This window comes from Cupriavidus sp. GW823-FHT07B10, from assembly GCF_058794355.1.
Window position 1 is genome coordinate 419,803 of record NZ_JBXAGS010000003.1, and the last position, 55,089, is coordinate 474,891.

Genomic DNA, 55,089 nt, shown 5'->3' on the forward strand with positions numbered 1-55,089 from the left:
GGACCGGCTGAACAAGGCGCTGATGTCCGACAGCACCGCGATCATGGCGGGCTCGTTCCTCGGTACGTCTTCCACCACGGCGTATATTGAAAGCGCATCCGGCGTGCAGGCGGGCGGGCGCACCGGACTGACGGCGGTGACGGTGGCCGTGCTGTTCCTCGCGGCGTTGTTCATCGCGCCGCTGGCCGGCACGGTGCCGGCCTATGCCACCGCGCCGGCGTTGCTGTATGTGTCCTGCCTGATGTTGCGCGAGCTGCTGGAGATTGACTGGAATGACGTCACCGAAGTCGTGCCCGCGGTGATGACCGCGCTTGGCATGCCGTTCACGTACTCGGTCGCCAACGGCGTTGCGTTCGGCTTTATCAGCTACGCGGCGCTCAAGCTGCTGACCGGCCGCGCACGCAGCGTGCCCGTGATGGTGTGGATCATCGCGGCGGTGTTCATCTTCAAGTTCTACTACCTGCCAGGGCATTGAGCGCGCCAGTCGGCATGGGATGAAGGAAGGGCGGCCAGGGCCGCCCTTTTTCCATGGTGCGCTGCTGTCATGATATTGACATCGTGATGCCGGGCGGGCGCCGTAGCGCCGTCCGACACCCGCCAGCCGTACCCGTTTCTGCGTGCCGCGCGAGCGGGTCCACCGGCCGGGCGTACCTGTTTCTGCGTGACAGTCCGCCACGCCCTCGCGGCATGCGGCACGGCTTGCCATTCCCGCGCAACGGTGCTGCCATCACCCGTTCGGGGGTGTCAAAGCGTACCCGTTTCTGCGTAGCATGCATGCAGACACCGGCCGCTGGGAATGTGCCGGTCGCGGGCCGGCGGCCAGTGTGCGCGCGGCCTCATACCAAAGTATGAGATTGGCTGTAAGTCACCCACTCGGGGCTGGACAAAGTGCCCCAAATGCACTGAACTATAGACGTGGCAAAGAGGGGCGCGGCAAGGCGCCCCTTCTTGACTCCGGTGCATGCGGCAGGATGCCGGAGCCAACCGAGAGCGCATGAGCGCCGTTCGCCAGTCGGGGGACATTTCGGTCCAGACCGTCAACAAGGCGGCATAGCCACCATCCGGGAGCGTGCGGGAAACACGCGCGCCACGCAGACAAAAAACCAGTTCAAAGACTGACAAGTGGTAACCGCAGACGTGTAGTGCCGGGGGATGTTGTTCAACGGGGATTATCATGACCGCAGGAGAGATCCGGCGACCCGCTATCGGGCCTGTCAGGGAGACTAATAACCGCTCCATCCGAGCCATCCATCATGCCTGGGCTGCCGTGGGGGAAGCCGCAGGCGAAGCACCCAGCAAGCGGACCGTCCAAGATGGCGCGACGGCCGAGGTGGCCGCCCTGCTTGCTGACGACAGCGAACTCAGCGACAGCGCACGCGCGGCCGTGGCCAACCTGCTGCGCCGCCATCGCCTGCTCGAAGGCGAACTGACACGCCAGCGCACGCTGTTGCAGGAATGGATCCTGAGCCAACAGACCTACAAGACGCTCTACTACCAATACTCCGGCCAGTCGCAGCAGGCGCCGCGCCTGGAGTTGATGCGTGAAAAGGAAGCTGTGCGTCGGCGTATCCGCGCTCAGCTCCAGGTGGGTGCGGACGATCTTGCCGCGCCCGATGAGCAACTCCGCAGTCTGTCCAGCTCGTGATACCGACGTCGCGCGCGGGTGCGTGCCCGCAGCCAGTTCAGCCCCACCGTCCGCCGCGGCTGCAGGCCGCGACGGCGGACACGGGTGCCCGAACCAAGAACAAGCCTAACGTCCGGGAGATCGTGATGGACCGACTGTGCAAGGCGTCACGCACTGCACAGATCGTGGTCGTGTCGCGTCATGAAGATTTTGGTTTTGACCCGTCTGGCACAGCCACGGGATGGGAAATCCGCCGGATCCAGCAGATTCGCGACCTTGAACGCGTGGTGCGGGCCTGCCCGCCCATGGCAGGCGTGATCGATCTGCAGTCCGACTACAGCGATGCCGAGTTCGCGCAACTCGAACAGGCACTGCAGTACCTGCACATTACGTGGGTGGCCATCACCTCCGATGAAATGCTGGCGCAGGAGCGTGTGCGCCGGCTGATCCGCGACTACTGCGTCGACTACGTGCGCATGCCGTTCTCGATGCCTGAACTGCTCTACACGCTCAAGCATGCGCAGGGCATGGCGTCGCTGCACGGCACGCGCCCGCAGGAGACCGCCTCGCGCGGCACCATGATCGGCGAGTGCGCGGCGATGCGGGCGATGTTCCGCTCGCTGGCCAAGGTGGCGCACAACGAGGCACCGGTGTTCATTTCCGGAGAGTCCGGCACCGGCAAGGAACTCGCCGCGCAGGCGATCCACGATGCCTCGAGCCGGCGCAAGGGACCGTTCATTGCCATCAACTGCGGTGCGATTCCCTCGCACCTGGTGCAGTCCGAGCTGTTCGGGTATGAGAAGGGCGCGTTCACCGGCGCCAACCAGCGCAAGATCGGCTGGATCGAGCAGGCGCAGGGCGGCACGCTGTTCCTCGACGAGATCGGCGACCTGCCACTGGAAAGCCAGGTGGCGCTGCTGCGTTTCCTGCAGCAGGGCATGATCACCCGCCTGGGCGGGCACCAGTCGATCCCGCTGAACCTGCGCATCATCTCGGCCACGCACGTGGACTTGGTGGCGGCACAGGCCGACGGGCGCTTCCGTTCCGACCTGTTCCACCGGCTATGCGTGCTGACGCTGACCATCCCGGCGCTGCGCGAGCGCGGCGAGGACATCCTGCAGCTGGCCAACGCGGTGCTGGCCGAACACGGGCACGAGGCCCACCGGCGCATTCGCGGGTTCTCGGCCTGCGCAACGCAGGCAATGATGCAGTACGCGTGGCCGGGCAACGTGCGCGAACTGATCAACCGCGTGCGCCGCGCCATCGTGATGACCGACAACCGCAAGATCACCGCCGAAGACCTGCAGCTGCACGGCGGGGCGGAGCTGCCGCGCAAGACCCTTGACGCGATCCGCGAAGAAGCCGAGCGCGAGGCCATCCGCACCGTGATGGCGAGCCACGGCTTTCACGTGGTGCCGGCCGCGCGCGAACTCAATGTCTCGCGCGTGACGCTGTACCGGCTCATGCACAAGCACAACATCCGCGTGGAGAGTCAGGTGACTGCGGGCGAGTAAGCGGCAAGCCGGCGCAGGTTGCCGGAGGCCGGACGCAATCCCAGGCGCCGCAGGAAAGGGGAACAGGCGACGTCCGCCCGCCGGCTCCGCCTTTCCTCGTGCCCGTCGGCACGTCAGCGCACCACTGCCAGGGGCCGCCTGGCCCCGGACTCGCCGCTGGCCGCATCCATCAGCTCGGTGGCAAGGTTCATGCTGAGCTTGCCGCGCGGCTGGCGCGGCGGCCCGTTCTCGTCATGCTGGCGCCACGGCACGATCGCGCCGCGCTCCGGCTTGTCGCGCGCTTGCCGCCCTGGCGTTGACGTGGCGGCACCGGACGGCGTGTCCGGCGATAGCTGCAGTTCTCCCCAGGCCCAGCCAAAGCCGCGCACGTAAACATCATTGCTGACCGCCGCGTGGCTGTCGGCGCTGGCCGCTTCGGGGCGGTCGAACCAGGCATAGCTTGCCGCCGCGGCGCTGGTTGAGAACACCGCCAGCACCGTGGCGGCAAGCATTCCGGCTGTCATGGCGGGTGCCTCCCTGTGGAAAAAACGGTGCCCGCCGGGGGACGGAGCACCAAATCCGCGCGGGCACGCTGGCTCGCGTACCCGCCATCATTCCGTTCGCGGCGCCAGCCTGCCGCGACATCCTGCGTTGCCAATGCTGCCTGCGGTCACGCGCGCCGCTTGCCCGCGTGGCGCCGGAAGGCAGCCCTGGCAACTCCGTGCCTGGCCGTCGCTGCGCAGCCAGCGCCTTGCGCGGCCGGCGTGGCGGGCGGCGTACGCGCCCGCGGATGGGGCAGCAGTGGCGACGACAGCAGGTCCACCACCGACGGCGGCGGACCCGCGAGCCGGTAGGAGCGCCGGCGCGCCGTCATGCGTGATGGCGGATGACGCATGTCTGGGTTTTCTCCTGCATGCAATGGCTGGTTCCATGGGCACGGGCCCATGTGCCCCTGTTTTGCCTGAGCGACAAGTGTGCCAAGGGCCGCAAAGGCTTATGCCACGCGGGTTTGCGGTATGAGGGGCGAGCGCGGGCAGGCCTTGGGGCGCGGTGGCAGACCAATCGGTTTCGCCGCTGCAACGCGCCATGCGCGCGGCGGCGCGCGTGGTGGCCGCGCTGGTGCGGCGCCGGGTGCCCGTTGCGTACGCGGGGTGCGGGATAACGCGCTGCGCTAGGCCCGCAGGCGCGCTCTTGCAACGCGTTGCACGCCTGAAACCGGCGTTGCAGTTGACGCGGCCCGGCAACACCTGCACCGGCCGCCGATAGGTCACGCAGAAACAGGTACGCCCCGGTCAGTGTCCTGCGGTGCCGTCAGCGTGGTTGCCCCGATGCCGGCGCGGCTGGTGTGTCGGGAGGATTGAGCGTGGCGGGCGCGGCCGGGGTGGCGCTGGCCGCCGCGCCGGAAATGGGCTTGGGGCCCGGCTGGCTGCGTTCGCAGCCGGCGCAGCCCAGCATGCCGATGATCAGTAGCACGGCCGCAGGGCGCGTGCGGAGGTTGCAGGTCACGGTGCCTCCTTGCGCCGGCGCGCAGGCACGGGTTGCGCCGGCAGGTGTGCCTGGTCCTACTGTAGCAGGTTGCCTCCCTGCGCCGGCTTGGGGCAGCGCGCAATGCGCAGTATGATGAACGCACGGGCCTTCGCCGCACAGACCGCGCCCCGAAGGCATGCGCAACGCACACGCGATCCGCCTGGCGCATCGCGCCAGCACCTGGCCGTGACCGACAATACCGAACACCAGTCCTCTTCCGCCGGCAGCGCGGCGCCACATCACCGCAGGCATCGCCCGCACTGGCTGCCGGACCGCCATACCGGCGCACGCACCCTGCGCGTGGTCGCTGCCGCCATCAACTCCTGGTTCGCGCATCGGGCGGCCAGCAAAGGGGCGGCGCTCTCCTTCTACATGCTGTTCTCGCTGGCGCCCATCCTGGTGCTGGTGATCTCGATCGCCGGCCTGTTCTTCGGCGCCGAGGCCGCACGCGGCGAGATTTTCTCGCAGCTTGAAGGCCTGGTGGGCGAGCAGGGCGCCACGGCCATCCAGGAAATCCTGGCGGCTACGCACCGCGCTGGCGGCAGCGGCATGGCGGCGCTGGTGGCGACGGGCATCCTGCTCGTGGGCGCCACGAGTGCCTTTGCCGAGCTCAAGAGCAGCCTGGACGACATCTGGCATGTGCCGGTGCCCGAGACGGCGGGCTGGCAGCAATTGCTGCGCACGCGCCTGCTGTCATTCAGCCTGGTGCTGGTGCTGGCCTTCATGCTGCTGGTGTCTCTGATCGTCAATGCGGCGCTGGCCGTGGTTGAGCGCCTGTGGGGCCAGTTGTGGACGCAATCGTGGTTCGCGCCGGTGGCCGATGTGCTTTCCACCGCCTTTTCTTTTGCCGTGGTGACGGCGCTGTTCGCGGTGATCTTCAAGATGCTGCCCAATGCGCGCATTGCCTGGCGCGACGTCACCATGGGCGCGGTCATCACAGCCTTGCTATTCTCGATCGGCAAGCGGCTGATCGGCCTGTACCTGGGCAACAGCGCCGTGGCCTCCTCGTACGGGGCCGCGGGCTCGGTGGTGGCGCTGATGCTATGGGTGTATTACTCGGCACAGATCTTCTTTTTCGGCGCGGAACTGACGCGTCAGTACGCGCTGCAGTTCGGCAGCCTGCGCGGCAAGCCGGCAGAGAAGCTGGCGGAATAACTTGCCGCACCTGGGCGCCACAAACCCGGAGCGGTGCCCAAAACCGGTAAAATAGCGCCCCATTCCCTTCGCGTGCCCGCAGAGCCCGGCCCCGCCATCGCCTGCGGGCGCTGCCGGCCCTGGCCCGGCCGCCCGCCGGGCCATCCAATATTTCCCAGTCAAACTCCGCTGCCGTGAGCTCGCTCGTTTCTGAAATTGCGCGTCGACGCACCTTTGCCATCATCTCCCACCCCGATGCGGGCAAGACCACCCTGACCGAAAAGCTGCTGTGGTTCGGCGGCGCCATCCAGGTCGCGGGCGAAGTGCGCGCGCGCAAGGCCGACCGCCACGCCACCTCGGACTGGATGGAGCTGGAAAAGCAGCGCGGCATCTCGGTGACCTCGTCGGTGATGCAGTTCCCCTACCGCCGGGAGACCGCCGATGGCAAGGCCCAGGAGAACATCGTCAACCTGCTCGACACCCCGGGCCACGAGGACTTCTCTGAAGACACCTACCGCACGCTGACCGCGGTGGACTCCGCGGTAATGGTGATCGACTCGGTCAACGGCGTGGAAGCGCAGACCATCAAGCTGCTCAACGTCTGCCGCCTGCGCGACACGCCCATCCTCACCTTCATCAACAAGCTCGACCGCGAAGGCCGTTCGCCGATCGAGCTGCTTGACGAAATCGAGGAGGTGCTGCAGATCCAGTGCGCGCCGATGACCTGGCCGATCGGCATGGGCAAGGCCTTCCGCGGCGTGTACCACCTGATCAACGACAAGGTGCAGCTGTTCGATCCGCACGGCGAGAAGGGCACGGCCGCGATCCTGGACGGGCTGGACAACCCGGAGCTGGACCGCATCCTGGGCAGCCAGGCCGAAGAGCTGCGCATCGAGATCGAGCTGGTGCGCGGTGCCTCGCACACCTTCGACAAGGACGCGTTCCTCAACGGCAAGCAGACCCCGGTCTACTTTGGTTCGGCCATCAACAACTTCGGCGTGCAGTCGCTGCTGGATGCGCTGTGCGAGCTGTCGCCGCCGCCGCTGGCGCGCAACACGGATTCGCGCGTGGTTGAGCCGCAGGAGCCCAAGTTCACCGGCTTCGTCTTCAAGATCCAGGCCAATATGGACCCGCGCCACCGCGACCGCATCGCCTTCGTGCGCGTGTGCTCGGGCCGTTTCGAGCGCGGCATGAAGCTGCTGCACGTGTCCGCCGGCAAGACCGTGGCGATCAACAACGCCATCACCTTCATGGCGCAGGACCGCAACACCACCGAAGAAGCCTATGCCGGCGACATCATCGGCGTGCCCAACCACGGCACCATCCGCCTGGGCGATGTCTTCACCGAGGGCGAGCCGCTCAAGTTCACCGGCATCCCGTCGTTCGCGCCAGAGTTCTTCCGCCGCGCGCGCCTGAACAACCCGCTCAAGGTCAAGCAGTTGCAGAAGGGCTTGCAGCAGCTGGCCGAGGAGGGCGCCACACAGATGTTCCGCCCGCTTGCTTCTAACGACCTGGTGCTGGGCGCGGTCGGTATCCTGCAGTTCGACGTGGTCGCGCACCGGCTCGAGCACGAGTACGGCGTCGATGCCATTTTCGAATCGCATGAATGCGCGACCGCGCGCTGGCTCAAGGGCACGCCCGCGGAGATCGAGAAGCTGATCGCCAAGGCGGGGCATAACGTGGCGCTCGATGGCGCGGGCGACCATGTCTATCTGGCGCCGAGCATGGTGAACCTGCGCCTGACACAGGAGCGGTTCCCGGAGCTGCAGTTCATGGAGACGCGCGAGATCGTTTGATCGCGTACTAAAGCTGCAAAAGCAAAACGGCTCGCAACTGCGAGCCGTTTTGCTACCTGAGGGGAGCACCCCCTCAGCCTGATTTCGCCTCAATACGCCAGTGACGCCTGGATATAGAACGTCCGCGGCATCCCCACATACTTGCCCGCATTGTTGTCGGTCGAGCGCGTGAAATAGCGCTTGTCGAACACGTTCTTCACCCCAACCGCCACCTTCAGATTCTGCGCCGACTTGCCGAAGTCATAGCCCAGCCGCATGTTCAGCAGCGCATAACCCGGGATATCGCCCAGCGCACCGTTTGCGCTTTCCGCCGTCTGGTAGTTGGTCGACGTGCTCGGATCGCCCGGCGAACGCTGCTTCGACTGCGCGAAGCCATCGACATTGAGTGCCCAGCGGTTGCGCGCATAGCGCATGCCTACGGTGGCCACGTGGCGCGAATAGAACGGCAGGTCGCGCCCGGCGAAGTTGCCCTGGTTGTAGGTGGCTTCGGTGAAGGTGTAGGTGGCGTATGCCGACAGGCCGGCCAGCGACTTGTCGAGCGCGCCGAAGTCATAGCGCAGCGACGATTCCACGCCACGGTGGGTGGTGGCGCCGAGGTTGGTCCACGCGTCCGGCGCGCCGCCGGTGCCGCCGCGCAGTTGCAGCTCGTCGTCGAAATCGATATTGAACAGCGTCAGCTCGCCGCCCCAGCCGTTGGCGTTGAAGTGCGTGCCGACCTCATACGTCTTGGCCTTCTCGGGCGTCAGGCCGTTGGTGGTCTGCGCGATCTGGAAGTACTGCAGCGGGCCGAACGAAACGCCGGCGTTGGCGAACAGCTTCCACTGGTCGCTGACGTGGTACATCACCGCCAGCGACGGCAGCGGCTCGTTGGACGAGACGTCGTTGCGAGCGCCGGTGAAGTTGTCGGTCACATACGATCGGATGAACTCATAGCGCAGGCCCGGCGTGATGGTCCAGCTGCCGACGTTGATGGTGTCGTCGATATAGACCGCATTGGCGGTGGTGCCACCCGTGCGCGACTGGTACACCGGCGAGCGCAGCGTGGTCGGATCGATGGTGCCCGGGGTGTAGAACACCGTGCGCGATGCCTTTTCGTCGCTGGCTTCGCGCAGGAAGCGGTAGCCGACGCTGACCTCGTGGCTCATGCTCTCGCCGCGGAACAGCTGCGAGTAGCGCGGCTCGATCGCGAACGTGTGGTAATTGCGCGGGGCCGCGGCCAGGCGGCGCAGGTTGGCCTGCGTGCCGGTGCCTTGCTGCTCGATGTTGCTGCCGCGGAAGCTGTCGGTGTAGTACGTCAGCACCTCGAACTTGCGGTTATTGTCGTTGTGGCTGTACTTCAGGCTGAAGTCGCTGCGGCGGCCGTCGAAATTGTCGTAGGGCCGCACCGACTGGAACGGGTCGGCCGCATACTGGGCCGAAGTCAGGCCGCCGGGCATGCCGGCCCTGCCCTCGTAGTAGTGGAAGGCCGCGCTCAGTTCATCGGTCTTCGAGATCCGGTACGCGCCCTTGAGCATCAGGTCGTCGATATTGACGTGGTCGTTGCTCTCGCGATAGCCGTTGCCATGGATGCCCGAGTACAGCAGCGCGCCGCCCAGGCCGTTGTCGTTGGTGCCGCCGATGAATGCGGTCGGGTTGGTCTTGACGCTGCCGCCGTGGCTGTAGATGTCGGTCGACACCGACGCATCGGCCACGAAGGTCTTCGGTATCGGGCGCGTCACGAAGTTGATGATGCCGCCCACGTTCTGCGGGCCGTAGCGCACCGAGCCGGCGCCGCGCACCACGTCGATGGTTTCCAGGTTGCCCAGCGACAACGGCGCCATCGACAGCTGCGGCTGGCCGTAGGGCGCCACTGCCAGCGGCACGCCGTCCATCAGGATGGTCGAGCGCGGCGACAGGCGCGAGGTCAGCCCGCGCACGCCCACGTTGAGCGAGACATCGCTGCCGCCGGTGCCGTTGTTCTCCTGCACCTGCACGCCGGGGATGCGACGCAGCACCTCGCGCACGTTGTTGGCGCCGGCTTCCTGGAAGGTCTCGCGGTCGACGATGGTACGCGCGCCGGGATGCTCCAGCACCTTGGCCTCGTTGGCGTTCTCCAGCCAGTTGCCGACCACGGTGACGGCGTTCAGCGTGGCTTCGGGGTTGGCGGCAGGCGCGGGATCAGCGGCGTGGGCCGGCAGGGCGGCAAGCTGGGCGAACAGCAGGGCGGCGCCGATGGCACCCCCGGAAAGGCGGAAAGCGGGCTGCAAGATGGATTCCTGAGAAGCAGCGCGTTCCGCAAGCCAAGGGGAGGGACGTCGTGGGCGGCCGCGCCAATGGGCCGAGATTATAAATGCGAGTGATTCTCAGAAGCGAAACGGCCAGCACCCGCCGCCCGAGATTGTGGTTTATGTGCATCAATGTGCAGACGTCCGGACACCTAAAAGAGGTGAACTACTAATATTTTTTTCGATAGGTGTGCGCGTGTGGGCATCTGTATGCAGGTATTCAGCAGGCGCTTTAGAATCTTGCCTTTGTGCACTGCAATGGCTGTCGTGGCGTCCTCAACGGCACGGCGGCGCTGGGCGGTGCGCAGCCATCTCCGCCTCCCTCCCGCATCCATGTCTTCCCCAGCCACCGTCCAGGCCGCCGCGCCGGACAGCGTCTTCCGCGACGCCGTTTTCCGCCGTTACTGGTTCGCGCGCCTGTGCACCACGATTGGCTACCAGATCTTTACGGTGGCGGTCGGCTGGCAGATGTACGACCTGACCCGCGACCCGCTGATGCTCGGCATGGTCGGGCTGGTGCAGTTCCTGCCGTCGGTGGTGCTGATCCTGATGTCGGGGCACGTGGCCGACCGCTTCGACCGGCGCCGCATCGTGCGCACCTGTCAGGCGATCGAGGCGCTGCTGGCCGCCGGCATGGCCGTGGCCAGCCTGAGCGGCTGGATCGACAGCCATCACATCTTTGTCTTCGTCGCGCTGATCGGCGCCACGCGCGCGTTCGAGACCCCCACGCTGCAGGCGCTGCTGCCCAGCGTGGTGACGCCGCGCCAGCTGCCGCGCGCGGTGGCGCTGGCCAGCTCCGCCGGGCAGGCCGCCATCATCATCGGCCCGGCAATTGGTGGCTTTGCCTACGTGGCCGGGCCGGGCGTGGTCTATGGGCTGAGTGCCACGCTCTTTGCCATTGCCGCCGTGCTGGTCAGCGGCATCACGCTGCGCCAGGCCGCGCAGCGCCTGACCGCGCCGGTCAGCGTGCGCACCGTGTTTGCCGGGTTTGCCTATATCCGCAGCCGCCCGGTGCTGCTGGGCGCGATTTCGCTGGACCTGTTCGCGGTGCTGCTGGGCGGCGCCGTGGCGCTGCTGCCGATCTACGCGCGCGACATCCTGCACACCGGGCCGTGGGGCCTGGGGCTGCTGCGTTCGTCGCCGGCAGTCGGCGCGCTGGTAATGGCGCTGTGGCTGGCGCGCCGTCCGCTGAACCGGCGCGCCGGGCGCATCATGTTCGGCGCGGTGGCGCTGTTCGGGGTGGCTACCGTGGTGTTCGGCGTATCGACCTGGCTGCCGTTGTCGATGGTGGCGCTGGTGGTGCTGGGGGCGTCGGACATGATCAGCGTGGTGGTGCGCTCCACGCTGGTCCAGCTCGACACCCCGGACGACATGCGCGGGCGCGTGGGCGCGGTCAATTCGGTGTTTATCGGCGCCTCGAACCAGTTGGGCGAGTTCGAGTCCGGCGTCACCGCGGCATTGCTGGGCCCGGTGGGCGCGGTGATCCTGGGCGGCGTCGGCACGCTGCTGGTGGTGGCGCTGTGGATGCGGCTCTTTCCTGCGCTGGCCGCGCGCGACCGGCTGCACGATCATCCGGCCTGACCCATTGCCGGGGCAGGGAGCGTACCCGTTTCTGCGTCCCTGTCGATGCCCGGATGGCGGTATCGCCGACCCCTATTCGCCAACTTTCGTCGCTGAAAGTTGTGCCGCACAGCCGGCCCGCCGCGCCGAGCCTGGCCTGGCTGCCCCTGGTTCCTCCCTCGCTCGGATTTTTCTGATCCGCCGCCAGCCTTGATTGCACAAGGGCTGGCGCGCCTGCACGCAACCGCGTGACGCAATCGCCGGAAACCAAATCCCGCCTTGCTTGTCCCCTTCACTGTATTGCTGTGCCGGCATTGTCGGTGATCGTCCGACATCGCGCTGGCAACGTGCGGCAAGTTGTCAAGCGGGAAATTCCCCGCCAGGCGCCTGGGGGCGATCTGGCAGCCCGCTGCCGCACGCAGAAACGGGTACGCAGCACCGCCTGTCTCCTCCATAACAACCGCAAACGGAGCCGCTCCCATGGACCTGAACTTCATCGATGCGAACAAGCTGGAGGCGGGCTGGACTTACCTGGTCCAGTTCGCCATCAACCAGGGAATGAACTGCCTGGCAGCCATCCTGATCCTGATGGCCGGCTGGTGGCTGTCGGCCCGCGTGGCCCGGGGCGCCCGGCGCGCGCTCAGCGGCACGCACGTGGACGAGACCATGCGCCCGCTGCTGGCCAACGCGCTGCAATGGATGGTGCGCGTGCTGACCATCGTGCTGGTGCTGTCGCAGTTCGGGGTGCAGACCGCCAGCATCATCGCCATGCTGGGCGCCGCGGGCCTGGCCATCGGGCTGGCACTGCAGGGCACGCTGCAGAACATTGCCGCCGGCATCATGCTGGTGCTGCTGCGGCCGTTCCGCGTCGGCCAGTACATCGATGCGCAGGGGGTGGCCGGCACCGTGCGCGAGACCGGCCTCTTCATGACCGAGCTGACCACCTTCGATGGTGTCTGCCTGCGCGTGCCAAACGGCAAGCTGTGGGGAAGCGCCATCACCAACTACAGCGAGAACGCCACGCGGCGCGCAGACATCGAGGCCACGGTGACCTTCGACAGCGATGTGCAGCGCAGCCTGGAAGCGCTGCGCGCGATGCTCGCGCGCGAGCCGCGCCTGCTGGCCGAACCCAGGCCCGAGACCATGGTGGTCAACTACACGCAGCAGGGCATCACGCTGAACGTGCGCTACTGGACCTCGAATGACGACTACTGGAACGTGCGTTTCGCGTTCTACGAGCGCATCAAGCATGTGCTGGAACAAGCCGGCAGCAAGCTGGCGGTGCCGATCCAGGAATTGCACGTGCCGGGCGCCGCCTCGGTGCCGGGTGCGGTGAAGGTGGCCGACAGCGCGCCATCGGCGAGCGCGCCGCACCCGGCCGGCGCGGCGCCGCGCCAGCCGGTGCAGCACCTGGGCTAGCCGAGCACGGGTGCGTTGTTGTTGTCGTCGTCCTCGTCCGAAAACAGCGTGCAGGCGCCGCTTTCCGCGGTGCTGACATGGCGGCGGAAGGTGGCGAACAGGTCGCGGCCCACGCCGTGGCGATTGGCGCTGAGGTCCGGACGGGCAGGCGCGCGCGCCTGCCATTCGTCATCCGGCACCAGCACCTCGAGCACGCCCGCGGGCGCATCCACGCGCATCATGTCGCCGCTGCGCACGCGCCCGATCGCGCCCCCGCGCAGCGCCTCGGGGCAGACGTGAATAGCCGCCGGCACCTTGCCCGACGCGCCCGACATGCGCCCGTCGGTCACCAGCGCCACATGGAAGCCGCGGTCCTGCAGCACCGTCAGCGTGGGCGTGAGCTTGTGCAGCTCGGGCATGCCGCACGAGGCCGGGCCCTGCCACGGTAGCACCGCAACGAAGTCTCGCTCCAGCTCGCCGCGCTTGAATGCGTGCAGCACATCGTCCTGATGCTCGAACACCATCGCCGGTGCCTCCACCACCTGGTGCTCGGCCTTGACCGCAGAGGTCTTGATCACCGCGCGGCCCAGCCTGCCGTCCAGCACCTTGATGCCGCCGTCCGGCGCAAAGGGCGCGTCGGCGGCGCGCACGATGCTGTCGTCGAGCGGCGCGGCCGGGCCGTCGATCCAGGTCAGCTTGCCGTCGCGCAGCACGGGTTCGCGCGTGTAGTCCTGCAGCCCGCGGCCGACGATGGTGGTCACGTCGTCATGCACCAGGCCCAGCGACAGCAGCCCGCGGATCACCACGGGCAGCCCGCCTGCGGCCTGGAACTGGTTCACGTCGGCCTTGCCGTTCGGGTACACGCGCGCCAGCAGCGGCACCACGGCCGAGAGCTCGTCAAAGTCGTCCCAGCCCAGCACGATGCCGGCCACGCGCGCCATCGCGATCAGGTGCAGCGTGTGGTTGGTGGAGCCGCCGGTGGCCAGCAGCCCGACGATGCCGTTGACGAAGGCGCGCTCGTCCAGCACCTCGGCCACCGGCGTATAGCGCTCGCCGCCGTGCACCAGCTTCAGCGCCTGGCGCGCGGCCTCGCGCGTGAGCGCCTCGCGCAGCGGAGTGTTGGGGTTGACGAAGGCCGTGCCCGGCAGGTGCAGGCCCATCATCTCCATCAGCATCTGGTTGGAATTGGCGGTGCCGTAGAAGGTGCAGGTGCCGGGGCCGTGGTAGGAGCGGGTCTCGGCCTCGAGCAGTTCCTTGCGGCCGATCTTGCCTTCGGCGTAGAGCTGGCGCGTGTGCGCCTTTTCGTCGTTGCTGATGCCGGTGGTCATCGGCCCGCCCGGCACGAACACGGCCGGCAGGTGGCCGAACGACAGCGCGCCCATCACCAGCCCGGGCACGATCTTGTCGCACACGCCCAGGTACAGCGCGGCATCGAACATCTGATGCGACAGCGCCACCGCCGTGGCCAGCGCAATCACATCGCGCGAGAACAGCGACAGGTCCATGCCGTCCTGGCCCTGCGTGACGCCGTCGCACATCGCGGGCGTGCCGCCGGCAAACTGCGCGGTGCCGCCGGCCTCGAGCGCCGCTTCCTTGAGCCACTGAGGGAAAGCCGCCAGCGGCTGGTGCGCCGACAGCATGTCGTTGTAGGCCGAGACGATCGCCAGGTTGGGCCGCTCGTCGGCCTTCAGCCGGATCTTCGCGGCGTCCGGCATGGCAGCCACCGCATGGGCCAGGTTGGTACAGGAAAGCTGCGCGCGTTCGACCTTCTGCCCGGCCATGGCGTGGGTGCGGTCAAGGTACGCCTGGCGCGAGGCGGCGCTGCGGGAGACGATGCGGGCGGTGACCCGCTCGAGCACTGGATGACGTGGCATGGGGTTCTCCTGCGGGGGAGCTTTCAGCCTAGCGCACTTTGCCGCGTACCGCACGATCCACTGCGCAGCACACGCAGAAACGGGTACGCTTCGCGCTCCGGTCATGCCTTTGCCAAGCAAGTGCCGCGGCCTGCGCCTCGCCAAGCGCTGGCGAGTCACGTAAACTGGCCACAACGCGCGCCTTCCATGGCGGGTCCTCAAATCGCTAAAGGAGTCCAGGGTGAGCATGCCTGATTTCGACATGGTGCTGTTCGGCGGCACCGGCGACCTGGCGCGGCGCAAGCTGCTGCCGTCCCTGTTCGATGCCCACCACGCCGGCCTGCTGCATCCGGCCGCACGCATCCTCGCCACCGGCAGCCAGCCGCTCTCGACCGCGGACTACCTCGCCTCGCTGGAGCAGACCGTGCGCCCCGGGCTAGCCCATGCGCCGCCCGAGTCATGGGACAAGTTCTGCGCGCGCATTGTCTACGTGCAGGCCGATGCACGCGTGCCCGCGCATTTCGATGCGCTCGCGGAGCAGGTGCTGGCACGCAAGCCTGAAGTGGTGGTGTGCTATCTCGCCACCGCGCCGCACCTGTTCGTGTCGATCTGCGAGCAGCTGGCACGCACCGGCCTGAACACGCGCCAGGCGCCCAACGTGCGCATCGTGCTGGAAAAACCGCTGGGGCATGACCTCGAATCCAACGAGGCAATCAACTCGGCAGTGGCGAAGTTCTTCGCCGAAGAGCAGATCTACCGCATCGATCATTACCTCGGCAAGGAGTCGGTGCAGAACCTGATGGCGATCCGCTTCGGCAACGCGCTGTTCGAGCCGCTGTGGCGGCGCGAGTGGGTGCAGGACGTGCAGATCACCATCGCCGAAGAACTCGGCGTGGAAACGCGCGGCGACTTCTACGACCGCACCGGCGCGCTGCGCGACATGGTGCAGAACCACTTGCTGCAGCTCTTGTGCATGGTGGCAATGGAGCCGCCGGCCAGCCTCAGCGAAGATGCCATCCGCGACGAGAAGATCAAGATCCTGAAGGCGCTCAAGCCGATCACGCCGCAGGACGTGGCCGAGAAGACCGTGCGCGGCCAGTACCGCTCCGGTGCCATCGGCGGCAAGCCGGTGCCGGGCTACCTGGAAGAAGCGGGCATCGCGCCCGACAGCCACACCGAGACCTTTGTCGCGATCAAGGCCGAGATCGCCAACTGGCGCTGGGAAGGCGTGCCGTTCTACCTGCGCACCGGCAAGCGCATGCAGTCCCGCGTGGCCGAGATCGTGATCCATTTCCGCGACGTGCCGCACGCGATCTTCCCGCGGCCGCTGACGCTGTCGCCGCAGAACCGGCTGGTGATCCAGCTGCAACCGGAAGAGAGCATCCGCCTGTACTGCCTGGTCAAGCAGCCTGGCGACACGCTGGAGCTGACGCCGACCTCGCTCGACCTGGACTTTGCCAACTCGTTCAAGGTGCGCCGCGCCGGCGCCTACGAACGGCTGCTGCTCGACGTGATCCGCGGCCGGCTGGGCCTGTTCGTGCGCCGTGATGAACAAGTGCAGGCCTGGCGCTGGGTCGAACCCATCATCGACACCTGGGAGGCCAGCACCGTGCCGCCCAAGCCCTATACCGCCGGCACCTGGGGACCGGCCGCGTCGTCGGCGCTGATGTCGCGCGACGGCGGGCTGTGGCACGAGGAAGCCTGAGCCATGCGCGCGCAGAATCGCAAAGGAAACCATCATGCGCGTGTTTGAACATCCCACCCCGATGGACCAGGCGGAGGCGCTGGCCATCTCCATCGGCAATGCGCTGGAGCTGGCCATCCGCGTCAAGGGCTGGGCGGTGCTGGCGGTCTCGGGCGGACGCTCGCCGGTGGCGCTGTTCGAGCGGCTGCGCCACCGGCAAGTACGCTGGGAAGCGGTGACCATCACGCTGGTCGACGAGCGCGTGGTGCCGCCCGAGCACGCGGACAGCAACGCCGCCCTGGTGCGCGCGCACCTGCTGCGCGAGGCCGCTGCCAGCGCCGCCTTCGTACCGCTGATTGCCGATGCGCAGGACGCTGCCGCGCCGGCACAGGCGGTGGCGCGCGCCAACAGCGCATTCCGCCAGCCAGACGTGGTGGTGCTGGGCATGGGCGAGGACGGCCATACCGCCTCGCTGTTCCCGGATGCGCCCGAACTGCAGGGCGCGCTGAGCGAGCCGCAGCCCGGCTACGTGATCACGCGCCCGTCAGCCGCGCCGCATGCCCGCATCACGCTCAACCTGGCGGCGCTGCTGGCCACCGAGCGCGTGTTCCTGTCAGTGTCGGGCGCGGCCAAGGCCGAGGTGCTCGAACGCGCGCTGCAGGGCCCTGTGCCGTCGTTGCCGGTCAGCCTGGTGCTGTCACGGCACCGGCGCGGGCTTGACGTGTTCAAGACCTGACAGACTGATTCCCAAGCGGAGCGCTACCCGACACCATGGCCACCACTGCATCCTCCTGCGCTGACTTCCCCCGCCTGCTCGGCGATGTGGGCGGCACCAACGTGCGCTTTGCACTGGAAACCGCACCAATGCGGATCGGCCCGGTGACCGCGCTGAAGGTGGCCGATTTCCCGTCACTCGAAGCAGCCCTGCGCCAATACCTCGACGGACTTGCCGCGTCGGGCAAGCCGGTGCCGCGCCACGCGGCGATCGGCCTGGCCAACCCGGTGACCGGCGACCAGGTCCGGCTCACCAACCACAACTGGTCGTTCTCGATCGACGGCATGCGGCGCGCGCTCGGGCTGCAGACGCTGGTGGCCATCAACGACTTCACCGCGCTGGCGCTGGCCCTGCCGTACCTGCCTGCCGACGGGCTGGTGCCCGTGCGTGCCGGCACCGCGGTGCGCACCGCGCCGCTCGCGCTGGTCGGGCCGGGCACCGGGCTGGGCGTTTCCGGCCTGGTGCCGGCGCCGGGCGGAGCAGCCGTGGCGCTGGCCGGCGAAGGCGGCCATATCGAGCTGATGCCCGACACTGACGACGAATGGATCGCCTGGCGCGCCGCCCATCGCAACGTTGGCCGGGTGTCGGCGGAGCGGCTCCTGTGCGGCAGCGGCCTGTCGCATATCCATGCCGCGCTGGCCGCAGAAACGGGTACGCTTTTGCTCGCGCCGCTGTTGCCGGAGCAGGTCACCACCGGCGCCTTCGAGCGCCACGACCCGCTGTGCCAGCGCGCCATGGCGGTGTTCTTCGGCCTGCTCGGCTCGGTTGCGGCCGACATCGCCCTGGTGCTGGGCGCACGTGGCGGGGTCTACCTGGGCGGCGGCATCCTGCCACGCTTCGTGCCTGCGCTGCAGGCCTCGGCCTTCGCCGAGCGCTTTGTCGCCAAGGGCCGCATGCGCGGCTGGCTGGAGGCCGTGCCGGTCCACGTCATCACCGCCAGCCACCCCGCGCTGCCGGGACTGGCGCGCGCACTGGCCGAGCAGCTCGACGGCCGCGGCCGGAACGCATAGCCATGCGCGTGCTGCTGGTGGAAGACGACGCCATGATCGGCGACAGCGTCAAGCTGGCGCTGCGCCAGGAAGGCTTTACCGTCGACTGGGTGCGCGATGGCGACGCGGGCCTGGCCGCGGCCAGCACCGCGCAGCACGGCCAGGCGTGCTATGACCTGATCCTGCTCGACCTCGGCCTGCCGCGGCGCCCGGGCCTCGACGTGCTGCGCAGCTTGCGCGCGCGCGGCGTGCCGACGCCGGTGCTGATCCTGACCGCGCGCGATGCCGTCGCGGATCGTGTCGCGGGGCTCAATGCCGGCGCCGATGATTACCTGGTCAAGCCCTTTGACCTGCAGGAACTGGCGGCGCGCATGCACGCGCTGGCGCGCCGTGCCGCCGGCCGGGCGGAACCGCTGGTCAGCTACGGCGACATCGTGCTCAACCCCACTACCCGCGAGGCCACCCACCGCGGCGAGCCGGTGCGCCTGTCGGCGCGCGAGTTCGCGCTGCTGGCCGCGCTGATGGCGCGGCCCGGCAAGGTCTGGTCGGTGCCGCAGCTGCAGGAGCGGCTGTACGGCTGGGACGATGAAGTCGGCAGCAATACCGTCGAGGTCTATATCCACGCGCTGCGTAAGAAGTTCGGCGCGGCGCTGATCCGCAATATCCGCGGCGTGGGCTATGTGGTGCCGCGCCTCGATGGGGATGCAGCATCCGCGGGCGAAGGAGACACCCCCTGATGCGCTCCATCCAGCGAACCCTGCTGTGGTGGCTGGCCGCGGGCCTGCTTGCCGGCATCGCCATCGCCACGGCGCTGATCTACGGGCAGGCGCGGCAGGAAGCCAATGCGCTGTTCGACTACCAGATGAAGCAGATGGCCGCGGCATTGCCCAGCCAGTTCGCCAACCCGGTGGCGCCGCCTTTTCTGGGCGCGCCCGGCGACCTGACGCACGCCGACGAGGATGTGGTCATCCACATCTGGGACGGCTCCGGCCGCAGCCTGTACCTGTCGCATTCGCACCCGGCGCTGCCCGCGCGTGCGGAGCTGGGCTTTTCCAACGTGACCACGCAGCAGGGCGAATGGCGCCTGTACAGCATGCAGCTTGGGCCAACCGTGGTGCAGATCGCGCAGCCGATGAGCGCCCGGCGCACGCTGGCCGCGCGCATGGCGCTGCGCACCGTGGCGCCGCTGCTGTTGCTGCTGCCGTTGCTGGGCTGGCTGGTGTGGATGGCAGTGGGGCGCGGCCTGCGCCCGCTGCGCGAAATCGCCACCGAGGTGCGCGCGCGCGACGCCAACACGCTGGCGCCGCTGGCCGTGCGCCAGATGCCGGACGAGATCGCGCCGCTGAGCGCGGCGCTGAACCAGCTGCTGGCGCGGCTCTCGCACGCCATCGACACCCAGCGCGCCTTCGTCGCCGACGCCGCGCACGCCCTGCGCACGCCGCTGGCAGCGCTGCAGCTGCAGGCACAGCTGGTGGAGCGCGCCGACAACGGCGCAGCGCGTGACGAAGCCATCGGCAAGCTGCGCCAGGGGCTGGAGCGGCTGACCCACCTGGTCACCCAGCTGTTGACGCTGGCACGGCAGGAGCCGGGCGCAGCCATGCCCCGGCACGAACCGGTGGAGCTGCACCAACTGGCCGCAAGCGTGGTCGCGGACATGGCGCAGGCAGCGCTGGATCGCAATATCGACCTTGGGCTGGACGGCAGCAAGGACACATCGCCGGCGGTGGTGCGTGGGGATGTGGATGCGTTGCGCATCCTGCTGACCAACCTGCTGGATAACGCGCTGGCTTATATCCCTGCCGGAAGCCGTATCGATGTGCTGGTGGGTCGCAGCGCCGAAGGACGCGCGGTTGAGCTGGTTGTCAGCGACAACGGGCCGGGAATCCCGGCTGAAGAGCGGGCGCGCGTGTTTGATCGCTTCTATCGGGTGGCGGACGCGCCGACCGGCGGGAGCGGGTTGGGGCTGGCCATCGTGGCGGAGATCGCCCAGTCGCATGGGGCGCGGGTGGTGCTGGAGGATGCGGGGCCGGGGTTGCGGGTTAGGGTGGTGTTTGGGGCCGGCTAGGTCTTAGCTGCTGGTTGGGCTGTTGTCGGCGTACCATTGACCAATGCAAAACCTTCCTCCTCACCCCACCGGCGTCAACAACCCCTCCCCCGCAAAATGCCGCCGCACATTCTCCAGGAACTGCGTCACGGACGCCGTGATGGCCTCCGGCGACCAGCCGGCCACATGCGGCGTCAGCACGACGTTAGGACAGTCGAACAACACCACCGGCGGCGCCGGCTCGCTCTCATAGACATCCAGCCCCGCACCCCCTAGCTTGCCGGCGCGCAGCGCTGACGCCAGCGCCTCGGTATCCACCACGCTGCCGCGCGCGATATTGACGAGGAACCCGGCCGGCCCCAGCGCCGTCAGCACGCTTGCATCGACAAGGTGCCGCGTACCCGCCCCGCCCGGCGTGGCGATCACCAGGTAGTCCGCCCACGCGGCCAGCGCACCGATGCTGTCGAAGTACCGGTACCCCGCGTCCTCGCGCGGCTTGCGGTTGTGATAGCCGATCTCGAGGTCGAAGCCTTCGCCGCGCCGGGCAATACGCCGGCCGATGGTGCCCAGCCCGACGATCCCCAGCCGCTTGCCCGAGACATTGGGCCGCAGCGGCAGCGCGGTGCGCCAAGTGCCGGCGCGCGTGACCGCGTCCAGTTGCGGCACGGCGCGCACGGTCGCCAGCAGCAGCGCAAAGGCATGGTCGGCCACGCAGCTGTCGTTGGTGCCGGCGCCGTTGGCCACGGCGATGCCGCGCGCGCGGGCGTGGGCCACGGCGATGTTCTCGAAGCCCGCGCCCAGCGCGCACACCAGTTCCAGTGCCGGCATCGCGTCGATCTCCGCCGCGGTCAGGCCGGTGGAGCCGATGGTCAGTACCGCGCGGATGCGTTCGCCCTGCGTGGCGATCTGCGCGGCGCGGCCTTCGGCGTCTGGCGCGTAGAGGATCTCGAATCGTTCGGCAATGGCGTCGCGGTGGTGGGTGGCGACCTGGGTCAGGATCAGCAGCGTGGGCTTCATGGCGGGGACAGCGAGCAGGCGGTGGAGTCGGAGAATGGTGACATTGTGTTGGATGCACCCGGAGTCCGTCACGCGGATAGCGGACAGACGTCACATTCTAGCGCTGCGGCGCCGGGCTCGCCGAAGGCGAGAGCACGCGCGGAGGCACGCAGAAACGGGTACGCTTTGGCTGCGGCAGCGGGGTTTGCGACCGGTCTTGCAGAATGGGATATGCCTATAAACAAGGGTCGAACGCGTTTCCCGAAGGGCCGGCGGCGCCGTTCTGCCGGTCCCGGCGAGGCACGCAGAAACGGGTACGCTTTGCGGCCACGACCCCTCGCGGCCATGCCGGCACAACACCATTGCGTATCATGCGTGTTCCCTTCCTCACACGTGAAAGAACGGCATGCGCGCAATCGGCAACTTCCTCTGGTTCATCCTTGGCGGCGTGGTGATGGGCCTGGCCTGGTGGCTGGCCGGGCTGCTGGCCTTTATCTCGATCATCGGGATCCCCTGGGGCAAGGCCTGCTTCGTGATCGGCACTTTCGCCTTCTTCCCGTTCGGCAAGCAGGCCATCAGCCGGCGCGAGCTGAGCGGGCGCGACGATGTCGGCACCGGCGCGCTGGGGCTGGTCGGCAATGTGCTGTGGTTTGTCTTTGCCGGCGTGTGGCTGGCCATCGGCCACGTGATGGCGGCGGTCGCCAATTTCGTGACCATCATCGGCATCCCGTTCGCGATCCAGCACCTGAAGCTGGCTGGCATTGCGCTGGCGCCGATCGGCCAGACCGTGGTCACCAATGAAGTGGCCGACGCAGCGCGCCGCGATGGCGCACGCGTGCAGGTGGACGACCTGCGCCGCTGAAGGATCAGGCGCCGGCGTCTTCGGCGCCGTCTTCGTCCTGCTGGCCGGCGTGCGCGACCAGCCGGTCGAGCAGGCTGCCCAGCAGCGCCTGTTCGGCGTCGCTCAGGCAGCCGAAGATCTCCGCATTGCGCCTGGCGATCATCGCGATCGCCTGCCGGTACAGCGGCTTGCCCTGTGCAGTCAGTGACAGCACCACGCCGCGCCCGTCGGCCTCGCTGGCTTCCTTGCTGACCAGCCCGCGCGCCACCAGCGCCTGTGCCGAGCGGCTGGCCTGGCCCTTGGTCAGGTTGGCGCCCTGCGCCAGCTGGTTGACCGACAGCGGCGCAAACGCGCCGATCGCCGCCAGGCAGCGGCCCTCGCTGAGCGGCAGACCGCATTGCTCCAGGTAGGCGGCGGCGCTGTCCTTGTCGCTGAGCTTGTTGACCTGGTGCAGGCGGTAGGTCAGGAACTGGTCGAGGCGTGGCAGTGGCTTCATGGCGTGTCCTTGTCAGGCGTCGGCATTCTAGCGTCCTGTACTCCCTATTGCTGGCTGCGAGCCTCGGCTTCGTCGATCAGCGCCAGCACCGGCGCCAGCGCTTCCTGCCGGCTCATCAGGCCCAGGCACACCATTGCCAATAGGAGCGGGGAGCGTGCTTCGCCGGCACGGCCCATGGCCTCGCACAGGCGGGTGTAGGCGAGGTCGAGGTCTTCAGCTTGCATGGCGGGCTCCGGTTTGCATCAGGGGGGCGAGGGTGGCGCGCACGGCGTCCCATGACGGTTCGCGCCAGCGTGCCAGGACATAGCCGTCGGGGCGGATGAGGTAGAGCGTGCCGGGTCGTGCGCCGTAGCGGGCGTGGGCCTGGCCGGCGACGTCGGCCAGCGCCGTGGCGCCGGCCACGTTGCCGCCGGTGACCACCACGTGTGTCTGCACGGCGTCCGGATGCGCATTCGCGAACGCGGCCAGTGGCTCGGGCAGCGTGGGCGCATCGCTGAAGTACAGCAACGTGAACCGTTGCCCGAAGCATTGCGTGAGGTGCACGACCTCGTCGGGGCCTGCCACGCGCATTTCCGGCGCGGGCAGGCCGGGCGCGGCGCCAGGACAGTCGTCGCCAAAGTCGCTGGGACCGTTCAGCGCCGAATCCGTATAGGCAATCGGTGCCGACTGCCGCGGATTGATCAGTGACCGCACCGCGGGCTCATGCTGCGCCAGACGCAGCGTGGCCTCGCGCATCAGCCGGAAGGCAAAGTCGGGCGGTGCCATGAACTCGGTGCTCTTGGCGCCGTAGGCGATGTTCTGCCGCGTGGCATGCACGCGTTCGGTCGAATAGGAATCGAGCAGGCTGTCGGGCGCCTGGCCGCGCAGCACCCACGCCAGCTTCCAGGCCAGGTTGCCGGCATCGTCCAGCCCGGAGTTGAGCCCGCGCACGCCAAAGATCGGCACCAGGTGCGCGGCGTCGCCGGCAAACAGCACGCGGCCGTGGCGGTAGTCCTGCAAGGTCAGGCACTTGGCGTTGTAGATGGAGATCCACAACGGCCGCCACGGCTCGGTCTCGCCGATCATGTCGAGGTGGCTCTGCACGCGCGGCAGCACGTTCTCCGGCTTGACGGCTTCGTCAGGGTCTTCGTCGTCGCGGATCTGGTAGTCGATGCGCCAGACGTCGTCAGGCTGGCGGTGCATCAGGATGGTCGATCCGGGGTTGGAAGGCGGGTCGAACCAGGCCAGCCGCTCCACCTCGCGCCGCGTCTTCTGCACGATATCGACGATCACGTAGCGGCCTTCGTACTGGGTGCCCTTCATGCGCAGCCCCAGTTGCTCGCGCACGGTGCTGCGCCCGCCGTCGCAGGCCACCAGCCATTGCGCGTCGACCTGCACCACGCCTGCGCCTGTCTGGATCTCGGCCACGACGCCGCTGCCGTGCTGGCGTACTGCTTGCACGCGCGCGCCGAAGCGCACATCCGCTGGCGCAGCGCCGTGCAGCGCGGCGTCGTGGGCGAAGGCCTCCACGTAGTACTGCTGGATATTGACCATCGGCGCGAAGCGCTCGCCGGGCTCGCTGGGCATGCGGAAATGCAGCACCTCGGCATCGCGGTAGTAGCTGCGCCCGCCCACCCACGGCAGGCCGGTTTCGACGGTGGCGCGGTCCGCGCCCACCCAGCCGAGGATCTCCAGCGAACGCCGCGCCATGCAGATGGCCCGGCTGCCGGCGCAGTAGCCGTCGTCGGCTTCCACCACCAGCGCGGCTATGCCCTGGCGCGCCAGCAGCGCGGCCAGCGTCAGGCCGACCGGGCCGCCGCCGGCAATCAGTACCGGCACGCGCTGCGGCCATGGGCGCGATGACGAGGGCGGCGGTGCCGGCGGCACTGCGGCGTGGGGTGCGGTGGAGTCTGGCATGGTGGGGTCGTAGTATCTCTGCGATGTAGTTGTGTGCGCAACTATATCGACCAGATGGTTGCGCACGAAACTAGTGTTAACCCGGCCGGGAAACGGCCATCCGGCGAAAGTCGGGAACAAGTCGCACATCGCCGCAGACCGGCCTTGGCCTATGCTTCGCAAGAGGCACACTACTTCAGCCCGCCCGCTGCGCCATGCCCACGCTCCCGACCGATGCCGCACCCCGCGCCACCAGGCTGCCTTCGCCGGGCAGCTGGCAGTACCACGTGCTGCTGGGCGCGGCAGGCATGCTGGTGCTGGGCCCGCTGGGCGGCATCGCTGCCGCGTATATGAATTTCTCGCTGGGCTTCTTCGTCGGCGGGCAGGTGCTGGCGGGCATCCTCGGCTCGGTGGTGACGGCGGGCTATGGCGCGCCCGGGCGCCACGGCGCCAACTACATCCAGACCGCGGCGGCGTCGGTGGCGGGCATGGGCGGCATGGCCGTGGTGCTGCAGGCGATGGCGTGGCTGGGCATGGCGCAGCCGCCGCTGTGGCAGCTGGTGCTGTACATGCTGTGCATCGGCATGTTCGGGGTGGGTGTGGGCATGCTGTACACGCCATTGCTGGTGGACCGGATGCAGCTGACCTTTCCGTCGGGGCTGGCCGTGGCCAATATCCTGCGCGCGCTGACCGATCCGGCGCTGCTGCGGCGTTCGGTGGCGCGGCTCGGGGGCGGCATGGCACTGGGCCTGGGCTGCGGCCTGGGCGCCGCGCGCATGCCGTGGCTGGCGGCGCTGGACCTGTCGGCCGCGACCTTCGGCGCCGGGATGATCGTCGGCGCGCGCGTGGGCATTGCCGCGCTGGTGGGCGGGCTGGCCGGCTGGGCCATGACCCCGTGGTTTGTTGCCGCGGGCTGGATGGCGCCTGGCGAGCCCTATCGCAAGGCCACCTTCCTGGTGGCCCTGGGCATGATCATGGGGGCGGCTGCGGTCGATGTGGCCTTGCTGCTGGCGCAGGCGTGCCGCCAGTGGCGCGCGCGCCGCCACCCTGCGCCGCGGCGCGGGCCGGGCATGGGCTGGGTGGCGGCCTGGGCGCTGCTGTGGGGCGCGGCCACGGTGGCGGCGGGCGTGGCATGGTTCGGCCAGCCGTTGGGTTTCCAGTTGATGGCCGTGCTGCTGGTGCTGGTGTTTGCGCTGGTCAACGGCATCTCGGTCGGCATGGTCGACCAGAACCCGATCTCGTCGGCCTTCGTGCTGTCCGTGATCCTGATGGCCGCCGCCGGGCTGCGCGCGCCCCATGTCGGGCTGATCGCCGCCACGGTCTTGCTGGTGGCCACGGCCGAGGCGAGCGACATGCAGCAGGACCGCTCCACCGGCTGGCGCCTGGGCAGCGACCGCATGGTGCAGTTCGGCTACCAGGTGGCGGGCATCGTCGTGGGTGCGCTGGTTGCGGTGGCGATGGCACGGCTGTTCATGCATGCCTACCCGGTGCTGGCGCTGGACCAGACCAGCCTGCCGGCCGACCAGCAGCCGGCGCGCTGGACCTCGGCCATGACATACAAGATCGTGGGCGTGCTGCACGGGCTGACGCAAAGCCGTGCCGGCCAGCATGTGGCAGTGGCAACGGGCCTCGCGCTCGGCCTGGCTACCGCGGTATTGCGCAAGGCCATCCTCGGCCGGCAGGCGTGGCAGCGCTTCGCGCAAGCCAGCCGGCGCGGGCGGGTGGCGGATTTCCTGCTCGATGCGGTGATCCTGCCTTCGCCCTATGCGTCATCTTTCGGTGGCTTCGTCAACCTGGCGGCGGCCGGGTGGATGGCGGCCGGCGGCGTGGTGGCGAGCGTGGCCGCCGCCGTGGCCAGGCCCGCAAGGCCGGCCCGGGGTTTGCCGCAGGATATGAGCACGGCATCGCTGGTCGGTGGCGGCCTGATCGCGGGCGATGCGCTGGCGGCGCTGGCCATCGGCGTGGCGGGCCTGTTATCCGCCACATTGGGTTGAGGCCGGCTGCGATTGTCAAATTATACTGACGCTTCTGTCCAAGTTTCAGTGGATTGTCAAATCCCGCGACCAGCGTACCATAGGCGGCCAGACTGACGCACTGGCTTGACCCGGAGAATCATCATGGCCCTTGACCAAGAATCCTTTGCCCTGCTGCGCGCCTCGGTGCAGCGCTTCATCGACGAACGCCTGAAGCCCGCCGAAGACACGCTGGAGGAAACCGACGACGTGCCCGCCGAGATCGTCGCGGACATGAAGGAGATGGGCCTGTTCGGCATCTCCATCCCCGAGAACTACGGCGGCATCGGCCTGTCGATGTCGCAGGAATGCGATGTGGTCTACGACCTGGGCCATACCGCCTTAGCCTTCCGCTCGGTGTTCGGCACCAACGTCGGCATCGGCTCGCAAGGCATCCTGATGGATGGCACCGAGGAACAGAAGCAGCAGTACCTGCCGCGCATCGCCAGCGGCGAGCTGATCATCTCGTTCGCGCTGACCGAGCCCAATGCGGGTTCCGACGCGGCCTCGCTGCAGACCAAGGCGGAGCTGGATGGCGACCACTATGTCATCAACGGCACCAAGCGCTTCATCACCAACGCACCGCGCGCCGGCGCCTTCACGCTGATGGCGCGCACCGGCGGCGCGGGCGCTTCGGGCATCTCGTCCTTCATCGTGCCGGCCGACACCCCGGGCATCTCGCTGGGCAAGCCGGACAAGAAGATGGGCCAGCGCGGCACCAAGACCTGCGACGTGGTGCTTGAGAACGTGCGCGTGCCGGCCGCCAATATCATCGGCGGCGTGCCGGGCGTGGGCTTCAAGACCGCGATGAAGGTGCTCGACCGCGGCCGCCTGCATATCTCGGCGCTGGCCTGCGGCATGGCGCATCGCCTGATCACCGACGCTGTGGCCTATGCCAGGGAGCGCAAGCAGTTCGGCAAGCCCATCGGCGACTTCCAGCTGATCCAGGCGATGCTGGCCGACAGCCAGGCCGAGCTCTACGCCGGCCTGTCGATGGTGCGCGACTGCGCCCAGCGCTACGACGCCAAGCCCGCCGGCAAGAGCGATCCGGAGGTCAGCATGCTGGCCTCGTGCACCAAGATGTTCTGTACCGAGATGGTGGGCCGCGTGGCCGACCGCGCGGTGCAGATCCATGGCGGCGCCGGCTATATCGCCGAGTACAAGGCCGAGCGCTTCTACCGCGACGTGCGCCTGCTGCGCCTGTATGAAGGCACCACGCAGATCCAGCAGCTGATCATCGCCAAGCAACTGCTGCGCGACTGACCAGGTAAACGCCCCGCGCGGCAGGAGTCGACATGAACACGATGCAGTTACGCGGGCCGGACAGCCCGCTGCAGGCAGGGCATGATGGCGATGCGCCGCACCGGCTGCGCGCCGTGGTGGCAACCTATCGTCCCACGCTGCAGGCCTATACGCTGGCGGTTTCGCCGGCCGAGCTGATGGCGCTCTGCGCGCTGCCGGCAGAGATGGCGGGCGGTGTGGGCGGCACCTGCGATCCACGCGCGCACGCGCACCTGGCGCGCTTGCGTGGCGAGGTCCAGGCCAGCGGCATTGCGTTGCCGGGTGCAATCGTGGTCGCGGTCAGCGGCGGCAGCCTGCAATGCGAGTCTGACCACCTCTACACGCTGTCGCTGCATCCGCGCCGTGGTGACCGGCTGATCGTGCTGGACGGCTATGAGCGGCTGCTCGCGCTTGCGCATGGCGAACGGCGGCAATGCAAGACGCTGGTGTCGGCGGTGCTGTGGCGCGCCGCGCTGGATGTTGCCGCGACGGTGCCGGCGGCGGAGGCCGCCAACGAAACGATCGACGCGGCCGTAGCGCAGTCGTCGTGCGCGGCGCGTTGGGCCAACGCCACGCGGGTGTGGCATTGACCGGGGCATCGGGCACGAAGAACGTGCTCAGCGCAATATGACGGAAGCCGCCTGCATGGCGGCTTTTTCTCTTCTAGTGGCCCGGCGTGCGCGCAAGCCGCTTATTGCGGCCACACGCCATCGACATCGCGCAGCAGGTGGCCGGCGAGGATATAGTCCCCGAGCCGCGTGGCCTTGGCCTCGAGGTCGAGCAGTTCATGGTCCGCCAGCGTGCCGAGATCGAACTGGCAATAGAGATTGCGTTGACGGAACGTGGCCTTGGGTTTGGCCAGCCCTTCGATCAGGGCTTCGCGGGAACGGACGGCGATGCTTTCTTGTCCGCGATACTGCACCTTGATACCGCGCTTTTCTCCGAGCCTGCCGAGTTCGACGGCATCCTGCCATCCTGTCTCGTAGTCCAGCTCAAGCGCCAGCACACCTTCCGAGGCCAGAAGCCTGAGCGCTTCTGCCTTGCTGCCAGCTCGCACGATTGACATCCACACCTCTTATATCGACTTATACTGTACGAATATACAGTCAACCCGGGGTCGCGGCAAGGGGCTTGCACCGGACGCCTGCCGAGCGCTCCCTGCCTTGCCGCTGCGATGTTGCGCTGGCCGCGCCTGCGGCCTTTCGCCAGTGCAGCCGAATATTGTTTCCCGCGTATGTCAGGGCTGCGCCTGCGGTGCCGCGCCGGCCGCTTCGTTGCCTGTGCTGCCGGCCGCGCCGGAGCCACTTCCGCTGCCGGTTGCGCCCGCCTGCGCCGGTGCGCCGCTGAAGTCGCCAGCATAGACGCGCGACAGCGTGCCTGGCTGCATGTAACGCCGAATGGCCGCGTTGACGGCGTCCGGCGTGGCGTTGCGCAGGCGCTCTTCGAGTTCGGCGGTGAAGGCCATGGTGCGGCCCAGGTAGAGCTGGTTGGCCAGCGCGCCGGCCAGCGCGGCGTCGTTGCTGCGGCTGACCATGCCCTGCTGCAGCAGGCCGCTGACGGCCTCGGCCAGTTCCTGCGCGGTGATGCCGTCGCGCACGAAGCGCTCCAGCTCCTCGGTCACGGCGCGTTGCAGGCGCGGCAGGTTCTGCGGTGCGTATTGCGCCTGCAGGCCGAAGCGTCCCGCGCGGTCGAGCGCGCCCACCTGCACCCAACTGCTCGCGCCATAGCTCAGGCCTTCCCGCTGCCGCAGCCGGTCAGCCAGGCGGCCGCGCAGGCTGGCGCCGCCGAGCACGCGGTTGGCAATCATCATCAGCGCATAGTCCGGCGCGTCGTTGGTCAGGTCGATCGGCGTGGAGGCCAGGTAGATGGCATTGGCCTTGCCCGGCGCGGGCAGCGTGAACTCCGCCGGCGGGATCGGCACAAAGGGGCGCTCGACGCGCGCGTAGGGCTGTTGCGCGCTCCAGTCGCCGAACAGCTGCGCTGCCTGCGCGGCCGCGGCCGCGGCATCGAAGTCGCCCACCAGGCTCAGTTGCGCATGGCCCGCGCCATAGAAGCGCGCGTGGAAGTCGCGCACCTGCGCCAGGGTGGCGGCCTGCAGGTCGGCGATGTTCTCGGCAAAGGTGCGCGCATGGCGCGGGTCGCCAGCGGGGTAGGGGTCGCCATGGCGGCCCAGCGCGTTAGACGCCATCACGCCCGGCTCGCGCCGGATGCTCTCGATCTCCGCGATGCTGGTCTTGCGCAGCGTCTCAAACTCCGCCTCGGGGAAGGTCGGTGCGCGCAGCAGGTCGCGCAGCAGGGCCAGCAGTTCCGGCAGGTGCGCGCGGCGCGTCTCGAAGCTGACGGTCACGCGCTCAGAGCCGCCAGAGATGCCGACGCGTGCGCGCAGCGCCTCGATGCGGTCGGCGATCTGCTGGCGGTCCATGCCAGCCGCGCCGCGCCGGAGCATGGAGGCGGTCAGCGCGCCCACCGTGGTCAGCCCCTGCAGGCTCTGCGTGTCGCCGATGCGCAGCACCAGCGCGCCGTGCACCACTTCACCGCGCGCCGGCTTGGGCAGCAACGCCAGCTGCATGCCGTTGGCCAGCGTCTGGCGCGTGGTGTGGGCCTCGATATTGGCGGGGCTGGGATCGAATGCCGCCACCGCGGCCATCGCCTGCCTGCCCTGGTAGCCGCTGACCATGGCCGTGACATCGGGCGCCGGCGGCACCTGCGCGCGCGACGGCTGCTCGGCGGGAAGGAACACGCCCACGGTGCGGTTCGAGGCCTGCAGGTAGTTCAGCGCCACGCGCTGCACGTCTGCCAGCGTGGTGGTCTCGATGCGGTCGCGCGCCAGGAAGAACAGGCGCCAGTCGCCCTTGGCGATGGCCTCGGACAGCGCCACGCCGAGCGCGCCGGGATCGTTCATGTAGTGCTCGTACGCGTTGCGCATGCGCACGCGCGCACGTTCCAGCTCGGCCTCGGTCACGGGCGCCTCGGCAAAGCCCTCGACCTGCGTGATCAGCCCGGCGCGCGCAGCCGCGAGCGGCTGGTCTTTGGACGTCTCGACCATGAGCAGCAGTGCCCCCGGGTCCTTCATCGCATAGAGCGCGGTGCCGACCGACACGGCCTGGCCACGCTCGACCAGTGCCTTGTACAGCCGCCCGCCCGGCGTATCGCCGAGGATGAGGGTCAGCAGCGAGAGTGCCGTGCTGTCCGGATGCGCACCCGGGCTGACGTGGTATTGCGCGGCGACCAGGCTGTTGTCGCCGGGGCGCATCACTACCAGTTCGCGCGCGCCTTCCTGTGCGGGCTCGACGGTATGCTCGGGCGGCAGCACGCGCGTCGGGCGCGGGATTGGCCCGAAGTAGCGCTCGATGCGTGCCAGCGTGGCGGCGGGATCGAACTTGCCGGCCACCACCAGCACCGCGTTGTCGGGCTGGTAGTAGCGGCGATAGAAGGCGCGCAGGCCGTCGATGCTGACGTGCTCGACATCGCTGCGCGCGCCGATCGGGGCCTTGCCGTAGTTGTGCCAGCGGTAGGCGGCGGCCATGGTCTGCTGCATCAGCATGCGCCCGGGGCTGTTCTCGCCCATTTCCATCTCGTTGCGCACCACCGTCATCTCGCTGTCCAGGTCGGCACGCGAGATCACGCTGTTGACCATGCGGTCGGCTTCCATGCGCAGCGCCCAGTCGAGGTTTTCATCGTTGGCGCTGAAGGTGCCGAAGTAGTTGGTACGGTCCTGCGCGGTGGTGCCGTTCACGCTCATGCCGCGCCGGGCGAACTCGGTCGGGATGGTCTTGCCGGGCAGCGATGGCGTGCCCTTGAACAGCAGGTGCTCGAGCAGGTGGGCCATGCCGGTCTCACCGTAGTTCTCATGGCGGCTGCCGACCAGGTAGGTGATGTTGACGGTGGTGGTGGCCTTGGCCGCGTCCGGTGCCAGTACGATGCGCAGGCCGTTGGGCAGGCGGTATTCGGTGATGCCTTCGACCGATGCCACCTGCGTGGCCATGGCAGGCGTCGTCGTGGGGGCGGTCTGCACCGGCTGTGCCAACGCCGGCGCGCAGGCAAGCGAAGCAAGCAAGGACAGGTGCAGGGCAGTGCGGCGCATGGCGTCTCCGGGCGGGCGGTGGCAGTGGGTTGGCGGGTGAGGCACGAAGCGCATTCTAGCCGCCGCCCCTGCCAGGAACTGTGCCGCAGCCCACGCCCGCGCGCCAGAGGGAAATGTCCGAATCCAGCGGGTAAGCGGTTGCCGGTAGCGGTAGCATGCCGTCATGCACCTCGATCCCGACACCTGCTACAAGGCCGTGGCCTCGCACGACCGCCGCTTCGACGGACGCTTCTTCGTGGGCGTGTCGTCGACCGGCGTGTACTGCCGGCCCGTGTGCGCAGTACGCACGCCCAAGCGCGAAAACTGCACCTTCTACGAGAGCGCCGCGGCGGCGGAGAAGCATGGCTTCCGCCCCTGCCTGCGCTGCCGTCCGGAGCTCGCGCCCGGGCATGGGCTGGCCGATATTTCAGGCCGGCTGGCGCAGGCAGCGGCCACGCTGATCGACGAGGGCTTCATGGCCGAAGGCAGCGTGGCCACGCTGGCGGTGCGCATCGGCGTGACCGAGCGGCACCTGCGGCGCCTGTTCGATGCGCAGTTCGGCGTGTCGGTGCTTGAGTACGCGCAGACGCAGCGGCTGCTGCTGGCCAAGCGCTTGCTGGCCGACACCGCGCTGCCGGTGACCGAAGTGGCGCTGGCGGCGGGTTTCGGCAGCGTGCGCCGCTTCAACGATGTGCTGAAGACCCGCTACGGCCTGACGCCGCTGGCGCTGCGCCGCCGCGCCGCCGACGGCGTGGCCGACCGGCTGGTGTTCGACCTGGGTTACCGCCCGCCGTTTGCCTGGGAGGCATGGCTGCGTTTCCTGGCTACCCGCGCGGTGGATGGCATCGAGGCGATCCGGGACGGCACCTATATGCGCACGCTGCTGGTGGATGCCGGCGGCAGCACGCACACCGGCTGGGTACGGATCGAACACGTGCCGCGCCGGCTGGTGCTGCGCGTGACGTTGTCGGCCTCGCTGGCGCGCGTCATTCCGCAGGCGCTGGGCAAGGTGCGCCGCCTGTGCGACCTGGGCTGCCGCCCGGACGTGGTGGACCGGCACCTGGGCGAGCTTGCCGAGGCCATGCCGGGCGTGCGCCTGCCGGGCAGCGTCGATGGCTTCGAGATCGCGGTGCGCGCGGTGGTGGGGCAGGTGATCTCGGTGGTGCAGGCGCGGCGCATCCTGGGCGCGCTGGCGCGGCACGCGGGACAGGCGCTGGACGGCACGCCCCCGGACGGCCTGCGCTACACGTTCCCGAGTGCCGCCGCCATTGCCACACTGCCAGAGCAAGGCTTGCGCGATGCCGGGGTGTCGGCGGGCAAGGCGCGCACGCTGCTGGCGCTGGCGCAGCGCGTGGCCAACGGCACGCTGGCCCTCGATGCGCACGCGCAGCCGGAACTGACCGTGGCGGCGCTGCGCGAGGTCGACGGCATCGGCGACTGGACCGCGCAGTATGTCGCCATGCGCGCGCTGGGCTGGCCCGATGCGTTCCCCGGCACCGACTATGCGCTGCGCAAGGTGCTGGGCGTCAGTACCGTGCGCGCGATGCACGAGCGCACCGCGCAATGGGCACCGTGGCGTGCCTACGCCGCCATCCACCTGTGGCATCGCTACGAAGCGATGAAGGACGCGGCCAGCGCCGCGGCCGCACCGGAGACGATCACATGACCAGCTATCGCCATATCGACAGCCCGCTCGGCACCATCCTGCTGCGCGTGCAAGGCGCACACCTGACCGGCCTCTTCTTCGCCGGGCAGAAATACCATCCCGCGGGCATTGCCGACAGCCGCGACGTGCCGCCGGCCGATGCCGCGGTGCTCGACCGCGCCGCGTCGGAACTGGCCGAATATTTCGCCGGCCGCCGCGATACCTTCACCGTGCCGGTGCGCTTTGCCGGCAGCCCGTTCCAGCAGCGCGTGTGGGAGGCGCTGCTGGCCATCCCCTGCGGCGAGACCGCGTCGTACGGCGAACTGGCCCGCGCCCTGGGCCTGCCGCCCACGCATGCGCGCGCAGTCGGCGGCGCGGTGGGACGCAACCCGCTGTCGGTGATCGTGCCCTGCCATCGCGTGCTGGGCAGCGCCGGCGCGCTGACCGGCTACGCCGGCGGCATCGAGCGCAAGCGCGCCTTGCTGCAGCGCGAAGGCGTCGGCACCACGCCCGGCTGATGGCGCTGGCCGCGCTGCCATGCCGCGCCTGTTCATTGCCGTGGAAGTCCCGCCCGCGCTGGCGGCAAGGCTGCTGGCGACCCTGCCGCCCGCGCATGGTGTGCGGCCGGCAGCGCCAGAGCAGGTCCACCTGACCCTGCACTTCCTGGGTGAGTGCAACGTGCCTGGCGCCGCGCTGGAGGCCGCGCTCGACAGCATCCGCGCGCCTGCCTTCCTGCTTCAGGCGGCCGGTACCGGGCGCTTCCGCAGCGGCCAGGGTTCGGTGCTGTGGGCAGGCCTGGCGCCAGGTCCCGGCCTGGACGCGCTGCGCGCCCTGCACGCCGATGTCGGGCAGGCGCTGGCCGGGGCCGCGGGCATTACCCCAGAGCGGCGGCGCTTCCATCCGCACCTGACGCTGGCGCGCTGCAAGCCGTCAGTGCCCGAAAGCGTGCTGCGCGCCTGGCTCGACACGCACCGCACGCTGGCCAGCGAGCCCTGGCACGTGCAGCGGCTGGTGCTGTTCGAAAGCCGGCTCGGCCCGCAAGGTCCCCAGCATCTCGTGCGCCAGGCCTGGCCACTGACGCAGGCTGGCCCTACGCCAGGTTGCTGAGCCCCAGCGCCACGCCCAGCCCGCACAAGGCCGAGCCGATGGTGCGGTCCAGCAGCCGCTGGCGCCGCAGCATCGCCGCGCGCAGCGCCGGCGCGGTGAATACGCACGCCACCAGGCTGAACCACGCCAGGTGCGCCACCGACATGAATCCGCCATAAGCCCATTGCACCGGCACCGGTGTGTGCGCACCGACCACCTGGGTGTAGGTGCTGACCACGAACAGCGTGGTCTTCGGGTTCAGCGCATTGGTCAGGAAGCCCATGCGCAGCGCCGCCCACGGCCGCAGCGTGCGCGCACCTTGCAGGTCTGCTGCCAGCGCCTCGCGGTTGCGCAGGGTCTGGACGCCGATCCACACCAGGTAGGCCGCGCCCAGCATCTTCACCACCGTCAGCATGCTGTGCGCATGAGCCATCAGCAGCGCCACCCCGAACATCGTATAGAGCACATGCACCTGCACCCCCAGCGCGATTCCGAGGGCGCTGAGCAGGCCGGCGCGGCGGCCGTACAGGTAGCTGTTGCGGGTCACCATGGCGAAGTCCGGGCCCGGACTGACAACGGCCAGCACGGTCACGGCGGCGACCGCCAGGGATTCGGCGATTGGGGGCATTTTCTGTCAGGTTACGTTGTAGTTATCCGGAGATCGCCACATCGCGAGATCCGGGCGTACCCAATTCTGCGTGCCGGAAAGCGCCGCCACAACCGATATATACTCGCGCAATTACGTGAGAAAAACTGACTGATGCACTGGCTGGGCTGGATCCGATTCTTCGAGGCCGCGGCACGCCACGAAAGCTTTGTCCGGGCGGCGGAGGAACTGCACCTGACCCATGGCGCGGTCAGCCGGCAGATCCGCCAGCTCGAGGACACGCTGGGCGTGGCGCTGTTCGAGCGGCGCAACCGCGGCGTCTTCCTGACCGAGGCGGGGCGCACGCTGTTCGCGGCATCGACGCAATCGATGGAGGTGCTGGCCGGCGCCGCCGCGCGCATCCGCACGCAGCCGCCGGGGCGAGCGCTGGTGCTGTCATGCGAGCCGACCATCGCCATGCGCTGGCTGATCCCGCGGCTGCCGCGCTTTGCCGCGCGCCATCCCGATATCCCGCTGCACCTGATGGCTGCGGGCGGGCCGATCGACTTCACCCGCAGCGGCGCCGACCTGGCACTGCGGCGCAATGACTTTGCCTTCGATGCGCGCTGGCACGCGCGCGAGGTAGCGCAGGAACGGGTGGGGCCGGTGTGCCGGCCACAGCTTGCGCAGGGGGCAGCCACGGTCCCGGCGCGGCTGCATACGCGCACGCGGCCCGAGGCATGGCAGCGCTGGCAGGCGGTGCGCGGCGATGCCGCCCCCACCGTGCAGTGCGACGGCGACGCCTGGTATGAACATTTCTACCTCAGCCTGCAGGCCGCCGCAGCGGGGCTGGGCTGGGCCATGGCCTCGCAGCTGATGGCCGCCGACGAGATCGCCGATGGCCGGCTGGCCGCGCCGTTCGGCTTCGTTGCCGACGGAACGGCCTATCATTTGTTGTCGCCCGCGCCGTTTGAACACGACACGCGCCGGCTGGTGCTGCTGGCATGGTTGCGCGAAGAGGCGCAGGCAACGCTTGCTGCGCCGCCGCCTTTACCCCCGGACGCCTGAAAGCGCCGTGCGCGCTACCCCCCGGAAGTCTGTGCTCAAGTTCTGCCACAGATCTGCCGAAGTGAGAGCATGCGTCTTGCCGGGCATCGGGACACGCGCTTAACATGCGCGCGGCCGGCAGGCCGAAGCCCCCGTACCCGGCGATCCCAGCCACTCCAGATGTTGCGTGAATCCATGAATCAGCACGATGCCTCCGGGCCAGCCGATAACGGCGCCGAATCCGACATTGAGCCGGCGGATGACCGTTATCGCCTGACGCACAACTCGCAGATCGGCACCGTGCTGCGCGACCTGTCCTGGCAGAAGTGCATGCTGAGCGTGCGCACCCGCACCGGGCACCAGTTCGTCACGTCGGTCCTGCACGTCGACCCGGTCGACCGCACCTTCGTGTTCGACTGGTGCAACGCGGAACCCGAGCGGATGTCGCTGATGACCTCGGATGAAAATGCGTTCTCGGGGCTGTTGCGCGGCGTGCCGGTCAACTTTGTGGTGGGCCAGCCGGCCGCCATGCGCTATGAGGAAGGCCCGGCCTTCGTCGTCGAATTCCCCGAGAAGCTCTACCACTTCCAGCGCCGCCGCCATTTCCGCGCGCGCACGCTGGTGACCAGGGGCTACCGCTGCGAGATCCACATGTCGGACAAGACCGTGCTGGGGCTCGATATCGCCGACCTGTCGCTGTCGGGCGTGGGGCTGCGCTCGAAGACGGTCTCGGCAGAGCACCTGCCGGTCGGCACCACGGTCGGCAAGTGCCGGCTGGACTTCCGCGAACTGGGCAAGCTTGAGCTGGACCTGCAGGTGGTTGGCCACTGGCTGGTGGGCCATGACGACAGCGCCATCCACCATTTCGGCTGCGCCTTCATCCATCCGGACGGGCGCATGGAGAACTTCCTGCAGCGGCTGGTATTTGCGCTGGAACTGGCGCACCGGGGCTGAAGCACTGGTGCCGAGGCCGCGCAACCCGGACCCGGCTTACCTCAATCCCGTGCGGCTGCCCGGGTAGTCAGCGGCAATCAGGAGCCGATCAGCCGGCCAATTGCCGCCGCGGCTTCGCGTATCGGCGGCAGCAGCCGCGAGATCATCTCTGTTTCAGAGACACGCGCGGCGCGCACGCTCACGCTCAGCCCCGCCAGCACGATGCCCGAGGCCGAGCGCACCGGGACGGCCATCGCGCGCAGGCCCGGTTCCAGCTCCTCATCGACGATCACGTAGTCCACTTCGCGGGCGCGCTCGAAGCATGCTTCCAGCTCCTGGCGCGAGACCTTGGTCTGCAGCGTGCGCGGGCGCAGTTCGGCGTGCTCGAAGAAGCCGTCCAGCACCGTGGCGGGCTGGTGCGCCAGCAGCAGCCGGCCGTTGGAGGTGCAGTAGGCCGGCAGGCGGCTGCCCATGCCTAGCGAATAGTTCAGCACCCGCTGCACTTCGGAGCGCACCAGGTACAGGATGTCGGTGCCGTCCAGGATCGCCAGCGTGCAGGTCTCGTGGATGCGCGCGCTCAGGTTGTCCAGGATCGGCTGCGCCAGAGACACCAGCGAGGTCGACGAGAAATACGCGTGGCCCAGGTGCAGCACGCGCGGCCGCAGCGCGAACTGGCCGTCCTGCTGGCTGACGTAGCCGAGCTGTTCCAGCGTATAGAGGCAGCGCCGCACCGAGGCGCGCGACAGCTGCGTGCGCTGCGCCACCTGCGAGATCGTCAGCGGGCGCTTGCGTTCCGAGAACGCCTCCAGCACGGTCAGCCCGCGCGCCAGCGACAGCATGAAGTTGGGATCGCCGGCAAAACTGGCGAGCAGGTCGGCCTGGGGCCGGGCAACGCGGACGGTGTCGGCCTGTGCATGGCCAAGACCGAGGGGGCGGAGGACGTCCATTGGGAGGTGTGTTGTCTGGGCTTGTTGTCCGATAATCGCGCAATCTTAAACCGGCTGGCCGCCAGGGGCCAGCCTTTGCTGCATGCGCGCATCGCCCGCATGGCACGCGGGCCGGATGCTGCACGGCATCAACGCCCGCGCCGCTCCGCGATCTCGTAGAGCGCCATGCCAGCCAGCATGGCGCCGACAAAGCCCCAGGCCTTGGCATAGCCGGCACCCAGCGCCACCAGCGCCGGGCCCGGGCAGAAGCCCGCGAGGCCCCAGCCCACGCCGAACGCGGCGCTGCCCAGCACCAGCCGCGGCGTGACCGCGGCCAGCGCCGGCCACTGCATCGACAGCCCCAGCCAGGAGCGCTGGCGCCGGCGCGCCAGTGCGAAGGCCACCACTCCCACCAGGATCGCGCCGGCCATGACAAAGGCGAGCGACGGGTCCCAGGCCCCTTGGTCGGGTTGGCCATGCCGGACAGGATCAGGCCGATGCCGAAACCAGCCCGGCCAGCAATGAGAAGAGCGTGCCCATCGGTCAGCCTCCCAGCCAATGGCGCTGCACCAGCACCGTCAGGAAGCCCGCCGCCATGAAGGTCACCGTGGCGGCCAGCGAGCGCACCGAGCCCCGCGACAGGCCGCACACGCCGTGCCCGCTGGTGCAGCAAAGGCGCGGAGCGCCCGCCAGTGCAGCCCGAGGCGCGGATCATAGGCGCCGCATGCCAGGCGGGCGCCCAAAAAAAATGTCGCCGCTGGGGAGCGGCGACCGGGGAAGGTCGTCATTCAAGAGGGGGTCTTGGTGACGTAAAAAGTATAGACATTTGAATTAAGACATTACATACAACTTTGGTAGGGTGCGGCCGGCTCACATTTTCTGGATGCTTATGCTGACCGGCTCAGAAGGGTTTACCCAGGAACAGGTAAAAGCTGTATGTGCCTGCGGCGGCGCGGCCATAGGCCAGGTAAAGCGGGCCCAGCGGACTGTCCAGCGCCAGGAAGACCGAGCCGGACTTGAGCAGCCCGGTCGGGCTCCCCGGCACCAGCGGGTCGCCCATGCGGCCCGCCTCCAGCGAAAAGCCTGCGTACACGCCTTGCAGCAGGGTCTGGCGCGCCAGCTTGTTGTAGTAGACCAGCCGCGCAAACTGCAGGTTGCCGCCCAGCAGTTGCCCGGTGGCATAACCGGATTGCTGCAGGAAGCCGCCCCACTGGAACAGGTCATAGCGCGGCAGCGGCTTGCCGCCGATATTGCTGCCGACCTTGAAGGCCAGCGAGACCGTGTTGTCGCCGAACGAGTGGGCATAGATGCCGTCCGCCTGCGCCTTGACATAAGCCTGGTCGGCACCCAGCCCCGGCTGCGAGCCGTAGATGTGAAACCGGGCCGCATAGCCGAAGCGCGGGAAGTCGACGCTGTCGAGCTGGTCGAAGATGAGCCGCCCGGTGATGGCGCCGCGCCGGATATTGCCCGGGCCTGGCGACAGCGACTCCGGGCCGGTGCTCAGCGTGGCGTGTTCCGCGCCGGTCTGCAAGCCCACGCGCAGCTCGCCGTACTTGGTGAACTGGCTGCCCGCGTCCAGCGCGACGTCAAAGCGGCGCAGGTCATAGGTGGCGATGCGCGTGCTGCCCTGGAAGACATTGACCGGGCGCCGCTCCAGCTCGATGCGCGGCGCGATAAAGAAATACTGGCGCGTATCCAGAGGCTGGTAGAACTCACTGATCAGCGACGAGGTCTGGCCCACCTGCGCATCGGTGCGCCATTCGGCGCCAAGCGCATTGAGCCAGGTGCGCCGGTAGCTGCCCACCAGGTTGAAGTAGGCATCGCCGCGGAAATCCGAGCTCAGCCCGAGCCCGAAGCGCAGGTAGTCGGGGCCGTAGGATTTCTCCACCGCATTGACCGCCAGCACGCGCTTGCCGGGCTCTTCCAGGATGCCGTAGTTGACGTGCTCGAAGTCGCCGGTGCCGAACAGGCGGCGCATGTCCTGGTCCAGCGTGGCCTGGTCGACCGGCTGCCCGGGCTTGGTTTCCATCACCGCGGTGGCGTAGTCCGGGTTGACGCGCTGCAGCGGCGCCAGCCGGATCTCATCGACCGGGCGGGTGTCAGGCGGCTGCACCGCCTGTTGCCTGGCGCGCAGTTGTGTATATTGCGCCGGCGGCAGCGCCAGCGGCGCGAGGCGGTCGGCGACCTTGCGCGCGGCAGCCTCGCCGATGGGGATGGTTGCCGGCAGATGGTCGAAGTCGGTCGCGGAAAAATCGCCCAGCGCCGGCTCGATCAGCACGTCGGTGGGCCGCAGCGAGGCCAGCGACGCACGCACGTTCTGCTCGGTCAGGATATTGAGCATCTGGCCGGTCACGCCGATGATCGAGGTCAGTTCCTCACGCCTCATCAGCGGCGTGCCCAGGTTCACCGCGATCACGATATCGGCGCCCATCCTGCGCGCCACGTCCACCGGCAGGTTGTCGGTCAGGCCGCCGTCGACCAGCAGCCGCCCCTCGTACTCGGCCGGCGCCACCGCGCCCGGCACCGACATGCTGGCGCGCATCACGTTGGCTAGCTCGCCCTGGCTGAACACCACCGGCGTGCCTGCCACCAGGTCGGTGGCGACAGCGCGGTAGGGAATCGGAAACTGGTCGAAGTCCCGGTAGCCGGGCACCTTGGCCAGCTGGCGCAGCACGGTCTCCAACTGCACGCCCGAGACCGCGCCCTTGGGCAGCAAGAGGCCGCTGGCCTGCACTCCGATCTCGGGCGTGAACAGGTTGGTGAAATCGTCCTGCTTGCGCCGGATGGTCAGGTCCTGGCGCGGCGGGCGTTCCTTGAAGATCCTGTCGGTGCTCAGGCCGCCGACCAGCCGCTCCATTTCGGCGGGAGCCATGCCGGTGGCATAGGCGCCCCCCACCAGCGAACCCATGCTGGTGCCTGCGATGCAGTCGACCGGGATGCGCATCGCCTCCAGCACCTTGAGCACGCCGATATGGGCCGCGCCGCGCGCGCCGCCGCCCGAGAGCACCAGGCAGATGCGGGGGCGCGCGCCCGCGGCCACCTGCGGCGTGGCTGCCGCGGCCTGGTTTGCGGGCAGCTCGATGCCCGAGGCCGTCGGCATGGATGCCGGCTCAGCGGCCAGGACCGAGCCCGCAGCCAGTGCCAGGACCGCCGGCACGAGCAGTTTGTGCAAGCAATGGAATGAGGCTGCCTTCATGGCACCGTGGGGTTCGCTGTCGGCCGCAACGGGCGGCAGTAGCCCGGCCCGGCATCAGCCGCGCGGGGAGGTCCGCCTATCTTCGGGCAAAATGCGGCATTCTGGCCGCCCCCTCGCGGCCGTGCAAAAACAATTCATCACGCCGTTCGGAAGCGTGCAGATCGGCACGCGGCCCCATGGTGCCCTGCTCTAAGATGGACACAGGCGAGGTGCTTGGGGGTTGCATGTACGGTTATTTCTTTTGCCAGACCGCAGCGGGACAGCTCACGCTCATTCCCCGCGAGAAGGACTGGATGCTGATGCTGGGCAATGGCGTGATGGGGAGGTTCCCGGATGCCCAGGCAGCGGTTGATGCCCTGCACGAAGGCACACTGCGGGTGCAGGGGCGGCGCATCGATGCCAGCGCGCTGGGCGTGCCGGCACGCGCGCACGACTGGCTCTACCATGTACTGAGCCGCTGACGCGGCGTACCGGCGGACGCGCTGTCCCGCCAAAGGGGAATCGCCATGACTGCCCTGGTCGAGTGGGCCCGCGCGCATACCTGCCGGCTGTTTCCGATGTCGGCCGAATACCACCGCAGCGACGGCAATCAGGTGCAGGTCAGCTGGCAGGCCGAGCCGGCCGGCTCGCCCGGACGCTGCCGCCTGAGCGCGACCCTGCAGTTCGACCAGAGCGTGATCGACGCCGTCTACCTGGCCGACGCCGCCGAACTTGCCCGCATCGGCGCCAGGCTGGCCAGCGTGGTGTCGCGCCGGCTTGCCGAGGACGACATCGCCTGCCTGGCGGGCACGGCGCTGGTGATCCCGGTCGGCGAAGGGCTGCTCAGCCACTGAGGGGTCCGGCGGCAGGCCGGGGCCGGCGGGAATATACTGGCGGTTGATCCGCCAACGCGCCTGTTCGCGAACTGTCAGTGTCCCAAGCGTCCCCTGCCGTGTCCCCCGACGACCCCCGCCCGGTGCCGCCAGAGCGGCCCGGCGATGACGAGTGCTGCGGCTCCGGCTGCGATCCCTGCATCTTCGACTACTACTACCAGGAAATGGACCGCTACCGCGAGGAGCTGCGCGCCTGGGAAGCGCGCCAGGCGGCGCGTCATGCCGAGGATCCGGCAAATTGAGCGAGCCGCTGCAACTCCCGCACCCGACGTCCGCGCTGTTCGATTTCGTGCAGCGCCACCCGCGCCTGTTCGTGCTGACCGGCGCGGGTATCAGCACCGATTCCGGCATTCCCGGCTACCGTGACGCGCGCGGCCAGTGGCAGCGCTCGCAGCCGATCACGCTGCAGGCCTTCCTGGGCTCGCACGCGGGGCGCCAGCGCTACTGGGCGCGCAGCATGCTGGGCTGGCCGGTGGCGTGGCAGGCGCGGCCCAATGCCGCGCACCATGCGCTGTCGCGCCTTGGCGCGCACGGCCGGCTCACGGCGCTGGTCACGCAGAATGTCGACGGCCTGCACCAGCGCGCCGGCAGCGAGGGTGTGATCGAACTGCATGGCAGCCTGGCCAGCGCCATCTGCCTGGACTGTGGCACGCGCCATGACCGCGCCGGCCTGCAGGACTGGCTGCTGGCACAGAACGCCGCGCTGCGCGACGTGATCGCCGAGCCCGCCGCCGATGGCGACGTGCATTTCGAATCGCCGCTGTTCGCGCAGTTCCGCGTGCCCGAGTGCGGGCGCTGCAGCGGCATCCTCAAGCCGGACGTGGTGTTCTTTGGCGAATCCGTGCCGCGCCCGCGGGTAGATGCCGCCCGCGCGGCGCTGGAAGCAGCGGATGCCATGCTCGTGGTCGGTTCGTCGCTGATGGTCTATTCCGGCTACCGCTTCTGCGTCTGGGCCGGACAGATGGGCAAGCCCGTGGCCGCGCTCAACCTGGGCACCACGCGGGCGGACGCGATGCTGGCGCTGAAGGTGGAAGCCGGATGCGCGCCGACGCTGCAGGCGCTGGTGTCCCGGCTGGAGCAGCGCACAACCGAATCGCGTTGACGCGATGGCCGCACAGGCATAGCATCGCCAGACCACATCTTCGAAGTCTTCAATTCCCGCCATGACCGCAGACCGCCAACGCCCCGTCAACGCCGCGCCCCCGGGCCGCGCGTTGCCATGCGTGCGTCGCCAGCCTGCGTTCACATCTGTCGCGCCGCCGCCGCACATCGGCGGTGTGCACCCGCCGCCGCGCGGCTGACGGGCACGCCCCCCAGCCTCATTCGTCTCCGGTAGTCCCGCATCCGTGTGCCTGTGCGCACGGCAGCCGCACGCCTGTGCGCGCTGCCGCCGTGCCATGGCCGCATGCGCGTCGCCGGAGCCTGCCAAGCTGACGACAGATGACATCCATGACAACCGACAAAGACTGCACGGCGCATTTCGACGGCGCCACCGGCACACGCACCACCAACACTTCCGCCTGGGCCACGCCCCTCTTCGTGCTGCTGTGGAGCAGCGGCGCCATCGCCGCCCGGCTGGCCCTAGACCACGCCACGCCCTTCGCCTTGCTGACGCTGCGCTTCGCGCTGGTCTGCGCCGTGCTGGGCGCGATCGGCCTGGCCAGGCACCGCCTGCTGCCGCCGCGCGGCGAGTGGCGGTACACCGCCCTGACCGGCTTGCTGCTGATCGGCGGCTACTCCGTCTTTTACTTCCTTGCACTCGACCACGGCATGACACCCGGCGTGCTCGCCACCGTGCTTGGTGCCCAGCCGATGCTGACGCTGCTGCTGACCGAGCGGCGCTTCAGCGCCGCTCGCATGGCGGGCCTGGCCCTCGCGCTCGCCGGGCTGTCCATGGTGGTGGCGGACAGCCTGCTGCTGGCCAGGCTGTCGCTGGCAGGCGTGCTGTGCGCGCTGGCCTCGCTCGCCAGCACGACCGTCGGCGCCATCCTGCAGAAGCGCATCACGCGCGCACCCGCAGAAGTGCTGCCGCTGCAATACGGCGTGAGCCTCGCGGCCTGCCTGCTGTGCCTGCCTTTCCAGCCCTTCGCCTTCGATGCTTCGCTGGCTTTTGCTGCGCCGCTGTTGTGGCTGGCGCTGGTCATTTCGATCGGCGCGACGCTGCTGTTCTACCGCCTGATCCGCGCGGGCAATCTGGTCAACGTCACCAGCCTGTTCTACCTGGTGCCGGCGGGCACGGCGGTGCTCGACTACCTGCTGCTGGGCAACCGCATGGCGCCGCTGGCGATGGCGGGGATGGGGGCGGTGCTGGCGGGGTTGGGGGTGGTGTTCAGAGGTGGCCGGGGTTGAGGTAGAGGAAGAAGGAGCGAGCCTGGCCCGCAGGCTATGCCTACCGCTGCTTCACCTCCACCCGCACCTCATCCTTGCCCACGGTAATCGCCCCCGGCTCCACGTCCTTGCCGCCGACGCGCAGTTCTTCGGGTTTGAACGTATAGACCGGATAGTCCTTCAGCAATTGCTGCGCAACCACAGCGCCGATGGCGTTGAGCTGCTCGCGGTATTGCCCCATGCCGGCGACTTCCACCTGCTGTACGGTCGGGTTGTCGAGCAGCACCGCGCGTTTGGCCGGGTCGTAGCGCACGCCGCTGTTCAGCGCGAGCTTGCCGTCTACCGGCGGGGAGGGCAGCAAGGCGTTGGTCAGGCGTGCGTCGACATGGGTGGTGACGCGGTTGTTGGCCTCGTCCAGCACCAGCCGGGGATGGCTGAGCTGCACGCTGACGACTTCGGCGTAGCGCAGCGTGGCGGGGAAGCGCTGGTCCAGCGCGGTCTGCAGTTCCTGCCGGGAGAGGGAGTACTCGCCGGTCCAGATGTTGTAGCCGGCCAGTGCCGAGGAGGCACCAGCGACGCAGGCGGCGGCAATCAGCAGGGAAAGTTTCAGACGCATGTGGCGGATGGGGCGCGCCTGTCGAGGGCGGCGGTGAATGGAGCCAGCCTGTCAGACCGCGCGGGCGGGGTGGCGTTCCGTCACATCGGCGATCGGCCTGCATGGCGCGGGCCGCGTCGATCAGTAGTGCGGCGGGATTTCCTGCTGGGGATCGGCTTCGGCCGCGGTGGTGGCGGCGCTGCGCACCTGCTGGTACAGCGCGCGGAACTGCTCCTGCAGCAGGTCGATCTGCTGCTGCTGGCGCGCCACGGTGCTGTTCAGGGTATCAAGCAGGTCTTCCTGGAAGGCGAGCTTGATTTCGAGTTCGTTGATGCGATCGTCCATGGCGTGGTTTCTCCGGCAGGCGGCGCATTGTAAGCCCTTATGCTCAAGGGGCGCGTCGCTGCCGGGAAAACTGCGCGATGCGCGGCTTACTTCGGTGCCGACAGCAGCATCCACATGATGCCGAAGCGGTCGGTGACCATGCCGAACTGGTCGGCAAAGAAAGTCTTGTCCAGCGGCATCACTACCTGGCCGCCTTCCTTCAGGCCGTTGAAGGCCTTTTCGACCGCAGCCTTGTCAGGATAGTTGATCGACAGGGCGAAGCCATGGAAGTCGGGCTGGTTCGAGCAGCGGCCGTCGGAGGCCATGATCACGCTGTCGCCGATCTGGAACTCCATGTGCATGACCTTGTCTTCGGTGCCGGCGCCGGGCTGGCAACCCTCGCCGCCCTTGCCGGCCTCCGGGTTGTCCTTGAACGTCATCCGCATGTTGACCTTGGCGCCGAGAATCTTCTTATAGAACTCAACGGCTTCATCGCAACGGCCTTCGAAGAACAGATAGGGCTGGACTTGCATGACAACTCCTGTAGGCAGGCCGCCGCTCGGGCGGCCGTGGATATCGGCATGGCGCGCGAATCAGGCGGCGCGCTGGCAACTGGCGCATGCTTTTGTGTACGCCGTCCACAATACCTTAGCAAAGAAAATGGACGACGTCCACATTAAATGGGCGGAGTGTGTGCAGACTGGAGGGCGGGCGGGAAGTCCACGGTGCTGCACTAGAATGGCCGCGACACCACCAAGCGCCAATCCTTTCGACCGTCCTGCCCCAAACGGAGTTGCCTTGCGTTACGAACTGACCGACCTGCGCCTGTTCCAGGCCATTGCCGATGCGCAAAGCCTGTCAGGTGGCGCTTCGGCCACGCATATCACCGCGTCGGCGGCGAGCTACCGGCTGAAGAACCTGGAGCACGCGATGGGCACGCCGCTGTTCGTGCGTACCGCGCGCGGCATGGAGCTGACGCCGGCCGGCGAAACCCTGCTGGTCCATGTGCGCGAACTGCTGCTTGGCGTCGAGCGCATGCACGGCGAGGTGGGACGCTTTTCTGCCGGACTGAAGGGCAATATCCGGCTGCTGGCCAACAGCAGTTCGCTCAACGGTTTCATCATCCCGAGCGTGAGCCGCTTCCTGCTGGCCAACCCGGATGTGAACATCGACCTGGAGGAGCGCGCCAGCCAGTCGATCCTGGCGGCGGTGGCGGCCCATGAAGCCGATGTCGGCATCCTGGCGGGCGATTTCCAGACGGGCGGCGAAGCCACCGGGGTGCGCTCGGTGCGCTACGCGCGCGACGAGCTGATCCTTGCGGTGGCCGCGGATCACCCGCTGGCGCGCGAGCCCGAAGTGCGCTTCGGCGCGGCGCTGGCCTTCGACTTTGTCTGCATGAGCCGCACCAGCAGCAACTTCCTGTTCCTGCGCGACATGGCGCAGCGCGCGGGCAAGGGGCCCAACGTGCGGCTGCATGCGCACAGCTTCGATGCGGTGTTGTCGCTGGCCGAGGCCGGAGTGGGGGTGGCGCTGGTACCGCGCAGCGTGGCGGCGCAGGCCCTGCGCGAGGCGCGCGTGGTGGGGGTGCGGCTGGCAGAGCCGTGGGCGCTGCGCGAACTGAACCTGATCGTGCGCGCCGACGGCAAGCTGCCGGCGTTTGCCGAGGCCTTTGCGCAGTTCCTGCTGAACGATCCGCGCGTGGTGGCCACGCGCGAAGGCGGCGCCGTGGCAGCCACGGCGCCGTAAACACTTTCCCCGCGCTTCAGCGCTTGCGGTTCAGGAAGGTGGCCATGTGCTGCTGTGGCTCGCCGGTGTCGAAGGCGCTGCCGAACTCGGTCACGCTGTTGTTGATCGAGACTTCCAGCGGCGCATCTTCCCACTCGCGCAGCAGGCGCTTCTGCTGGCGCACCGCGACCGGGCCGAAGCCGGCCAGCAGCGCGGCCACGCGTTCGATTTCCAGGTCCAGCTCCGCCAGCGGCACCACGCGGCTCACCAGCCCCCATTGCAGCGCCTCGGCGGCATCGGTGATCTCGCCCGTCAGCAGCATCCACGCCGTGCGCGCATTGCCGATCAGGCGCGGCATCAGCGCGGCGTGGATCACCGACGGGATGCCGACCTTCACTTCCGGCATGCCCAGCTGCGCGTTGTCGGCGGCGATGCGGATATCGCACGCCAGCGCCAGTTCCAGCCCGCCGCCCAGGCACCAGCCCGGCATGCGCGCGATCACCGGCACCGGCAGGTGGCGCACGGCGTCGCACAGGCGGCGCAGGCCGCTGATGAAGGCCTCGGCGCTGGCGCGGTCCAGTGCGGCCATTTCCTTGATGTCGGCACCGCCGACAAAGCCTTTCTCGCCGGCGCCGCGCAGCACCAGCACGCGTACCGCGTCATTGCCGGCCAGCGCTTCGATGGCGCGCGTGAGCGATGCGATCACCGGCGTGCTCAGGATATTGAGCGAGCCCGCCTCGCGGATGGTGACGGTGGCGATGCCGCGCGCGTCGATCTCGACGCCGGCGTGCGGTTCTTGCTGAAGTGCGCTCATGTCGTTCCTTGTGGCTTACTGGAGCCTGGTGAAATGGATGTCCTCGACGACTTGCTTCCAGTGCGCATTCTGCGCCCGGATCAGGTCGCCGAAGGCCTTGCGCGAACTCGGTGCCGGGATCGCACCTTGTTTCTCGATGGCGGCGATCACCTCGGGCTCGGCCAATACCTGGCGCACGGCGTCGTTGAGCTTGTCGAGAATGGCCGAGGGCGTGCCCGCCGGTGCGCCCAGGCCGAACCACGACGGGTTGTTCATCGCCGGCAGGCCGGCCTCGGCATAGGTCGGCACATTGGGCAGCACCTTCAGGCGCTGCTGCGCGGCGACCGCCAGCGGCTTCAGGCGCCCGCCCTGGATCAGGCCAGACGACGACGGGATATTGTCGAACACCACCTGGATCTGGCCTGCCACCGCATCGTTGAGCGCCGGGCCCAGGCCCTTGTATGGCACGTGCAGCCTGCGCGTGCCGGTGGCGTTCATGAACAGCTCGCCGTTCATATGGCTCAGTCCGCCGTTGCCGGACGAGCCGAACGAGTACTTGCCCGGGTTGGCCTTCAGCAGCTTGATGAACGACTGCAGGTCCGTGGCCGGGAATGCCGGGTTGACCACCAGCACGTTGGGCACGTCGGCCAGGTTGCTGACCGGCGCGAAGTCCTTGACCGGGTCATAGGCGGTCTTCAGGTAGACGTTGGGGTTGACGGCGTGCGAGCTCTCCACCTCCATCACCAGCGTGTAGCCGTCGGCCGGCTGCCTGGCCGCGTAGGCGCTGCCGACCGCGCCGCCGGCGCCCGGGCGGTTCTCGACCACCACCGGTTGCCCCAGCACCGGGCCCAGGCGCGTGCCGACGATGCGGGCAATGATGTCGGTGGTGCCGCCGGCGGCGTAGGGGACGATCAGCTTGATCGGCCGGTCGGGATACGCGCTTGCATGTGCGGCGCCGCTTGCGCATGCCGCCAGCAGCGCGATGGCGGTGAAGGTCGGTTTCATCGGTGTCTCCGTGTCGGTGTTTTTGGTCTCGTGGGTAGCTGCGCGCCGTTCAGCCCGCCGGGCTGTGTTCGCCCAGCAGCGGCGGCGGTGGCAGCGGCAGGTCGTGCCCGGCCAGCATCGGGTTGCGCACCATGGGTACGCGGCCCATGACGGGGTGTTCGGCCATCTGCATCAGCCCGCGGTGCTGGACCTGCGGGTGGGCGAAGACTTCGGCCATGGTGTGGATCGGCCCCCAGGGCACGCCGGCCGCATCGAAGGCATCGGTCCACGCAGCGCGGGTGCGCGTGGGGAAGAGATCGGTCAGCAGGGCGCGCAGCGCGGGCAGGTGTTCGATGCGCGCGGAATTGGTGGCATAGCGCGGGTCCTGCGCAAGATCCGGCATGCCGGCAACGGCGCAGAAGCGCGCAAACTGGCTGTCATTGCCGATCGCCAGGATCAGGTGGCCGTCGGCGCAGCGGAACACCTCATAGGGCGCGCAGTTGGGATGAGCGTTGCCGCTGCGCTGCGGGTTCTGGCCCGACACCAGGTAGTTGGCAGCCTGGTTGGCGTTCATCGCCACCGCGACATCGAGCAGCGCGATATCCAGGTGCGCACCGAGCCCGGTCGCCTGGCGCTGGTACAGCGCGGCCAGGACTGCGGAGGTGGCATACATGCCGGTGCTCAGGTCGACCACGGCGACGCCGGTGCGCAGCGGCCCGGCGCCGGGCGTGCCGTCGGGCTGGCCGGTGTAGCTCATCAGCCCGCCCATGCCCTGGAATACATAGTCGTAGCCGGGTTTGTCCGCCATCGGCCCGCTCTGGCCGAAGCCGGTGATCGACAGGTAGACCAGGCGCGGGTTGAGCGCCTTGAGCGTGTCGTAGTCCAGCCCGTAGCGGCGCAGCGTGCCGACCTTGTAGTTCTCGACCAGCACGTCGGCCTCGCGCGCCAGCTCACGTACCTGCGCCGCGCCCTCGGGCGTGCCGTAGTCGATCGCGACCGAGCGCTTGCCGCGGTTGCAGCAGATGAAGTAGCCGGACAGGCGCCGGGTGTCGCCGCTGCCCTCGGGCGCTTCCAGGTAGGGCGGGCCCCAGCCGCGGGTATCGTCGCCGCGCTCCGGGTGCTCGACCTTGGTTACCTCGGCGCCCAGGTCGGCCAGGTTCTGGGTACACCAGGGACCGGCCAGGATGCGCGACAGGTCCAGGACCCGGACTCCTTCCAGGGCACGATGCAGCATGACGACTCCGCTTTCAGACAACAGTGCGGCGGAGTATAGGGAGGGGTCCTGGCGCGAACCAGTCGAGAGTTTTGAAAGGCGCGTTCGCGGGATTTGAATGGTCCGGCGGGCCCGGATGCAGGTGGCGCCGGCGCCCCCGCCAGTCCCCGCGTTTGGCGCGTGGGCGCTGCCGTGTCACAATTCGCGTTTGGCACTGACGCGGCGCGTGACTCGGCCGGCCGCGTCGCCGTGCTTCCCGCCGCCCCGGCGCGCGTATTGGAAGCCCGCCCAAGAGCCGACAAATTCACTTAGATTTTCTGGCGATGACTACCATCCTGCAGCACATTCCTTCCGGCCAGCGCGTCGGAATCGCCTTCTCCGGCGGCCTTGACACCAGCGCGGCACTCCTCTGGATGCGCCAGAAGGGCGCTGTCCCCTACGCCTACACCGCCAACCTGGGCCAGCCCGACGAGCCCGACTACGAGGACATCCCGCGCCGCGCCAAGGCCTACGGCGCCGAGGAAGCCCGCCTGGTCGACTGCCGCACGCAACTGGTGGCCGAAGGCATCGCCGCCATGCAGTGCGGCGCGTTCCATATCTCGACCGCCGGCATCACCTACTTCAACACCACCCCGATCGGCCGCGCCGTCACCGGCACCATGCTGGTTGCTGCGATGAAGGAAGATGGCGTCAATATCTGGGGCGATGGCAGCACGTTCAAGGGCAATGACATCGAGCGCTTCTACCGCTACGGTCTCCTGACCAACCCCGGCCTGCAGATCTACAAGCCGTGGCTGGACCAGCAGTTCATCGACGAACTGGGCGGCCGCGCCGAGATGTCGGAGTTCATGCGCCAGAACGGCTTCGATTACAAGATGTCGGCCGAAAAGGCGTACTCGACCGACTCCAACATGCTGGGCGCCACCCACGAGGCCAAGGACCTGGAGCACCTGGATTCGGGCATCCGCATCGTGCAGCCGATCATGGGCGTGCAGTTCTGGCGCGATGACGTGGAAGTCAAGCGCGAGGAAGTCACCGTGCGCTTCGAGGAAGGCCAGCCAGTCGCGCTGAACGGCCAGACCTTCGCCAACAGCGTCGACCTGTTCATGGAAGCCAACCGCATCGGCGGCCGCCATGGCCTGGGCATGAGCGACCAGATCGAGAACCGCATCATCGAAGCCAAGAGCCGCGGCATCTACGAAGCCCCGGGCCTGGCGCTGCTGTTCATCGCCTATGAGCGCCTGATCACCGGCATCCACAACGAAGACACCATCGAGCAGTACCGCGACAACGGCCGCCGCCTTGGCCGCCTGCTGTACCAGGGCCGCTGGTTCGACCCGCAAGCCATCATGCTGCGCGAAACCGCCCAGCGCTGGGTGGCCGGCGCCATCACCGGCGAAGTCACCATCGAACTGCGCCGCGGCAACGACTACTCGATCCTGAACACCACCTCGCCCAACCTGACCTACAAGCCGGAACGGCTGACCATGGAAAAGGGCGAGTCGATGTTCACGCCGCTGGACCGTATCGGCCAGCTGACCATGCGCACGCTGGATATCGTCGACACGCGCGAGAAGCTGCAGACGTATGCCAAGAGCGGCCTGCTGTCGACCAAGGTCAGTGCCTCGCTGCCGAAGCTGGAAGACTGAGCGTCGCCGCGCCTCGCCTGACGGCGGGCCAGCCAGAAACCGGCACCTTCGGGTGCCGGTTTTTTTTCGTCTCGGCGTTTTCCCCAGCTGTCCCGGAATGTCAAACGTACGTCCCGGAATATCAAACCGCGCGGTCCCGATCGCCAGATACTGCGTGCGCTCGTCGCCCTTCGGGGGCGGGCTGTGAACGCACGGCGGCGCGAAGACCGCCGGTCTGCTTCCGGAGACGCCCATGTCCAGACCTCGCCTTGCCCTTGCCGCAGAGCCGGCCACGCCGGCCCTGCCGGCTGTTGCCGGACCGCGCTATGCGTGGCTCGTCTTTGCGCTGACGTTCGCGCTGCTGCTGTCGGACTATATGTCGCGCCAGGTGCTCAACGCGGTGTTTCCGCTGCTGAAGGCCGAATGGCAGCTCGGTGATACAGAGCTGGGCGCGCTCGGCGGCGTGGTGGCGCTGATGGTGGGCGTGCTCGCGATTCCGCTGTCGCTGCTGGCCGACCGCTGGGGACGCGTGCGCAGCCTGATCCTGATGGCGGCGCTGTGGAGCCTGGCCACGCTGGGCTGCGCGGTGGCGGACAGCTTCGGCCAGATGTTCCTGGCGCGGCTTTGCGTCGGCATCGGCGAGGCGGCCTATGGCAGCGTGGGTATCGCGGTGGTGGTGTCGGTGTTCCCGCGCCATCTGCGCGCCAGCCTCAGCGCGGCATTCATTGCCGGCGGCGCGTTCGGCTCGGTGCTTGGCATGGGGCTGGGCGGCGTTCTGTCGGCCCATTTTGGCTGGCGCATCGCCTTTGCCGGGATCGCCGGCTTCGGCCTGGTGATGGTGGCGCTCTACTACCTGACGATCAGCGAGCATCGGCTGCGCGGGCTCCAGCAACGCGTGGGCGCGGCCAACGGCGACGCCGCGGCCTCGGCCCGGCAACTGGAGCCGCGCCGGATCGTACGCGAGCTGCTGACGGTGCCTTCCATGCTCTGCGCCTGCGCGGGAAGTGCGCTGCAGCTGCTGGTGATGGCGGCGCTGCTGGGCTGGCTGCCCAGCTTCCTGTCGCGCGACTACGGCATGGCGACCGGGCGCGCCGGCGTGGCCGCGGCAATGCTGGTGCTGATGGCCGGCGTAGGCATGGTGGCCTGCGGTGCGCTGACCGACCGCGTGGCGCGGCGCGTGCCCGCGCGCAAATGGCAGATGGCCATCGCCTACAGCGTGATTTGCTGCGTCTTGCTGATGACGGCGTTCCGGCTGCCCGCGGGCCACGCGCAGCTGGTGCTGATCGGCGCGGGCATGCTGGTGGTGGGCGGCACCGCCGGCCCCGCCAGTGCGATGGTGGCCAACCTGACGCGGCCTGCCATCCATGCGACCGCGTTTGCCACGCTGACCCTGATCAACAACCTGCTGGGGCTGGCACCAGGCCCGTTTCTGACCGGCGTGCTGGCCGACCACATCGGCCTGACCGGCGCGCTGCAATGGATTCCGCTGGCCGGTGCGGCCGCAGCCCTGCTGTTCTGCCTCGGTCGCCGGCATTACGCGGCGGACCTGCGCCGCCTGGATGGCCACGCTGTGCCTCACGTTATTCCTGCCTGACTCTTTCCAATCCGACCATGACTGCTACCACCCACACTGTCCTGATGGTGCCGGGCCTGCGCGACCACGTCGCCGAGCACTGGCAAACGCTGCTGCAAGCCGAACTGCAGGCGCAGGGGCACGACGTCCGCTGCGTGCCGCCGCTGGAGCACGACAAGCTCAGCTGCGCGGCTCGCGTCGCTGCACTCGATGCGGAACTGGCGGACATCGACAAGCCGGTCGTGCTGGTCGCGCACAGCGCCGGCGTGATGATCACCGTGCACTGGGCGGCACGGCACCAGCGCCAGATCCTGGGCGCGCTGCTGGTGACGCCGCCGGATTTCGCGCAGCCGCTGCCGCCCGGCTATCCGGCGCCGGACGCGCTGGTGCAGGGGGGCTGGCTGCCGACGCCGCTCGCGCCCCTGCCGTTCCCAACTTTGGTTGCTGCCAGCGGCAACGACCCTTTGGCCAGCCATGCGCGCGTCGCGGAGATGGCCGCCGCATGGGGCGGCCGGCTGGTGGACCTGGGCAACGTCGGCCACCTCAACCCTGCCGCGGGCTACGGCCCGTGGCCGCGTGCCCATGACTTGCTGGCGGAACTGGGCACCCTGGTCACGCGCGATTCGTGACCTCGCCGCATCCGCGGCACAACAAAAGAATCCGGCCGCAAAGGCTGGGCAATCAAGGAGGAGAAAAATGAAAACCAGAAGTACCGTCATGGCCCTGATGCTGGGCTGTCCGCTGGCGGCCGCCGCGCAATCGTCGGTCACGCTGTATGGCGTGGCGGACGTCAATGTCGAGTACGTGAACCGCGTCGGCGCTGTGCCGGTTGCCACCAACGGCTTCAACCCGGGGCCAGGCGACAAGGTGTTCCGCATGGCCTCGGGCGGGCTGTCCGGGTCGCGCTGGGGCCTGCGCGGCGCGGAAGATCTTGGTGCGGGATGGCAGGCGTCGTTCGTGCTGGAAAGCGGCTTCAGCCTGGACAGCGGCACCATGCAGCAGAGCGGCCGCCTGTTCGGCCGCCAGGCCTTTGTCGCGCTGCAGCGCGCCGGCATCGGCCAGCTCAGCCTGGGCCGCCAGTACACGTCGATCTTTGAAGCGCTGGCGAACTTCTCGCCTACTGCCTACGCCACGCAATATGAACCGGTGGTGCTGCAGGCGGGCGCCAATTTCCGCGAGGACAACACGGTCAAGTACACCGGCCAGTTCGGCCCGCTGACGGCGCGCGCGCACTGGTCGTTCGGCGCCGGGCTGGCGCTGCCGCAAACGGTTGGCATTGCCACGCCGATCGGCGGCAATGGCGAAGTGCCCGGACAGTTCCGGCGTGACACCGCCTACGGGGCCTCGCTGGCATATGGCACCGGGCCGTTCGGCGCCACTATTGGCTATGACCAGTGGAACCCCACCATCGGCACCAGCAATGGCACCGTGCGCAAGGCGGTCGTGGCGGCGAGCTATGCCTTCGGTCCGGCCAAGATCATGGGGGGCTATCGCTGGGGTCAGAACAAGAATGCCGCTGACGTGGTGATCCAGCGCGATGACTATTACTGGATCGGCGCCAACTACCAGGTCACCCCCGCCGTGGGGCTGACGCTGGAGTACAACTATGACAATGTCAGGAGCCTGTTCGGCAATACGCAGGTCGCCAATCCGTGGCAGCTTGCTTTTGTTGCCAACTATGCGTTCTCGCGGCGCACGGATGTGTACCTGTCTACGGCCTATGCTCGCAATGCCGGGCTGATGCTGGAGTCGCTGGCCACGGTCTATGCCAACAGCCTGTCGTTGGGCAACAGCTATGCGGCGGCCAACGGGCAGCGCAGCATGGTTGGCGTGGCTTTGGGGATGCGGCACAAGTTTTGAGTTGGCTGCAGTTGGATTGTTGCCATGCGGTCGGTTGTCGTTCTTGGCATACGTGGCTGTTTCGCCGGCT

At 68.5% G+C, this 55,089-nt stretch carries 51 protein-coding genes and 2 pseudogenes (1 of these 53 only partly in view); 31 read left to right on the forward strand and 22 right to left on the reverse strand.

Annotation, left to right across the window (positions count from 1 at the left end):
- The 3 genes from AC1Q6V_RS09685 to AC1Q6V_RS09695 all read left to right on the forward strand — a co-directional run.
- Positions 1–475 carry the 3' portion of an NCS2 family permease gene (locus tag AC1Q6V_RS09685; RefSeq protein ID WP_010811150.1) on the forward strand. Its footprint begins 902 nt before the window's first position, so the window shows 475 of its 1,377 coding nt (coding positions 903–1,377); its start codon lies off the left edge, out of view; its stop codon occupies positions 473–475.
- Positions 476–1,174: 699 nt separating this feature from the next.
- On the forward strand, positions 1,175–1,645 hold the full coding sequence (locus AC1Q6V_RS09690) for a hypothetical protein (protein ID WP_011617970.1): 471 nt from the start codon (positions 1,175–1,177) through the stop codon (positions 1,643–1,645).
- A gap of 125 nt (positions 1,646–1,770) precedes the next feature.
- On the forward strand, positions 1,771–3,138 hold the full coding sequence (locus AC1Q6V_RS09695; protein ID WP_058697707.1) for a sigma-54 dependent transcriptional regulator: 1,368 nt from the start codon (positions 1,771–1,773) through the stop codon (positions 3,136–3,138).
- 113 nt (positions 3,139–3,251) lie between these two features.
- On the opposite strand, the gene AC1Q6V_RS09700 is transcribed toward AC1Q6V_RS09695, so the two are convergent.
- The 3 genes from AC1Q6V_RS09700 to AC1Q6V_RS09710 all read right to left on the reverse strand — a co-directional run bounded on the left by AC1Q6V_RS09700 (position 3,252) and on the right by AC1Q6V_RS09710 (position 4,623).
- A complete protein-coding gene (locus AC1Q6V_RS09700; protein WP_058697706.1) occupies positions 3,252–3,641 on the reverse strand; it encodes a hypothetical protein in 390 nt (129 codons plus the stop codon).
- A 146-nt stretch (positions 3,642–3,787) separates the two neighbouring features.
- Entirely contained in the window at positions 3,788–4,012 is a 225-nt protein-coding gene (locus tag AC1Q6V_RS09705; RefSeq protein WP_231881471.1) for a hypothetical protein, read from the reverse strand.
- 416 nt (positions 4,013–4,428) lie between these two features.
- Positions 4,429–4,623 (reverse strand): hypothetical protein, encoded by a 195-nt coding sequence (locus AC1Q6V_RS09710; protein WP_010811154.1) that lies wholly within the window; start codon positions 4,621–4,623, stop codon positions 4,429–4,431.
- Between the two features lie 102 nt (positions 4,624–4,725).
- Between AC1Q6V_RS09710 and AC1Q6V_RS09715 the strand changes: the two genes are divergently transcribed.
- The gene (locus AC1Q6V_RS09715; protein WP_011617967.1) at positions 4,726–5,799 is read left to right on the forward strand and encodes a YihY/virulence factor BrkB family protein; all 1,074 of its coding nucleotides are present in this window, start codon (positions 4,726–4,728) and stop codon (positions 5,797–5,799) included.
- 173 nt (positions 5,800–5,972) lie between these two features.
- Positions 5,973–7,574 (forward strand): peptide chain release factor 3, encoded by a 1,602-nt coding sequence (locus tag AC1Q6V_RS09720; RefSeq protein WP_010811156.1) that lies wholly within the window; start codon positions 5,973–5,975, stop codon positions 7,572–7,574.
- A gap of 89 nt (positions 7,575–7,663) precedes the next feature.
- Here the strand turns inward: AC1Q6V_RS09720 and AC1Q6V_RS09725 are convergent, their stop codons facing one another.
- A complete protein-coding gene (locus AC1Q6V_RS09725) occupies positions 7,664–9,820 on the reverse strand; it encodes a TonB-dependent receptor family protein (RefSeq protein WP_010811157.1) in 2,157 nt (718 codons plus the stop codon).
- Positions 9,821–10,171: 351 nt separating this feature from the next.
- Between AC1Q6V_RS09725 and AC1Q6V_RS09730 the strand changes: the two genes are divergently transcribed.
- Entirely contained in the window at positions 10,172–11,419 is a 1,248-nt protein-coding gene (locus AC1Q6V_RS09730; RefSeq protein ID WP_454750614.1) for an MFS transporter, read from the forward strand.
- Positions 11,420–11,878: 459 nt separating this feature from the next.
- Positions 11,879–12,817 (forward strand): mechanosensitive ion channel family protein, encoded by a 939-nt coding sequence (locus AC1Q6V_RS09735; protein WP_058697703.1) that lies wholly within the window; start codon positions 11,879–11,881, stop codon positions 12,815–12,817.
- Here AC1Q6V_RS09735 and edd read toward each other — a convergent pair.
- On the reverse strand, positions 12,814–14,670 hold the full coding sequence (edd, locus tag AC1Q6V_RS09740; RefSeq protein WP_058697702.1) for a phosphogluconate dehydratase: 1,857 nt from the start codon (positions 14,668–14,670) through the stop codon (positions 12,814–12,816). The genes AC1Q6V_RS09735 and edd overlap by 4 nt on opposite strands.
- A gap of 226 nt (positions 14,671–14,896) precedes the next feature.
- Here edd and zwf point away from each other — a divergent pair, with 226 nt between their 5' ends.
- Genes zwf through AC1Q6V_RS09765 form a run of 5 tightly spaced genes read left to right on the forward strand, consistent with a single transcriptional unit; the run spans position 14,897 to position 20,162 of the window.
- The gene (zwf, locus tag AC1Q6V_RS09745; protein ID WP_037025017.1) at positions 14,897–16,354 is read left to right on the forward strand and encodes a glucose-6-phosphate dehydrogenase; all 1,458 of its coding nucleotides are present in this window, start codon (positions 14,897–14,899) and stop codon (positions 16,352–16,354) included.
- A 34-nt stretch (positions 16,355–16,388) separates the two neighbouring features.
- Positions 16,389–17,069, forward strand: a complete 681-nt coding sequence (gene pgl, locus AC1Q6V_RS09750) for a 6-phosphogluconolactonase (protein ID WP_454750613.1) — start codon at positions 16,389–16,391, stop codon at positions 17,067–17,069.
- 35 nt (positions 17,070–17,104) lie between these two features.
- Positions 17,105–18,118, forward strand: a complete 1,014-nt coding sequence (gene glk, locus AC1Q6V_RS09755) for a glucokinase (RefSeq protein WP_439672230.1) — start codon at positions 17,105–17,107, stop codon at positions 18,116–18,118.
- Positions 18,119–18,120: 2 nt separating this feature from the next.
- Positions 18,121–18,834 (forward strand): response regulator transcription factor, encoded by a 714-nt coding sequence (locus AC1Q6V_RS09760; RefSeq protein WP_454750612.1) that lies wholly within the window; start codon positions 18,121–18,123, stop codon positions 18,832–18,834.
- Entirely contained in the window at positions 18,834–20,162 is a 1,329-nt protein-coding gene (locus tag AC1Q6V_RS09765; protein ID WP_010811165.1) for a sensor histidine kinase, read from the forward strand. Before AC1Q6V_RS09760 ends, AC1Q6V_RS09765 begins: the two co-directional genes overlap by 1 nt.
- A gap of 60 nt (positions 20,163–20,222) precedes the next feature.
- Here the strand turns inward: AC1Q6V_RS09765 and AC1Q6V_RS09770 are convergent, their stop codons facing one another.
- A complete protein-coding gene (locus AC1Q6V_RS09770; RefSeq protein ID WP_010811166.1) occupies positions 20,223–21,158 on the reverse strand; it encodes a 2-hydroxyacid dehydrogenase in 936 nt (311 codons plus the stop codon).
- A 385-nt stretch (positions 21,159–21,543) separates the two neighbouring features.
- Here AC1Q6V_RS09770 and AC1Q6V_RS09775 point away from each other — a divergent pair, with 385 nt between their 5' ends.
- Positions 21,544–21,999, forward strand: coding sequence for a YccF domain-containing protein (locus AC1Q6V_RS09775; RefSeq protein WP_058697700.1), 456 nt, complete (start codon positions 21,544–21,546; stop codon positions 21,997–21,999).
- 4 nt (positions 22,000–22,003) lie between these two features.
- Here the strand turns inward: AC1Q6V_RS09775 and AC1Q6V_RS09780 are convergent, their stop codons facing one another.
- Genes AC1Q6V_RS09780 through AC1Q6V_RS09790 form a run of 3 tightly spaced genes read right to left on the reverse strand, consistent with a single transcriptional unit; the run spans position 22,004 to position 24,370 of the window.
- Positions 22,004–22,474, reverse strand: coding sequence for a MarR family winged helix-turn-helix transcriptional regulator (locus tag AC1Q6V_RS09780; protein WP_454750611.1), 471 nt, complete (start codon positions 22,472–22,474; stop codon positions 22,004–22,006).
- A gap of 44 nt (positions 22,475–22,518) precedes the next feature.
- Positions 22,519–22,698 (reverse strand): hypothetical protein, encoded by a 180-nt coding sequence (locus tag AC1Q6V_RS09785; protein WP_010811169.1) that lies wholly within the window; start codon positions 22,696–22,698, stop codon positions 22,519–22,521.
- On the reverse strand, positions 22,688–24,370 hold the full coding sequence (locus AC1Q6V_RS09790; RefSeq protein ID WP_454750610.1) for an FAD-dependent oxidoreductase: 1,683 nt from the start codon (positions 24,368–24,370) through the stop codon (positions 22,688–22,690). The genes AC1Q6V_RS09785 and AC1Q6V_RS09790 overlap by 11 nt, the downstream gene beginning before the upstream one ends.
- 194 nt (positions 24,371–24,564) lie before the next feature.
- Between AC1Q6V_RS09790 and AC1Q6V_RS09795 the strand changes: the two genes are divergently transcribed.
- The 3 genes from AC1Q6V_RS09795 to AC1Q6V_RS09805 all read left to right on the forward strand — a co-directional run bounded on the left by AC1Q6V_RS09795 (position 24,565) and on the right by AC1Q6V_RS09805 (position 28,232).
- Positions 24,565–26,343, forward strand: a complete 1,779-nt coding sequence (locus AC1Q6V_RS09795; protein WP_454750609.1) for an OPT/YSL family transporter — start codon at positions 24,565–24,567, stop codon at positions 26,341–26,343.
- Positions 26,344–26,466: 123 nt separating this feature from the next.
- Positions 26,467–27,624 carry an acyl-CoA dehydrogenase family protein gene (locus AC1Q6V_RS09800; RefSeq protein ID WP_454750608.1) on the forward strand — a complete coding sequence of 386 codons (1,158 nt, stop codon included), beginning with the start codon at positions 26,467–26,469 and terminating at the stop codon, positions 27,622–27,624.
- Between the two features lie 32 nt (positions 27,625–27,656).
- On the forward strand, positions 27,657–28,232 hold the full coding sequence (locus AC1Q6V_RS09805) for a hypothetical protein (protein WP_010811173.1): 576 nt from the start codon (positions 27,657–27,659) through the stop codon (positions 28,230–28,232).
- A 101-nt stretch (positions 28,233–28,333) separates the two neighbouring features.
- Here AC1Q6V_RS09805 and AC1Q6V_RS09810 read toward each other — a convergent pair whose 3' ends face one another.
- Positions 28,334–28,708, reverse strand: coding sequence for a hypothetical protein (locus AC1Q6V_RS09810; RefSeq protein WP_010811174.1), 375 nt, complete (start codon positions 28,706–28,708; stop codon positions 28,334–28,336).
- Between the two features lie 171 nt (positions 28,709–28,879).
- Positions 28,880–31,726, reverse strand: coding sequence for a M16 family metallopeptidase (locus tag AC1Q6V_RS09815; RefSeq protein ID WP_439669497.1), 2,847 nt, complete (start codon positions 31,724–31,726; stop codon positions 28,880–28,882).
- 163 nt (positions 31,727–31,889) lie between these two features.
- Between AC1Q6V_RS09815 and AC1Q6V_RS09820 the strand changes: the two genes are divergently transcribed.
- From AC1Q6V_RS09820 to thpR, 3 genes are read left to right on the forward strand one after another with little or no spacing between them, the layout of a single operon-like run.
- Positions 31,890–33,371, forward strand: a complete 1,482-nt coding sequence (locus AC1Q6V_RS09820; protein ID WP_454750607.1) for an AlkA N-terminal domain-containing protein — start codon at positions 31,890–31,892, stop codon at positions 33,369–33,371.
- On the forward strand, positions 33,368–33,868 hold the full coding sequence (locus AC1Q6V_RS09825) for a methylated-DNA--[protein]-cysteine S-methyltransferase (protein WP_454750606.1): 501 nt from the start codon (positions 33,368–33,370) through the stop codon (positions 33,866–33,868). Before AC1Q6V_RS09820 ends, AC1Q6V_RS09825 begins: the two co-directional genes overlap by 4 nt.
- A 19-nt stretch (positions 33,869–33,887) precedes the next feature.
- On the forward strand, positions 33,888–34,457 hold the full coding sequence (gene thpR / locus AC1Q6V_RS09830) for an RNA 2',3'-cyclic phosphodiesterase (RefSeq protein ID WP_439669495.1): 570 nt from the start codon (positions 33,888–33,890) through the stop codon (positions 34,455–34,457).
- Here the strand turns inward: thpR and AC1Q6V_RS09835 are convergent.
- Positions 34,441–35,064, reverse strand: coding sequence for a LysE family transporter (locus AC1Q6V_RS09835; RefSeq protein ID WP_041688256.1), 624 nt, complete (start codon positions 35,062–35,064; stop codon positions 34,441–34,443). The genes thpR and AC1Q6V_RS09835 overlap by 17 nt on opposite strands.
- Before the next feature lie 132 nt (positions 35,065–35,196).
- Between AC1Q6V_RS09835 and AC1Q6V_RS09840 the strand changes: the two genes are divergently transcribed.
- The gene (locus tag AC1Q6V_RS09840) at positions 35,197–36,090 is read left to right on the forward strand and encodes a LysR substrate-binding domain-containing protein (protein ID WP_454750605.1); all 894 of its coding nucleotides are present in this window, start codon (positions 35,197–35,199) and stop codon (positions 36,088–36,090) included.
- 159 nt (positions 36,091–36,249) lie between these two features.
- Positions 36,250–37,023, forward strand: a complete 774-nt coding sequence (locus AC1Q6V_RS09845) for a flagellar brake protein (protein WP_037025021.1) — start codon at positions 36,250–36,252, stop codon at positions 37,021–37,023.
- A gap of 77 nt (positions 37,024–37,100) precedes the next feature.
- Here the strand turns inward: AC1Q6V_RS09845 and AC1Q6V_RS09850 are convergent, their stop codons facing one another.
- From AC1Q6V_RS09850 to AC1Q6V_RS09865, 4 genes and pseudogenes are all read right to left on the reverse strand, one after another.
- The gene (locus AC1Q6V_RS09850) at positions 37,101–37,949 is read right to left on the reverse strand and encodes an IclR family transcriptional regulator domain-containing protein (protein WP_010811182.1); all 849 of its coding nucleotides are present in this window, start codon (positions 37,947–37,949) and stop codon (positions 37,101–37,103) included.
- Between the two features lie 128 nt (positions 37,950–38,077).
- Positions 38,078–38,468: pseudogene (locus tag AC1Q6V_RS09855) on the reverse strand (DUF6691 family protein).
- A 3-nt stretch (positions 38,469–38,471) separates the two neighbouring features.
- A pseudogene (locus AC1Q6V_RS09860) lies at positions 38,472–38,597 on the reverse strand (YeeE/YedE family protein); the annotation flags it as partial.
- Between the two features lie 232 nt (positions 38,598–38,829).
- Positions 38,830–41,124 (reverse strand): patatin-like phospholipase family protein, encoded by a 2,295-nt coding sequence (locus tag AC1Q6V_RS09865; protein ID WP_454750604.1) that lies wholly within the window; start codon positions 41,122–41,124, stop codon positions 38,830–38,832.
- A 224-nt stretch (positions 41,125–41,348) separates the two neighbouring features.
- Here AC1Q6V_RS09865 and AC1Q6V_RS09870 point away from each other — a divergent pair, with 224 nt between their 5' ends.
- The 5 genes from AC1Q6V_RS09870 to AC1Q6V_RS09890 all read left to right on the forward strand — a co-directional run bounded on the left by AC1Q6V_RS09870 (position 41,349) and on the right by AC1Q6V_RS09890 (position 44,345).
- Positions 41,349–41,585: a hypothetical protein gene (locus AC1Q6V_RS09870; protein WP_010811185.1), complete on the forward strand. Its 237-nt coding sequence runs from the start codon at positions 41,349–41,351 to the stop codon at positions 41,583–41,585.
- 45 nt (positions 41,586–41,630) lie between these two features.
- A complete protein-coding gene (locus AC1Q6V_RS09875) occupies positions 41,631–41,957 on the forward strand; it encodes a hypothetical protein (protein WP_058697693.1) in 327 nt (108 codons plus the stop codon).
- A 98-nt stretch (positions 41,958–42,055) separates the two neighbouring features.
- On the forward strand, positions 42,056–42,238 hold the full coding sequence (locus tag AC1Q6V_RS09880; protein WP_338031253.1) for an oxidoreductase-like domain-containing protein: 183 nt from the start codon (positions 42,056–42,058) through the stop codon (positions 42,236–42,238).
- The gene (locus AC1Q6V_RS09885) at positions 42,235–43,098 is read left to right on the forward strand and encodes an NAD-dependent protein deacetylase (protein WP_454750603.1); all 864 of its coding nucleotides are present in this window, start codon (positions 42,235–42,237) and stop codon (positions 43,096–43,098) included. Before AC1Q6V_RS09880 ends, AC1Q6V_RS09885 begins: the two co-directional genes overlap by 4 nt.
- Before the next feature lie 347 nt (positions 43,099–43,445).
- Complete coding sequence (locus AC1Q6V_RS09890) at positions 43,446–44,345, forward strand: DMT family transporter (protein WP_454750602.1); 900 nt, start codon at positions 43,446–43,448, stop codon at positions 44,343–44,345.
- Positions 44,346–44,385: 40 nt separating this feature from the next.
- On the opposite strand, the gene AC1Q6V_RS09895 is transcribed toward AC1Q6V_RS09890, so the two are convergent.
- The 3 genes from AC1Q6V_RS09895 to AC1Q6V_RS09905 all read right to left on the reverse strand — a co-directional run bounded on the left by AC1Q6V_RS09895 (position 44,386) and on the right by AC1Q6V_RS09905 (position 45,776).
- A complete protein-coding gene (locus AC1Q6V_RS09895) occupies positions 44,386–44,940 on the reverse strand; it encodes a DUF1439 domain-containing protein (RefSeq protein WP_010811190.1) in 555 nt (184 codons plus the stop codon).
- A gap of 120 nt (positions 44,941–45,060) precedes the next feature.
- Positions 45,061–45,264 carry a SlyX family protein gene (locus tag AC1Q6V_RS09900; protein ID WP_010811191.1) on the reverse strand — a complete coding sequence of 68 codons (204 nt, stop codon included), beginning with the start codon at positions 45,262–45,264 and terminating at the stop codon, positions 45,061–45,063.
- A gap of 86 nt (positions 45,265–45,350) precedes the next feature.
- Positions 45,351–45,776: a VOC family protein gene (locus AC1Q6V_RS09905; protein WP_011617942.1), complete on the reverse strand. Its 426-nt coding sequence runs from the start codon at positions 45,774–45,776 to the stop codon at positions 45,351–45,353.
- A gap of 265 nt (positions 45,777–46,041) precedes the next feature.
- On the opposite strand from AC1Q6V_RS09905, the gene AC1Q6V_RS09910 reads away from it, so the two are divergent.
- Positions 46,042–46,989, forward strand: coding sequence for a LysR family transcriptional regulator (locus AC1Q6V_RS09910; RefSeq protein WP_011617941.1), 948 nt, complete (start codon positions 46,042–46,044; stop codon positions 46,987–46,989).
- 16 nt (positions 46,990–47,005) lie between these two features.
- Here AC1Q6V_RS09910 and AC1Q6V_RS09915 read toward each other — a convergent pair whose 3' ends face one another.
- From AC1Q6V_RS09915 to AC1Q6V_RS09925, 3 genes are read right to left on the reverse strand one after another with little or no spacing between them, the layout of a single operon-like run.
- Entirely contained in the window at positions 47,006–47,782 is a 777-nt protein-coding gene (locus AC1Q6V_RS09915; RefSeq protein WP_010811194.1) for an enoyl-CoA hydratase, read from the reverse strand.
- Between the two features lie 15 nt (positions 47,783–47,797).
- The gene (locus AC1Q6V_RS09920; protein ID WP_454750601.1) at positions 47,798–48,766 is read right to left on the reverse strand and encodes a tripartite tricarboxylate transporter substrate binding protein; all 969 of its coding nucleotides are present in this window, start codon (positions 48,764–48,766) and stop codon (positions 47,798–47,800) included.
- A gap of 49 nt (positions 48,767–48,815) precedes the next feature.
- A complete protein-coding gene (locus AC1Q6V_RS09925; protein ID WP_011617940.1) occupies positions 48,816–49,979 on the reverse strand; it encodes a CaiB/BaiF CoA transferase family protein in 1,164 nt (387 codons plus the stop codon).
- 302 nt (positions 49,980–50,281) lie between these two features.
- Here AC1Q6V_RS09925 and argG point away from each other — a divergent pair, with 302 nt between their 5' ends.
- From argG to AC1Q6V_RS09945, 4 genes are all read left to right on the forward strand, one after another.
- Positions 50,282–51,607, forward strand: a complete 1,326-nt coding sequence (gene argG, locus AC1Q6V_RS09930) for an argininosuccinate synthase (RefSeq protein ID WP_010811197.1) — start codon at positions 50,282–50,284, stop codon at positions 51,605–51,607.
- A gap of 232 nt (positions 51,608–51,839) precedes the next feature.
- Positions 51,840–53,180: an MFS transporter gene (locus AC1Q6V_RS09935; protein WP_010811198.1), complete on the forward strand. Its 1,341-nt coding sequence runs from the start codon at positions 51,840–51,842 to the stop codon at positions 53,178–53,180.
- Between the two features lie 17 nt (positions 53,181–53,197).
- The gene (locus tag AC1Q6V_RS09940) at positions 53,198–53,788 is read left to right on the forward strand and encodes an RBBP9/YdeN family alpha/beta hydrolase (protein ID WP_011617938.1); all 591 of its coding nucleotides are present in this window, start codon (positions 53,198–53,200) and stop codon (positions 53,786–53,788) included.
- Between the two features lie 67 nt (positions 53,789–53,855).
- Entirely contained in the window at positions 53,856–55,019 is a 1,164-nt protein-coding gene (locus AC1Q6V_RS09945) for a porin (protein ID WP_010811200.1), read from the forward strand.
- The last annotated feature ends 70 nt before the right edge of the window (positions 55,020–55,089 follow it).

What these genes read in the sequence shown, in the direction of transcription:
- AC1Q6V_RS09890 (WP_454750602.1), top strand. Translation starts at nt 43,446, where the DNA reads ATGACAACCGACAAAGACTGCACGGCGCATTTCGACGGCGCCACCGGC.
- AC1Q6V_RS09850 (WP_010811182.1), bottom strand. Translation starts at nt 37,949, where the DNA reads ATGGACGTCCTCCGCCCCCTCGGTCTTGGCCATGCACAGGCCGACACC.
- AC1Q6V_RS09935 (WP_010811198.1), top strand. Translation starts at nt 51,840, where the DNA reads ATGTCCAGACCTCGCCTTGCCCTTGCCGCAGAGCCGGCCACGCCGGCC.
- edd (WP_058697702.1), bottom strand. Translation starts at nt 14,670, where the DNA reads ATGCCACGTCATCCAGTGCTCGAGCGGGTCACCGCCCGCATCGTCTCC.
- AC1Q6V_RS09760 (WP_454750612.1), top strand. Translation starts at nt 18,121, where the DNA reads ATGCGCGTGCTGCTGGTGGAAGACGACGCCATGATCGGCGACAGCGTC.
- thpR (WP_439669495.1), top strand. Translation starts at nt 33,888, where the DNA reads ATGCCGCGCCTGTTCATTGCCGTGGAAGTCCCGCCCGCGCTGGCGGCA.
- AC1Q6V_RS09770 (WP_010811166.1), bottom strand. Translation starts at nt 21,158, where the DNA reads ATGAAGCCCACGCTGCTGATCCTGACCCAGGTCGCCACCCACCACCGC.
- AC1Q6V_RS09875 (WP_058697693.1), top strand. Translation starts at nt 41,631, where the DNA reads ATGACTGCCCTGGTCGAGTGGGCCCGCGCGCATACCTGCCGGCTGTTT.
- zwf (WP_037025017.1), top strand. Translation starts at nt 14,897, where the DNA reads ATGCCTGATTTCGACATGGTGCTGTTCGGCGGCACCGGCGACCTGGCG.
- AC1Q6V_RS09695 (WP_058697707.1), top strand. Translation starts at nt 1,771, where the DNA reads ATGGACCGACTGTGCAAGGCGTCACGCACTGCACAGATCGTGGTCGTG.
- AC1Q6V_RS09700 (WP_058697706.1), bottom strand. Translation starts at nt 3,641, where the DNA reads ATGACAGCCGGAATGCTTGCCGCCACGGTGCTGGCGGTGTTCTCAACC.
- AC1Q6V_RS09865 (WP_454750604.1), bottom strand. Translation starts at nt 41,124, where the DNA reads ATGAAGGCAGCCTCATTCCATTGCTTGCACAAACTGCTCGTGCCGGCG.
- AC1Q6V_RS09690 (WP_011617970.1), top strand. Translation starts at nt 1,175, where the DNA reads ATGACCGCAGGAGAGATCCGGCGACCCGCTATCGGGCCTGTCAGGGAG.
- AC1Q6V_RS09810 (WP_010811174.1), bottom strand. Translation starts at nt 28,708, where the DNA reads ATGTCAATCGTGCGAGCTGGCAGCAAGGCAGAAGCGCTCAGGCTTCTG.
- AC1Q6V_RS09900 (WP_010811191.1), bottom strand. Translation starts at nt 45,264, where the DNA reads ATGGACGATCGCATCAACGAACTCGAAATCAAGCTCGCCTTCCAGGAA.
- AC1Q6V_RS09825 (WP_454750606.1), top strand. Translation starts at nt 33,368, where the DNA reads ATGACCAGCTATCGCCATATCGACAGCCCGCTCGGCACCATCCTGCTG.
- AC1Q6V_RS09845 (WP_037025021.1), top strand. Translation starts at nt 36,250, where the DNA reads ATGTTGCGTGAATCCATGAATCAGCACGATGCCTCCGGGCCAGCCGAT.
- AC1Q6V_RS09945 (WP_010811200.1), top strand. Translation starts at nt 53,856, where the DNA reads ATGAAAACCAGAAGTACCGTCATGGCCCTGATGCTGGGCTGTCCGCTG.
- AC1Q6V_RS09790 (WP_454750610.1), bottom strand. Translation starts at nt 24,370, where the DNA reads ATGCCAGACTCCACCGCACCCCACGCCGCAGTGCCGCCGGCACCGCCG.
- AC1Q6V_RS09925 (WP_011617940.1), bottom strand. Translation starts at nt 49,979, where the DNA reads ATGCTGCATCGTGCCCTGGAAGGAGTCCGGGTCCTGGACCTGTCGCGC.
- AC1Q6V_RS09840 (WP_454750605.1), top strand. Translation starts at nt 35,197, where the DNA reads ATGCACTGGCTGGGCTGGATCCGATTCTTCGAGGCCGCGGCACGCCAC.
- AC1Q6V_RS09785 (WP_010811169.1), bottom strand. Translation starts at nt 22,698, where the DNA reads ATGCAAGCTGAAGACCTCGACCTCGCCTACACCCGCCTGTGCGAGGCC.
- AC1Q6V_RS09870 (WP_010811185.1), top strand. Translation starts at nt 41,349, where the DNA reads ATGTACGGTTATTTCTTTTGCCAGACCGCAGCGGGACAGCTCACGCTC.
- AC1Q6V_RS09735 (WP_058697703.1), top strand. Translation starts at nt 11,879, where the DNA reads ATGGACCTGAACTTCATCGATGCGAACAAGCTGGAGGCGGGCTGGACT.
- AC1Q6V_RS09905 (WP_011617942.1), bottom strand. Translation starts at nt 45,776, where the DNA reads ATGCAAGTCCAGCCCTATCTGTTCTTCGAAGGCCGTTGCGATGAAGCC.
- AC1Q6V_RS09895 (WP_010811190.1), bottom strand. Translation starts at nt 44,940, where the DNA reads ATGCGTCTGAAACTTTCCCTGCTGATTGCCGCCGCCTGCGTCGCTGGT.
- AC1Q6V_RS09815 (WP_439669497.1), bottom strand. Translation starts at nt 31,726, where the DNA reads ATGCGCCGCACTGCCCTGCACCTGTCCTTGCTTGCTTCGCTTGCCTGC.
- AC1Q6V_RS09805 (WP_010811173.1), top strand. Translation starts at nt 27,657, where the DNA reads ATGAACACGATGCAGTTACGCGGGCCGGACAGCCCGCTGCAGGCAGGG.
- AC1Q6V_RS09775 (WP_058697700.1), top strand. Translation starts at nt 21,544, where the DNA reads ATGCGCGCAATCGGCAACTTCCTCTGGTTCATCCTTGGCGGCGTGGTG.
- AC1Q6V_RS09920 (WP_454750601.1), bottom strand. Translation starts at nt 48,766, where the DNA reads ATGAAACCGACCTTCACCGCCATCGCGCTGCTGGCGGCATGCGCAAGC.
- AC1Q6V_RS09820 (WP_454750607.1), top strand. Translation starts at nt 31,890, where the DNA reads ATGCACCTCGATCCCGACACCTGCTACAAGGCCGTGGCCTCGCACGAC.
- glk (WP_439672230.1), top strand. Translation starts at nt 17,105, where the DNA reads ATGGCCACCACTGCATCCTCCTGCGCTGACTTCCCCCGCCTGCTCGGC.
- AC1Q6V_RS09835 (WP_041688256.1), bottom strand. Translation starts at nt 35,064, where the DNA reads ATGCCCCCAATCGCCGAATCCCTGGCGGTCGCCGCCGTGACCGTGCTG.
- AC1Q6V_RS09730 (WP_454750614.1), top strand. Translation starts at nt 10,172, where the DNA reads ATGTCTTCCCCAGCCACCGTCCAGGCCGCCGCGCCGGACAGCGTCTTC.
- AC1Q6V_RS09715 (WP_011617967.1), top strand. Translation starts at nt 4,726, where the DNA reads ATGCGCAGTATGATGAACGCACGGGCCTTCGCCGCACAGACCGCGCCC.
- argG (WP_010811197.1), top strand. Translation starts at nt 50,282, where the DNA reads ATGACTACCATCCTGCAGCACATTCCTTCCGGCCAGCGCGTCGGAATC.
- AC1Q6V_RS09765 (WP_010811165.1), top strand. Translation starts at nt 18,834, where the DNA reads ATGCGCTCCATCCAGCGAACCCTGCTGTGGTGGCTGGCCGCGGGCCTG.
- AC1Q6V_RS09940 (WP_011617938.1), top strand. Translation starts at nt 53,198, where the DNA reads ATGACTGCTACCACCCACACTGTCCTGATGGTGCCGGGCCTGCGCGAC.
- AC1Q6V_RS09800 (WP_454750608.1), top strand. Translation starts at nt 26,467, where the DNA reads ATGGCCCTTGACCAAGAATCCTTTGCCCTGCTGCGCGCCTCGGTGCAG.
- AC1Q6V_RS09915 (WP_010811194.1), bottom strand. Translation starts at nt 47,782, where the DNA reads ATGAGCGCACTTCAGCAAGAACCGCACGCCGGCGTCGAGATCGACGCG.
- AC1Q6V_RS09705 (WP_231881471.1), bottom strand. Translation starts at nt 4,012, where the DNA reads ATGCGTCATCCGCCATCACGCATGACGGCGCGCCGGCGCTCCTACCGG.
- pgl (WP_454750613.1), top strand. Translation starts at nt 16,389, where the DNA reads ATGCGCGTGTTTGAACATCCCACCCCGATGGACCAGGCGGAGGCGCTG.
- AC1Q6V_RS09780 (WP_454750611.1), bottom strand. Translation starts at nt 22,474, where the DNA reads ATGAAGCCACTGCCACGCCTCGACCAGTTCCTGACCTACCGCCTGCAC.
- AC1Q6V_RS09795 (WP_454750609.1), top strand. Translation starts at nt 24,565, where the DNA reads ATGCCCACGCTCCCGACCGATGCCGCACCCCGCGCCACCAGGCTGCCT.